This is a genomic window from Paenibacillus sp. NPDC056579 (assembly GCF_042793215.1).
GTDB lineage: Bacteria > Bacillota > Bacilli > Paenibacillales > NBRC-103111 > Paenibacillus_S.
Genome location: NZ_JBHTVD010000009.1, coordinates 172058 through 229728 on the forward strand (window position 1 = coordinate 172058; position 57671 = coordinate 229728).

The window sequence follows — 57671 nt, forward strand, 5'->3', positions numbered from 1 at the left end:
GCTTGATAAGTCCGATAATCTCTTCATATTCCGAAGCGGACAGCTGCTTGTTAGGCGCAGGGTTCATCTCGAACATTTTGCCCCAGGTGTACTCGTTCTCGTATTTCGGCACGATGTGAAAATGAACGTGCGGCATCGTATCCCCGAAGGCGCCGTAGTTGATTTTATTCGGTGAAAAAGCTTGCTCGATCGCACGCGCCACTTGAGCGACATCACGCATATAGGCATCCTGCTTCTCTTGGGATAAATGGAAAAACTCCGTCTCATGCTCGTTCAAAGCTACGATGCAGCGACCGCGGTACGTTTGCTCCTTGAACAGGTATAGCGTCGACACGCGAAGCTTGCCGATTTCGATCATAATATTATCCAGTCTTTCGTCTTGAGCACAATAAATACAGCTTTGCGTCATGGCTCTTCCCCTGCCTTTTGGATGAATTATACAAGCCCGAGTTTAATACTAAACTTCGAGCTTCTATTTGTCCATGCACATTTTGTGCTTGGCAGCACCTATTGGAGCCCTTGAGCCACATGCTCGAGCTTGTCGGGGTTCGACACCACAAAGATGCGCTTGAGCTTCCGGCTCTCATCCAGCTCGTAGCTCAATACCGTATTCTGGTACTCTCCGCCGCTCAGCACGATTCCTGCTTGCCCGTTGATCACAGCCGTATGAATGACGGATTCCGGCGACAGCTTGGAGACAACGCCCTTGAGGAAAGCGATGACATGAGCTCTGCTCACGATCGGACGAACGGCGGCGTGCACTTTACCTCCCCCGTCGGATACGAGGATGATGTCCTCCGTCATCATGGCGATCAGCTCCTCCATATTTCCCGTTGACGCAGCGTGGATGAACCGTTTGACGATATGCTCCGTCTCTTCCAGACTCGGCAGCGAGGAAGGAGGCTGTGCCTGCTGCACCTTTCGCTTCACGCGGCTGAATGTTTTGCGGCAGGCGACTTCCGTTCGGCCCACCATCGCGGCAATTTCCTCATATTCGTAGCCGAACGACTCCCGCAAAACAAAGACCGCCCGCTCCAGCGGGGTAAGCGTCTCCAGCATGATGAGAAAAGCGTAGGTGATCGTATCCTCGAGGATCAAATGCTCCTGAGGGTCCTCGGATGCATCCTGAACCAGCGGCTCCGGCAGCCACGGCCCAATATAGAGCTCACGCTTCTTTCGCGCCGATTTGAGATGGTCGAGACAGCGGTTCGTCACCGTTTTGCACAGGTACGACTTCTCATTGCCGACATGATCCCATTGCACTTGTCGTGCTGTGACAAAGCAATCCTGCACGATATCTTCGGCGTCGGAAACCGAGCCCAGCATTTTATACGCAATGGAAAAAAGCAGCGGCTTGTAATCGCGGTATGCTTGCTCAAGCTCCATAGCTGATCCCTGCCTTTTTGGATAAATTAAAAAATACCGGCCTTAACAAGCTGAAGCTTCTTTCCCATTATACACGCCGCCGCCTGCCTTGCGCTTGCCAGAGACGCATCCAGCAGCATTCCTTCCGCCCCGACCCAATCGCCTGCCACATAGAGGCCCGGCCATGAAGCGACCTCAGGTGCCGGACGTCCTTTTATCCCGCCCATCGAGGCGGTTACAAGCGCGTGGGTCACCGTCAGATGCGGCATGAAGCGGCTGTTGACGACATGCTCGCGCCAGCCCGGCTGTATCATATCCACGAACCTCTCGAGCTCGTGCTTAACCATGGCAGCATCCTGCATTGATTCAGGGGGTAAATATTTCATGACATGTACTACCGAATGCCCGGGATCGTCCGTCAGCGATGCGGCGTACGAATGATTCGAGAAATACCAAGGCTGGTCTACGCCGAGAGAAAATGTCAGCTTCGGATTCGGCATAGCGGACAAGTGCAAGTCGAGACAAGCGGCGTGAACCGGAATCAGATCATCCCATCGGCGGATTTCCTCTGGAAGGACGCCGCCTCCGAGCATCGCCGCGGTTTCTTTAGGACCTGCCGTCGACAGCACCGTCCGCGCGGCAAAGACCGTCCCATCCTTAAGCGTTACCGACATCTCGGGGGAGCGCCCTTCGATTTTGTGTACCGATGCGCCGCAGCTGAAGGAGACGCCGGCCTCCTCCGCTTTTTGCTGCACTTCGTCTACGAGCTTTTGCCAGCCCCCGTGCAAATATAGCACTTGCCCCATCTGCAGCTGCCCGAGCACCGCTCCGGCGCTAACCCGCTCCGGCGCATTGCTATACGAAGAAACCCGCACGAGCGCCCCGATCGCACTCCGAATGACCGGGCTCTTAATATGGCTTTCCAAGTAGCTCTGCAAGCTGGTCCGCTGAAGCGCGTCCTCCTTCGTGTCGATTTTGCGCAATCCCCTGTAAAAGCGCAATAGCTCCATCTTTTCCGGCCAGCTCAACGCGGAGCCAAGAAACAGCTGAAGCATCGGCACCGCCTTCTCGCTCCCCTGCTCCTTACCGAATACTAACGGACCTTGCGCTTTCGGCTTCTCCCCGTGCGGTTGGATGCCGAGCTCATCCCACACTGCCGCGCCTGCGCCGTTTTTGTACAACGCGTGGGGGCCGAGATTGAAGATGCCCCCTTCTTTGCGCGTAGACATGGCCCGCCCTCCGGCTGCCGGTGATTTTTCCAGCACCAGAACCGACTTGCCGCCTCTCGCCAAAAAGACCGAGGCCGTTAAGCCGGCCAAGCCTCCGCCGATAATGACTACGTCCCAGATTGCTCTTTCTCGATTCATTTGCTGTTGACCTGCCATAGATATCCCGCCTTTGCATCGGTTATTGGGTTGCTTACCCCTAAGACGATTAGGTCGAGCGATCTGTGACCTCTTGCCGGCAGGCTGATGAGGAAATTTGGTGTGTACCCGTCTATGTAGTCGGTACTCGACGACGATCTGCGGACACTTACAATAAAAAGCCGGGCAGGAGAATCCCGCCCAGCCTTCTTATTCACTTACCTGATTAATGGTTAACCACGCAAAACATACCGAACAGGCTGCGTCCCCTGTGCTCTCCGCTACACCCGCCGAAGACCGCCTCATGTCACGCTGCCGCTCAGCCACACGCCCGGCATCACAGAGCTCAGCCCGCTCGCTTCTTCGTACACCAGATGCCCCCGGCACCATGTAGCCAGCACTTTGCAAGCGAAGGTCCTCCCGACATACGGGCTGTGCTTGTGCCGGTAATGCAACTGGTCCGCCTGCAGCTCATAAGAGCTGCGAAGCCCGACCATGGCGAGATCGGCGTCGGCGCCGATTCGGATCTCGCCTTTGTACGGATGCAGCCCGAACCTTCGGGCCGGCGCGTACGACAGCATGCGGGCAAGGTCCGGCAGCGGAATGCCCCGCTTCAGGTGGCCTTCGCCGATCATAAGCTCCAGCGAGCTTTGAGCGCCGGAGATGCCGCCCCAAGCTTCGAAGAAATTGCCCGACCGCTTCAGCTCCCCGGGACATGGCGAGTGATCGGACGATATCATATCGATATGGCCGTCGCGCAGAGCTTGCCATAACCGCTCCTGCTCCTCCCCGCTGCGCAGCGGAGGAGCGCATTTGGCGACAGGGCCGAGCCGCTCGAGATCGTCCTCCGTCAGCGCGACATAATGCGGGCACGTCTCCAGCGTCACATCGACGCCGCGCCGCTTCGCTTGAGCTATCAAGCGGACGGCTTCGGCGCTGCTGATGTGGACAAAATGCAGCGGACACCCCGTCTGCTCCGCATAAAAAAGCGCCCTCGCCACAGCCTCCAGCTCTGCCATTATCGGCCGCGAGGCCGAATAATCCTTCGCCGATAAGGCGCCCGCCGCCTGCTTAGCCTGGCTTAGACGGCCTACAAGCGGCTCGCTTTCGGCGTGCAGCGCCAGCACGCGCTTCATGCTTGCGATGCGCTTCATGCCCTCCCACAGCGTCAGGTCGTCCACCTCGCGGAATGCTTCCTCGCCCGGATCCCCCGGAGAGGACATGAACGCCTTGAAGCCAATAACCCCAGCGTCGTTCAGCCGCTCCAAATCGTCCAGATGGCCGGGCACGAGCCCGCCCCACAGCGCATAATCGACATACGACCGGCCCTTGGCCGCCTCCAGCTTCTGCTTCATCGCCGCAACGGTCACGGTTGGGGGGATTCCGTTCAGCGGCATATCGATATAGGTCGTGCAGCCTCCGGCAGCCAGAGCCGCGGAGCCGGTAGCGAAGCCCTCCCAGTCGCTTAAGCCCGGTTCATTCAGATGTACGTGAACATCGACCATACCGGGCATCACCACGCTGCCGGCCGCATCGATCTCGCTCTCCGCTTCGCAGTTCAGGTTCTCCCCGAGCTGAGCAATCACCCCGCTCTTGATGCCGATATCCATCAAACGAACCTCATCCTGCAGCACTACGGAGCCGCCTCGAATTATCCAATCCATTCTTTCCCTCATTGACGTACCCTCGCTTTCCACCCCGATTGGACAAAAAAACAGAGCCGAAGCCAAAGCTGCATCGGCCCTGCACACGGTTGCCTACCGTTACTTCACATCGACTTTGATCAAGCCTGCGTCCACTGCTTTTAACAAGCTCAAATCATGGTAAGAATCCGCCTTTGGAACCGTCTTGATATTGCCGACGCTCTTCAAATATTCGCCGACGGCCGGACCGTTGCTCCCATTAACATACGTATCGTCCACAACCATGGAATATACATTGCGGTCCATAATTTGCGTCAGCTCTTCCACACTTAAATGCAGCTCCGGAGCCAAAATTTTGATCGCTTCCGCACGGTTCGAATTAATATAATCGGTCGCTTTTTTCAGTGCAGCGAGAATGGCTTTGATCGTGTTCGGATTTTTCTTGATATAGTCGTCGGACACCTGCATCGTCGTATGGACGCTCATCCATTTGACGCTGCCTTTTTTATCCGGAAGCTCACTCTTCGTTCCGCTGAACAGGAACTTGCCGCCGCCTTGAATCGCCTTCGTAATGAACGGCTCCCAGGCCGCCATCGCGTCGATGTCGCCTTTTTGCAGTGCTACTACCGCGTCGCTTGGCGCCAGATTGACGTATTTGATCTTGCTTACATCGACGCCAAGCTCTTTCCCCATGTTATCGATCGCAATCTTCACATCGGCTCCATTCGGAATGCCGATCGTCTTGCCTTCCAGGTCCTTCGCGCTTTTGAGCTCCAGCTTTTTCGAGCCGACGACCGCCTGAGTACCGGCGATTTGCGCCAAAGGAGCGACAATTTTGACGGGAACGTTGGACGATTTCAAAATAATATCCATAAAGTTCGTCTGAATGGATACCGGCGCACTGCCTCCCGCCACCATCGGTCCGATATCCGGACCGCTTTCGATCAGCTGGCTCGTCACGTTCAAGCCGGCTTCCTTGAAGTAGCCCAGCTTATCGGCGATAATTTGCTGGGAAGAAATTTGCGCATCGCGCACCCCGACCAGCGTCACATCCTTCGTCTCCGGTGTAGTCGAGGCCGGAGCCGTCCCGGGAGCCGCTGCTGCCGGCGTTGCGGCCGGGGAATTGGTGCCCGATGCCGTTTCCTTGGAGCCACATGCTGCAAGCATCATGGATACGGTCACGATAAAAGCTAACGTACGAATCATTTTTCCTTTAATAATCATTGGGTTCCCCTCCGCATATGGCTTTTTTCTAGTGCAAGGCCTCTCGCTTCTACTTCTCAACCGCTTCCCGCATGCCTCCCTTACGCCAGGACAACACCCTCCTCTCCATCAGCTTCACCAGGTAAGAGAACAAGCTGTATTCCAAGCCAATCAAAATAATGGCTACGAACATATTGGAAATTTTGAAATAGTTCCTTGCATCGACGATGATATAACCGAGCCCCGATTTGGCCCCCATCATTTCGGAGACGATCAGTGCCGAGAAGGATAAGCCTAGGCTGACACGCGCTCCCACGATAAAATTCGGAATGGCCGAAGGGATCATCACTCTGGTAAACACTTGTCTTTGCGATGCTCCCAGGCTAAGGGCCGAACGAATCAGCGTAGAGGGGACGGATTTGAATCCGTCTACCGTATAGACAAGGACGGGGACGAATGTCGTCCAAGCGATAAGCAATATTTTCGGAAACTCGCCGATACCGAACCAAATAATGAAAAGCGGGAGCAGAGCCAAGGCCGGGATGGGGCTGACGAGGTTCAAAATCGGCGACATCCACCGCTCCACCCCGCGGAATTTGCTCATAAGCACACCTGCAATAACCGCGAACAGACAACCGATGACGAAGCCGGCCGCTATTCGGATCGTGCTCGAGAGGATGCTCTCCGTAACAAGTCCCGACTTCGTTAACAGCCAAGCATCCTCCAGCACCAGCGTCGGCGGGGGCAGAAACAACGGATTGAACCAAGCCATCGTTTCGTTAAGCCGGGCGAACAGCTCCCACCCTATGAAGAAAACCAGGAACGGAAGCACATTCCATTGATCCCGGATGCCGGGTCCTTTGCGTTTTCCGGGCACTGCCGTTTGCGGGCCTGAAGCCTTCGCCTCGATCAATTTGTTGTCGGCAGCGGCCGTCACTGGTGCCTCATTCATCGAAACCCGCCCCCTCTTCGTCCTTCATTAAAATTCGTTCGATCCTGCGCATCGCTTCACCGAATCCAGGCGAATCGAACGTCCGCGGATGCTCGATCCCGATCGTGAACATATCCGCTATTTCCCCGTCTTTCATGACGACGACGCGATCGGCCAAATATACCGCTTCGCTGATGCTGTGCGTCACGAACAAAATCGTCGGCTTCAGCTTGTCGCAAATGCGCCTCAGCTCCCGCCTCATCATATCGCGGGTCAAAATATCGAGCGCGCCGAACGGCTCATCCATAAGCAGTATTTCCGGGTTGCTGGCGAGCGCCCGCGCGATGCCGACCCGCTGCTTCATCCCTCCCGACAGCTCTGCCGGATAATGATGCGCATAAGCGTCCAAGCCGACAAGGCTCAGAAATTCCTGCCCTGTCTCGCGGGCCTTCGCTTTGGGCACGCCCTGCACCTCAGGTCCGAACGAAATGTTCTCCAGAACCGTGTACCAAGGAAACAGCGCATGATCCTGAAACACCATGCCCCTCGATTTGGAAGGACCTTGAATCCGCTCCCCGTCCACCGTAATTTCCCCTTCATCCGGAAGCAGATAACCCGCCACCATATTGAGCAGCGTAGATTTACCGCAGCCGCTGTGTCCCAAAATGCAAATAAATTCCCGGGAATACACGGTCAAATCGATCTGCTTCAATATGGCGCGGTCTCCGAAGCTTTTTCCAGCCTTTTGAACCGTCAGCTTCATGTCCCCTTCACTCCTCTGTTTCTCATTGTCGCTAACGTTGTATGCAAGAGCCGCCGCACATCCGATACGAGATTGTATACAATCCACGGCATGACAACCTTGCTTGATTCACGCAGGTACAACCATCGTTGTTTCCAAGCTATTTATTGGCTTATTTCCTCGCTCCCGCATACCCGAAGGACCTGAAAATATCCGCAAGCGAATTCGCCGATCCCTCCGTTTGTTCAAATTCCAGCGACGCCTCGATTTCCTTCAAATGATCGACCATCAGCCGTTCCGCGGCCAATGCATCGCCCTGCTTCATGACAGCTAATATTTGCCCGTGATCGTGGCAGTACACCTGCTTCCTCAAGCCATAAAACGCTATGATGACATAGGTGAGCGAGATGAGCTCCTCCAAATACCTGTAGTAATAATAATTGCCGGCCAGCTCGCCGATCCGCAAATGAAAGTCGCCCGTAATCCTGAGCGCGCCGAGGGGGTCGCCCTGTCTATGGGCTTCATGCTCTTCCTCCAGCATGGAACGGAGCTGTTGAAACTGCGCTTCCGACAAGGTCCCGCACACCTTCTTGATCGCGGCGGCTTCCAGCACCCTTCGCATTTCGAATACTTCCCTTGCCTCATGGATTGTCGGACACGAGACGAACGTCCCTTTATACGGGATGACCGTCACCAGCTTTTCGCCTGCAAGCCGCCTCAGCACATTGCGCACCGGGGTCCGGCTGACGCCGAACGATTCCGCTAGCACATCTTCCACAAGCTGCATATTAGGACGAAGCTTTTGTTCGATGATGGCGTCTTTGACGGCCCTGTAAATGTCGGCCTCACTTGCCTGTAGCATGGGCGCTTCTCCAATCTTTGAGATTGATTAGTGTAACACCATGGTATTATCAATTACCTTTTATGTAAATATAGTTACCATTAAAACAGCTAGTTTTTGTTTTCATTTACAAACAATCGCTGAGTTTTTGTAAAAAATAATAAATAACGAGGTGGGATACTACTTTTATGTAATTTTATATAACATAATTGTGACCTCTCACCAATTTGGCAACGCACGGCCACCGATAGAAACGGGTTTGCTCGGAATAACAACCCCACAACGTGGAGCTTTGGCATCGAAGTCAGTCAGTTACTTTGCGTGGAGCCCCGATTCTAAATTCTATATAGGCAAAAAAAGACCGCCAAGGTTTCCCCTGACGGTCTTTCCAGCAGCTTTTCGCTACTTCATATCAAAATCGCACTCCTCCAGACGGAGCACCTTCGTTTTATGTTTCCACTTATAACCGAGCCAAAGAGCCAAAAATAACGGAATCCCGACGTACGACGCGAACAAATACGGCCAATCGATCGTTCCGTCCTTAAAAGCGCCCATACATTGACCGACAATAACAACAAGGCAGAGAATTCCGGCCAAAATCGGTCCGAACGGGAACCATTTGGCACGGTAAGGCAGATCCTGCAGAGACTTCCCTTGAGCGATGTAAGCTTTGCGGAAGCGGTAATGGCTAATGGCAATGCCGACCCAGGCAATAAAGCCCGACATCCCCGAGGCGTTCAAAAGCCAAGTATACACTACCCCATCGCCGTAAAAAGACGACAGGAAGGCGAACATTCCCAAAACGGCGGTTGCGATCAAAGCGTACACCGGCACGCCCCAGCTGCTCAGCTTGGACAAGAAGCGCGGCGCTTTCCCTTCTTGCGCCAGCACCCACAGCATCCGCGTCGAGGCATACATCCCCGAGTTGCCTGCGGAGAGCACCGAGGTCAAAATTACAGCGTTCATAATCGACGCGGCCATGCTCAAGCCCGCTTTTTCAAATACGGTCGTAAAGGGGCTCATCATGATTTCGTCACTAGACAAGCTTTCCGTCGTGTAAGGAATAATCAAGCCGATTATCAGGATGGCAAGCAAATAAAACAGCAAAATGCGCCAAAATACAGTCCGGATGGCGCGCGGAACGTTTTCCCGCGGGTTTTCGCTTTCCCCTGCAGCCACTCCGACCAGCTCGGTTCCCTGGAAGGAGAAGCCCGCCGCCATGAACACGCTCAAAGCCGCCAAAAAGCCACCATGGAAAGGAGCGTCGCCAAGGGTCCAGTTACTAAAGCCCATAGGCCGCTGATCGCTGGACCAAATGCCGACAATCATCAGCAGACCAATGATGATGAACACGATGACGGTGATGACTTTGATGAGCGCGAACCAAAACTCCGTCTCCCCGTAGCCTTTGACCGACAGCAGGTTCAAGGCCGTCATTAACGCGAGGAACAGCGCGCTCCACAGGAAGGACGAGCTGTCCGGAAACCAGAACTTCATAATTAACGTTGCGGCAGACAGCTCAGCGGCGATCGTAATCGCCCAGTTATACCAGTAGTTCCAGCCGAGGGCGAATCCTAGGGCAGGATCTACAAACTTCGTAGCATAAGTGCTGAATGTGCCGGAAAGCGGCATGTAGGTCGCCATCTCGCCCAAGCTCGTTACAAGAAAGTAGACCATTATACCAATGGTCAAATAAGCGAACAGAGCTCCGCCCGGTCCGGCGGTATGAATGGCTCCTCCGCTGGCAAGAAACAAGCCCGTTCCGATCGATCCTCCGAGGGCGATCATCGCCATATGGCGGGCTTTTAAGCCTCTTTTTAATTGTCCTTGCTCCAAAAAGAACACTCCTTTATAATCATCAAACCGCGTACCGGCGGCACTTTATGGAAACAAAGCGAGCCTGCTCGGCCCCCATAGGAAGCCATGCAAGCCATGCGGTTCACCTTATAGTTTATATGAGCTTTGCAACCAGCACACCGAGACACACAGCATCTAGCATAAGGCTGTTGAACACAGATTTCAACGACAAATTTTTACATTTATTCACAAGCTGAGCTCTTTTTTCTCCCCCTCGGTAAAACGGTTACTGTTTATGCTAACTTGGAGCTGATCTCTACTATATTTTACCTCCTCCCGCTCCATTCGATTCCTTCAAAGGTCCTTGAAATAAAAAATGGAGCCAGCCTCGGGATTCGGTCCCGATGAGCTAGCCCCATCTTCGTGAGATTACATGAATTGTACAGCTTTTAGTAAGCGATACAGCATCGTTGCCGCTTCAGCGCGGGATGCGGATTGGGCCGGGCGGAATTGGCCCTGGCTGTCTCCTTCAATAATACCCGCTTGAACGGCTTGCTTCACCGCTTCCGTTGCCCAAGTGGAAATGTCGGCTCCGTCTGTGAAGGATACGCCTTGCCCTTGCTTGTCGTTCGGCTTGGCTCCCACATACGATACGGCTCGCATTACCATCGCGGCGAGCTCCTCTCGGGTCACGGTCTGATTCGGACGGAATGTCCCGTCATCGTAGCCTTCGATCAGCTTCGCCTTATAGGCTGTGTTCACCGCCGCGGCGAACCACTGCCCGTTCACGTCGCTGAACGGCGCTTTGTCTTTGGCGTCGCTCAACCCCAGCGCTCTGACCAGCAATGCCGCCCACTCAGCTCGGGTAATGCTGCCGTTCGGCTCGAAGCTGTCCTTCGAGCGCCCTTGGATAATCAGCTTCGAAGCGAGCGTTTCGACCGTTGGCTTGGCCCAATGACTCGCCATGTCGCCGAATGCAATATGGCTGCTCAAGACGGTGTAGAAGCTTAAGCCTTGACGTTTCAGCTTCGCAACCGGTTGGCCGTCGCGCATCTCGAACACAGTCGGAACAAAGCGGAATTGTTGAGACGCAGGATCCCACCATACTCCCGTAGCCGTATTCGGATCCGCAGCCGCCGTAAGAGGCAGTACTCTTACGATATAGTTTTTAAAGCCGTCTGTATTGACCAATTTCCCTTGACCATCCACTATATTAATGAAAAAATCAAGCGGTTTGGCCAGCTGCGTGCTTCCCATTTCTTTCATCGCCGCAGCAAATTGCTGCTGCTCATTTTCGTTTGGTTCCCGGATGCCGATTTGTACCTTCAAGCCCTCAGCGGGGATACCGAGGAGTTTCGCTAGAATCTGCGGATCCATGGTGGCAAGAGGAACCTCAATCGTTCCCGCTGCCGTTTGGAACGCAACCAGCAGCTCCGGATTCAACGAAAGCAGGCTGCTAATCGTTGCCGCCGACAGCTCGGCGGTTCCTGAAACGGATGCCGTGTTCAGGACGACGACGCCTTTTTGAATATCTTCAACCGATATGCGTTCGGTCTCGGTCTTTCCATCCCCGATGATAATAGGCACGGACACTCCGTTATCAGGAGTCGGTGTGCTTCCTCCGGAAGACGAGCCTGAGCCGCCTCCACCTCCGCCTCTGCCATAAACGACTACTCTGGTTGTTGTGGAGTAGCCCTCGTACGTTGCCGTAATTACTGTGTCCCCTGATTGTATAGCGGTTATAACTCCATCCTTGCCGATAGTAGCTATCGAAGGATTCTGCACTGTGTATGCTGTCAATCCGGTTACATCGACCGCGCTATTGTCCGACAGCTTCGCAGTGACAACCGCTTGAGTCCGTTCACCGATTCTGGAGGAATACTGCTCTTGGCTAAACCGGATTTCCTTAATATCGCTGCCTACCAGAACCACTGTATGTGCCAGCAGAGTGCCCTGCACGCTGCCGTAAGTTGCGGTCAGTACCGTCTGGCCGGACTGCTTGCCGTAGACCGTACCGTTAGCGTCAACAGTCGCTATCGAGCTGTCTCCGATATGGTACACTACGCCGCTCGTTAACGGATACGTGCGTCCATCATACGTAACCGATACTACAGTAGCTTGCGATTGGCCTACCGAGACATCGTAAGTTGCTTTGCCGAACGACATGGTCATCGGACCTTGCGGCGCAGGATTTACAATGATAGTGGCTGTCGCGGTTTGGCCGCCATAGCTTGCCGATAGTTCAGCCACTCCTGGACGCAACGCTCTGATAACTCCATGAGAGTCGATTTCAGCGATAGCCGGATTGTCGATGGCATAGATCGCATTGGCTGTAACATCCTGATGAGCCCCATCAGTATACACGGCCGTCACTTTCGCTGTCTTCGATTGGCCCAGTTCGATCTGATACGACGGTGCATCCAATGTAAGCTTGGACAGCTGGGTATCTACGATAATCGTCGTAAGCGCAGTTTGACTGCCATAAGTTGCCTTCAACACGGTCGTTCCTTGCTTGATGCCTGTAACGGTTCCTGTACTACTGTCGACACTTGCGATAGCACCATCTATCTGATACGTCACACCGCTCGTGATGTCGCTTGTGCTGTTGTCGGAGTAGTTCCCCGTCAGCACAGTAGGCTGCTGCTGCCCAGCTTGAACGTTATAGGACGACTGCTTGAATTGAATGGATGTCAGTACCGGCAAGTTGACTTGCAGCGTCAGCTGCTGATCCTTCGTAACTCCATTGCCATCCGTTACTCGAACCGTAAAGGTTTTTGCATCTTTTGTGGTAGGTATACCTGCAATCGCGTATACATTGTTCGATACTGTGGCTAAGACTAAGCCATCCGGCAGATCGTCGCTGACCTTGGTCCATGAGTAGTTGCCGTCGCCGCCTGATGCCACCAATGTTTCACTGTACGACATGCCAACGGTTGCATCCTTCAGCGTGGTTGTCTTAATCTCCAGAGCAGCGTTAACCTGCAGTTCTATAAATTGTGTAACCCAAACGCCGTTACCGTCGGTTACTGTTACAGTAAAATCAAATGCTCCCGCTTCTGTTGGTGTCCCGCTAATTTTCCTCTGAACGATGTCAAATGTTAGCCCGGCAGGCAAATCACCTGAGAAAGCCCATGTGTACAACCCGTTACCTCCAGCCGCTGTGAAGGTTTTATCAGGATACGAGATCCCTACCGTTCCTTGCGGGAACGCAGATGCCGTTATGATCAGCTGCGGATTGATCTTTAGAGTGAAGTCTTTCTTAACGAAAATCCCTGCACTATCAGTAACTTGCACTGAGACAAGGCTGGACCCTTCCGTTGCCGGTTTACCTTTAATCTGTTGCGATGCAGCATCAAAAGTTAAACCAGAAGGCAAGCCGGTTATGACCCAAGTATAAGTGGATCCACTTCCCCCGGTAGCCATGTACGTTTGTGCCGGATAATTTGTTGACACCGTTCCGTCTGGCAAAGCATTCGTTCCTATCACTAGCTCTGGATTTACCTTCAGCGTTACATTCTCTGTTGTCGCCACGCCGTTACCGTCGGTAACCCTTAATTGAACTGTGCTGTTGCCTTCAGCAGATGGTCTTCCAGTGATCTTCTGAACTACTGTATCGAACGTAAGTCCAGCAGGCAATCCACTAATGATAGACCAAGTATAAGTTCCGTTACCTCCGCTAGCACTATAAGGCTTATCGACATAGTCTACATTCACCGCTCCATCCGGCAGCGATACAGTACTTACTGTAAGCTCTGGATTGACCTTGATCGTCAGACCTTTCGTCGCTTTAACGCCATTCGCATCCGTTACCTCTACGGTGAAAGTAAATGTATTTGCCACTGTCGGGGTACCGCTTACTACGCCGGACGCACTGAGGGTTAATCCTATAGGCAGGTCCCCTCCTGCCATAGCCCAACTATAAGGCGATTGTCCTCCGGAAACCTCTAGCGGTGCCGACTGGTACGATTTATTTACTGTTGCTTCCGGCAAACTCTCCGTGGTAACCGTCGGCTTTGCGATTACCGTTGTGAGATCGCTTGCCGAGTTGTTCGTTGTATTCTGATCCCCGCCGCCTGAAAGCGTGGCGGTATTCGTCAAGCTTGCTGGAGCGCTATCCGCTACGTCTACGGTCACCGTAATGTCCGGATAGCTAGCACCAGCTCCCAGAGCATCCGAACGGGTACATTGCGAACCCGTCACCGAACATGTCCAACCGGTACCGACCAAAGACTTCAGCGTTAACCCCTGCGGCACCGCATCTGATACCGTTACAGTGCCCGATGACGCCACACTTCCGGCATTGCTGACCGAAATCCGATATTGGCCGCCGGTTTGTCCCTGCGTAAAGTTCCCTGTATGTATCTTGCTGATGGTCAAATCCGGCAAAGGAGGCGCAGTCACCGTTAACGTGAAAGAGTTCGTTACCGTGCGCTTCACTCCTGACGTTTCGCTCTCGACCTGCACCATGATGACGGCCGTTCCAGTTTGATTCAAGGCCGGCGTAATTGACAAGGAGCGCGACGAGCCTGTTCCCGTAACGGCGATACTTCCATTCGGAAGGAGAGCGGAGGCCGGAGAGCTCGCCTGTACATTCGTTACTTTCGCCTCGTCTCCTACAGCTAACACGATTGTCTTCGTCGTGTTGCCCTGCATCGACTGATCCGGCAGCCCCTCATAGGCTCCGATATCAACGCTGCTGCCCGTTTGGCGTGGAAAACCGCGCTGATCGAACAGATCCGACTGTGCATTATTGCCCTTATCCCGCGCCGGGCTGTCGGGTGCCAAAGCGTGAGTTTCGGCAAAGCCTCCATTGGCTTGAAGTCCCAAAAGTCCCGGGTTCGCCACATTCAACAGGTTGCCCCCGGCTGTCGATAGCCCTCCCGATCCGCTACCGAACAAGTTATTGGTACTTTGCGTAGCAAACGCGAGCGAGCCGGAGACCGCTACATCGTTTGCTGCAGCTGCCTTCATGTTACCGGAGACAATCGAATTGTGTATAATAGGAGACCCTTTATCCAAATAAATCCCGCCGCCGTCACCGTTAGCGACATTTTGATAAATCGTGGCATGATTGATGGTCGTCGTCCCTGCATAGTTCGAGACAAGTAAGCCTGCACCTTTCCCTGCCGCCGTATTACCACTCAGCGTCGTATTCGTTAGGGTGGCCACTCGGTTCAAATGAATCCCACCGCCTCCACTGACTGCAGAGTCCGTACCGTCAGCGCGATTCCTAGAGAAGGTGCTGCCTGTGATCAGTACACTCCCTAAATTATCTGTCATCCCCTCAATGGCTAAACCACCGCCAAGACCGCTTCGTGCCGTATTCCCGTCGATCGAGGAATGGGTAATCTCCACATCCATATCGCCTTCCAGGAACATGCCGCCGCCTTTTTTTTCAGCCTGGTTGTTTTGAATCACAGTGTTGCGAATGTACAGCTTGCCGCCTGCTTGTCCTGCTACGTTAAGACCTCCACCGTACAGATCGTCTCCCGTAGTTGAATTGCCGGTAATAACACTATTGGAGATTGTAAACATTCCGGCAGTGTTTATGAATGCGGAAATCCCCCCGCCACCATACCCGTCACCATTGGCATAGGAAGCCGCCCCATCTCTGACCGATATCGACTCAAGTGAAATCGTATAAGCGTTATCCGCCATAGGGTTAATATCAAATATTTTTCTCTTGAAAGCTACCGGTTTGTTGCGTATGATCGCTTTGGCCGGATCGCCGCTTTTCCCAACAATCGATATGCTGTTCTTGACCTCCAGTACGCCTTGCTCCAGCTCTACCGTTCCGTCCGGTATCACAATCGTATGAGGACCGGGAGTCGTGTTCGCCTTGCTAATGGCAGCGCGCAGCGTACATTTGCCGGGCTGTGCCGGATCACAGATCGCCGTCTGCCCCGTTCCATCGGTGAAATTGTCTATTTCAATCGTCGCAGCCGAAGCATAGGAGGCAAAAAATAAAGATGATAGTACAACCATCATCAGAAGTCCGGCACGGACAACAAGCCTCCCGGCCAGCATCCGAAGACGCTTGTCGAGCTCCCCTATACGTGAAACTCCTTCCATACGCATCCCCTCTTTCCATAAAAACAAATTAGTCAAATCCGCAAACCCGGTTTAAGGTCTCGGAGGGAAAATCCCCTGCAAAGCAATAATGAACGTTACCTTCAAATACGGCTGCATATTATTGTGCGGCTGACTCCCACCGGAAATCAATATCGCGTCTGCCCTCATAGCCACCTGTTTCGACATCGCGCCGTAAGCTTGCCCTGTTAATCGTCCCGGCGTATTAGCCCATATCGACCCTTGGACCCCATTGGAATCGGAAGGAATACCGTAGTTGACCTGATGATTATGGGACGGCATCTCGCTATTCAACAGCGTGACGTCCTTATCGCCCCCAGATTCCCCTAAAGCTCTTGGAGTAAGACCCGGTCCTTGTCCCGGATGCATGGGTACTTTGTCCATAAGATTCGGCAGTCCGAACGTTGTTTTTCCATCGCCTCCATAATTGACTCCAAGCAGCGAAAACAAAGCCGTATTTTGGGATATCGGCATCAGCTGGCCATTGCATAGTGCCCATCCTTTTGGTGCAAAGTTGCCAGCAAACATTCGGATTTCGGCAAGAAACGGATCCGACATGTTCATCCCCTCCTTTAACTAGTTTCTTGAAGGAAAAATACCTTGAAGTGCAATACAAATATTCAAAGTCAAGTAAGGCTGCATATTATTGTGCGGCTGGCTTCCTCCAGCATTTCGAACCGCCTGCTGACTCAACAGGACATCGCCTGTGCTGTTATTGTAAGAGCTTACGGCCGTCTTCGCCCAGAGGTTGTTCGCCGGCGTCTTGGAGGCCGCGTTATCGTCGCTTCCATATACGGGATGCGTGTGCGACGGCATTTCCGATAGAATCAGCGTATGAGCAACCTCACCGCCCATTTCACCATGGGTGAATTGTTCGCCTACATGAAGCGGCACCCTTCCCCGCAAATCCGGAAGCGCAAACGTTGTCACGCCGTCCCCTCCATAATTCGTACCTAATAAAGCAAACAAAGCTTGGTTCTGAGCAATGGACAGTATCTGACCATTACATTGCGCCCATCCTTTAGGTGCAAATGGAAACGAAAAAACGGTGATTTGACCTAAAAACGGCTCTCCCATAAAATGTCCCCCTTAGAGTTCGAGATGCAATTTCATGCTAACCTTGACTCGGAAATATCCCTTCCGTAGCTATAATAAAATGGACACATAAATACGGCATCATATTCTCATGAGGCTGACTTCCCCCGGTAATTCCGACAGCAGCAGGATGCATTGTTCCAGGAATCGTCGTATCCGCTCCAAACTGGTCAAGAGTCGAATTCGCCCATACGGCGTTGTTAGGCGAGTTGGTATCTCCCTGCTGGGAAAATGCTCTCACGGTATGACTGTGAGCAGGGATCTGCTGTGTCGTGAGCGTCACGGTTTCCGTTCCTGCCGCTTGTCCAAGGGCGTAAGTACCGCCAGCGCCGGTACCCTGATGAATAGGAAGACGTCCCCGCAAATCAGGCAGTGCAAACGTATTTACTCCGTCTCCGCCATACGTAGTTCCAATTAATGTGTATAACGTACTATACTGGGCGATCGAAAGGAGCTGCCCGTCACACTTCAACCAGCCTAACGGTGCGAAATTGCCCCCAAACATCCGAATTTCACCTATAAACGGATCAGCCATCATGTATCTCCTTCTTCCCTATCCAGTTTTATCATCCTTCAATGAGCCTGTTAAAAACGATCTCATACAAATAGCCGTCCTTTTCCCGGCCAATAGGAACCATGAACAGCACAAGCTCCCCCAGCTCCTCATGCTGCATCCGGTATAGCTGCTGCGGCAGGAACGGGGTTGCCGGTCCGGTAAACAATAGAGAAAATTGCTCTATTTGCGGTGAAGACGTTGTATTCTCCACCTTCACCAGCTGAATGGTGACGGCTCCTGCTTCGGTCTCCACTTGAAATAAACTATGCAGTGCCCGTTGAAAGTCCGCCAAGCTGTCTTTTGCCAAAGTACATCATAACCTCCTTTCTTCACTAGAAATGTGTCGAGGCCGGAACCCATTTCATTTCGCAATACATGGAATCCAAGCTCACCTGCTGAAATCCTAATCGTTCATACAGCTCCTTGGCCCGATTCGCCGTCTGGACATGCAGAATAATCGGCTTGCCGCATTGTTCGGCTTCTCTCTGAAGCAACTGCATGAATGCCGATCCGTAGCCCCTATTCCTGTGTTCAGGCAGCAGAGCAATATCCACCAGCACGATAGCATCATGCTCACGCGCCACCAGCAGCTTGCCGATCCGCCTCCCGTCTTGTACAATCAGCTGCACCACGGCTTCCGGATACCGCGACCGGTACGATTGTTGTTGAAACCGATACTGCATATGTAGAAAAGCTTCCAGCTGCAGGGCATCCCAGCCCCAACCGCTCACCTCCTCCTGTCTCGCACCGGCATACACCGCCAGCAAAAAAGGCTCGTCCTCCGGCATGGCGTCCACGACTTCAAGCATGACAACCCTCTCTTCCGTACCCGTATATGCCCGGCAAATCAAAGAGCGAAGAACGGCTTTCTCCCAGGTACCGTCAGCATCTTTGACGCAGGGTGTCTATTTCTCATCATATCATTTTGTGCTATTTTAAAACTATGATTCTTTCAAAAAAAATTTGTGAAAATTGATACCGTTCGCTAGAAATTACCTTCACGCCGCAATAGTTAGCCTTATAATAGAGTTATCAGTAAAACTTGAATAGAAGGAGCCCCTTCATGAGTGTAAAAAAACCGATTTCCCGCCGTACCTTCCTCGCCTATTTGGGTACCGGCGCAGCCGCCATTGTCGCAACGTCCACAGGTCTCGGAGTCTTGCCGGGGAAAGCTCTTGCAGCAGATCCTCTGTTTTCGTTTCAAACCAACAAAATTTCGGACGCCTTCCAGCCTATCGAGCCTTCCGACAGCGATGAGCTAGTACTCCCCAAAGGGTTCAAAGCCTATGTGCTGGCGGCCTACGGAGATAAAATCAACAGCAAAGGCGACACGTTCGGGTACAACAACGGGTATACCTGCTTTTTCCCGATAGAAGGCTCCAGCGTCAACGGCCTGCTCTTTGTCGGCCATGCCTCCATTCATTCCGTGCTGATGCACGGTAAAAAGCCGCAGGGCCAGCCAAGCGCGGAGCAAGTCAAAGCGGCTCTAGTGAACCAAGGCGCCTCGGTCATCGAAGTATACCGGGATCAAGAGGGAGTCTGGAAGATGAATACGGATTCCGTCTATGCCCGACGGATGACGGGATACGATCCTATCGAGCTGACCGGACCGGCCAAAGGCTCCAAAGCCGTTCATGGCGCGTCCAGGGTACAAGGGCTATTAGCTGGAGGATCGGGTACGCGAACGCTGTGGAATACGGTTTTATCGTTTGAGGGCGACCATACGGAAGCAAGCCGCGATGCCGGCCTTCCTTCAGAGCAATACGGCTGGGCGGTCGAAGTTGACCCGTTCGACGCCAAATCCGGGCTGCGCAAGCATACCGCGCTAGGCCGGTTCAAGCATGGCAGCGCCGCGATGACGCTGAGCAAGGACGGCCGCGTCGTTGTCTATATGGGCGGAACGTCGCAGCATGGGTGCATTTACAAGTTTGTCAGCAAAGGGACGTATGCAGCATCGGCGGGCAAACGAAATGCCGACTTGCTGACGGACGGCGCTCTCTATGCCGCTAATCTGGAAACCGGCGAATGGGTCGAGCTAACGATCGACGCCGTGCAGAACAAGCTGAAGGATAGCGACTTTCAAATCCCAAGCCCTCTGAAAAAAATAAAAGAGGTGCTCACAGGCATGTTCAAGGAGCAGGCCGATGTCCTGACGCATGCGCATGAAGCGGCCATCCTTCTCGGCGCGACGCCGACGGATCGCCCTGCCGGCCTCGCGCTGCATCCGGCCGACCATTCGTTATACATAGCTCATACAAGCCATTCGCGGCACGGCAACATCCACGGGCACTTGACCCGGCTGGAGGAAGCGAAGGGCGATGCCGCTGCAGCCGCGTTCGAATTCGACACGGTCTCCTACGGCGGCCGGCAGAGCGGCTATAGCGCTCCCGGCGCGATCAACTTCGACAGCAACGGCAATCTGTGGCTCTCGTCGGACATCCAAGCCGACAAGCTGAACCAAGGGTCCGTTGCCTCGTTCAAAAACAACGGACTGTATTTGCTGCAGACGTCGGGAAGCAAGAGCGGTCCGGCCATGCAGTTCGCCTCCGCGCCGATGGAAGCACGGCTGACAGGCGCGAGCTTCGTTCCCGATGAGCGGACGCTGTTCTTGTCGGTACAGAACCCCGGAGACGGTACCGCCGACTCCGCGCAACCGACAAGCCATTGGCCGCATCGGTCGAACGGCAAGCCACTCCCGGCTGTCGTCGCGATTAGCGGGTTTAATTATTAATCATTTTAAATACAGACAAGGGCCGTTCTCTTGAAGCTTACACGCTTAAGAGAACAGCCCTTTTTTCGTACCATTGGCAGCAAACCCGACTACACCTGCAGCTGCACACTTCCGTTTCTAGACTCAAACGACTGCACGCTTTCCAGAAACCGGTGCATCGTCCCGCTGCTCAGCGAATCGTGACGGCGGATAAACACCGTCTTAATACGGCTGTATTCGTCGGGAAGCGTAAAGCAGCGAACGCCTCCCCCGGCTTCCAGCAGCGATACCGTCGATTTCGGGACAAGGGAGATGCCGAGTCCGGAGCTTACCATCGCCAGGATCGTCTCCAGTGTCCCGAACTCCATAATTTTCACCGGCACGACTCCCTGCTGCCCGAGCCATTGGATCAATCGGGCCCGGTAGCCGCATCCCGACCGAAATACGAGCAGCGGCTTCGTCGCGCACTGCTCCAGCGTCGCGAACGATTCGTCCGCCTTCGCGATCAGCACAAGCTCATCCTCGACCAGCTGGTCCTGCACCAGCTCGGGATGATGGATCGGGCCGGTCACGAACGCCCCGTCCAGCTGATACTGCAGCACCTCGCTCATCAGCTTCTCCGTAACCCCGGTAACGAGCGACAAATCGACGCGAGGATATTGCTTGCAATAGTCCGCGAGCAGAATCGGCAGGCTCGACACCGTTTCGACCGTACCGATAAGCAAGGGGCCGGAAGGATCCTCTTCATCCTGAAACGCATGCTTCATTTCGTCCATCAGCATAAATATTTTTTGCGTATATTCCAGCAGCTTGCGTCCGTCCGCGCTCAAGGCAACGCCTTTGCGGTGCCTGTGAAACAGCGTCGTCCCGAGCTCCTGCTCCAGCTGCTGAATACGGCCCGTCACGTTGGACTGCACGTAGCTCAGCTCCCTCGCCGCTTTGCTGACGCTGCCTTCCTGCGCGACGGTTTGAAATATTTTCAAGTCGTTAATATCCACTTGCAGCCTGCCCTCCCAGTCCCACACATCCATTTATAGAAACCTTATGCTCAATTCATCTTCATAATATCAATTCTACTGATGTTTATGATCATTTTCAATCATTTTACATGATATAAATTTCGGAATATGATAGAACCCGTGTGAATTGAACGTACGACAACTGGAAGAAGGTAGGATGGCACCGTGCAAAAAGACCGTGTTTTGAAAGGCGTTTTGATGTGCTTGTTAGCCAGCGTAGCGTGGGGAGCCATGTTTCCCGTAGCGGAGAGCGCCTTTACGTATTTGGATCCTTTTTATTTTTCCGTAATTCGCTATTCTTCGGTTTCTGTCATTTTGCTTGTTTTGCTCTGGATGAAAGAGGGCAGACAAGCGCTTAGCTTCGGCGGGCAAGCCAAATCGCTCTGGTTTTTCGGTACGATGGCTTTTACCGTTTACAATCTTCTTGTGTTTTGGGGGCAAAATCAGCTGGGAACGTCGGGCGTTATTCTTGCTTCGGTCAGTGAAGCGTTAATGCCGATCATCTCCGTGCTGGTGCTCTGGATTTATAAACAGCGCAAACCCGAAGCGCCGACCATTCTCTGCATTGCCGTTGCGCTTATTGGCTGCGTGATGGTGATTACCAAAGGCGATCTGAGCGCCTTCATGGTATCCGGCGGAGGCATGTTCCCCGTACTGCTTATTTTTCTCGGCGTATTGGGCTGGGTCATCTATACGATCGGCGGCAGCCAGTTCAAGGACTGGTCGGTTCTGCGCTACTCCACGCTTACATGCGTGCTGGGAACAGCCACCTCGGCCGTTATCGTGCTGATCCTTACGGCGTTTAACGTGTTGCAAGCACCTACGCTCCAAACCGTATTTAACGCGGGCTACGAGCTCAGCTTCATGATTATTGTAGCGGGCCTTCTCGCCCTGATCAGCTGGAATGCGGGAATCAAGCTGTTGACGCCGATCAACGGCATCCTGTTCATTAATTTCGTGCCTGTCACAACCTTTGTCATAACCGCGCTTCAAGGTCATAAGATGACCGTTTACGATATCGGAGGCACGCTGTTGATTATGGCCGCTCTGATCGCCAACAATGTGTATCAGCGCAAACGAAGCGGACTTGCGGCTGCCGGAGCCGCCCATTAATGCAGCAGACTGCCTCAACCAACGGCAACCGCTCTGATTTTACATCTTTATATGCAAAAGGCCGCAATTCGAACGAAGAACGTTCCTTGCGGTTTTTTTTGATTTATTACCAGCCATCCCCGTTGCCGCGGGACACTGTTTATTGTCTATGCAAATAAACTTCAGACCGAAGTTTTTGCTTTTACCTAGTCTGAGCCTGAGCCTTCCTCCCGCCAAGCCATTCCGTGAACAAAGCGTAATCCTCCTCCACCTGATGCGCGTAAGAGATAGCCCAATGGGCGATATAATCGCAAAACGCGTCCGTATCCGAGCCGATTGCGAGAAGAATCTCATCCTCGCTATGGTAGGACATCAGCCCGTGCTCCATATCCGCATCCGCTCTCGCATGAAGCTTCGCCGTGATCCGTCCCATACATTCCAGCACCGGCAGCAGATCTTCCGTCCCCGTCAGCTTGTCCGCTTTCAGCCGCTTCTTGTAAGGAGACCGCTCCCGTACGTAAAAATCGCGGTCATCCATCGTCAAATAGCCTAAATACGGGTCCGCCTCGTGATGCATCGACTGCTGAGTGGTGATAACCCGCTTGCCCTGATGGCCAAAATACGTCCAGAACGATTCGTTGTAAGGCATAAAGTATGCCGGTACCGGGACCCGTACTTCCTTCACCTCGATGATAATATCGTCCAGCGCGTGCTCGCCGCCTTCGCCCTCAATGAGCACGTAAAAACGGTCCAATCCGATGGACGCGGTACCCGAGCCGTGCTTCACCGCCACGTCCTTGATCGAGTAATACCCGTCAGGACGCTTCGTGCTCTCCGCGAGCGAAGCCAAGTATTGCGGCCAGCTCTCCTCCAGCTTGCTGCGTTCCTCCTTCGTAGGCGGTACGATCTCCTCCGATTTCGTAAACCGTCTTGCCGAGCGCGTCAACGTTGTAACCCCTTCTAGAAACTGCGATGCCAGCCGCTTCTCCGTCTTTTTTAACAGCTTGCGGATCGGCCCTGTAGTCCTATCCTTGTCGAAGACGAGTGTCCGCGGATCATCCTTGCGCTTCGCAAACCGTCGAATCTGATTCACGTACGCCTCCAAATACGTAGTGATCGCATTCTTCTGTCCATCCTCTTCGATCTGCTTGGTCCGGCACACCATCGCTACGCTGACCGACATCCTAAGCAAGTCGTATAAATAGGAGCCTAGATAGCCTTCGTCAAAATCGTTCACATCGTATACGATCCGGCCTTCTTCGCTGCGGAACGCCCCGAAATTCTCGAAGTGCAAATCTCCTTGAATCCACGTCGGCCGCTCCGGCGAGCTGTGGTAAGGAAACCATTCCCGGCTCACGTCAAAATAAAACAAATACGCGCTCCCGCGGAAAAACGAAAACGGGCTTCCCGCCATCTTCGCGTACTTTTGCAATCGCTTGTCTTCCGGCAGCCCCATCAGCTGTCCGTCGAACTCGTCGAGGACGCTTGCCAGCAGCTCTTTGCGCAGCCGTTTCTGCGTAATCCGTACGCGTTCCGTAAGCAGCTCCGTCTTCATGGGCAGTACCTCCTCTATTTATCCCAAATTGTATATTTTCCCATGTTAGCCTACACGCCAACGACGTGTCAACGCGGCTTCCAATCCATTCCGGCAGCCGTGCTGTACCCATTTTTTCAAGCTATAATTATCCGAATCCGCGTCTCTAAAATATTGCCATAGTATTGCCAAAAAGGGGCGATTGTACCATACGACAAAAAAACTGCTTCCCCGAAAACCGGAGAAGCAGCTTTGTATCCTATTCTTATTTCGAAGCGTTGTAACGGTCGTACACGCCTTGGTAAATTTTCATCATTTTATCGAGGCCCATTTCGTTCAGCTTCTTCACGTAATCGTCCCATTCCTTATCGATGCCGCCGGACATCATCCATTTCGCGGACATTTTGCTCACATATCCGTCGATATCGGTCAAGTAACGGGAAATCTGGTCATTTTCCTCGGCTGTGAAATACGCTTTAGGGAAGCCGTTGTTCACCAGGAACGGAGCGTACACGTTATCAACGTCCACCTTCGTTCTCTTGCCCGTAGATGTAACGACCTTCATGTCCTGCACCGCTTTGCCCAAGCCCCATACCGAGTAAGCCGTAGGAGGCACTTTCTTGAATTCCTCCTCCGTCGCGTTCGCCGGCAGCGGAATTTCTTCGAATTTGCCGTCCGGACGCTCCTTCAGGCTGTCGCCTCCGATGACGCCGCTGCTGAATTGAAGGGAAATTTTCGGATCGAAGGAGTAGTCGATCCAACGCATCGTAGCTTCAGGGTTCTTGTTCACATTGGTAATGGAGAACGAACCTCTCAGCAAAATGCCCGCCGGATAGTCAGCCCACACCGGCTTTTGGCCGTTTGGCCCTTTCAATGGAGGCAGCGACACATAATCCTGGTTGGTCGGGTTCCAGTCGAACGCCACGCCTACGATGCCTTTGCTCGTCTTCGCATTGAACACCTTCGCGTCCTGCGTGAAGCTCTCCTTGTCTGCCAAGCCTTCGGCGAACAGCTTGTTCACGTATTGAATCGCATCTTTAAATTGCGGCTGAACAGCCGTATAAATGACTTTGTTGTTTTCCACGGACAAATGGTTATGCCCGACCTTGTGAATGTCGCGGTCGATCACGCCGAAGGCTCCGAACAGCGCGTTGATATCGGTATTGCTTCCGTTATTTTGCACGAAGGACAGCGGAATTTGATCCTTTTTGCTGTTGCCGCCCAGATCGTTATCCCGGAACGCTTTCAACGTCGTATACAGCTCGTCGGTTGTCGTCGGCATAGGCAGGTTCAATTGATCGAGCCACTTTTTGTTGATGAACATCGTCGATTTGGTCCGTGCATAGGCCTCGTTAATGGTCGGCAGCGAGTAAATGTGGCCGTCCGGAGCCGTCAGCTGCTTGCGGTACGTCGGATTCTCGTCGAGCAGCTTCTTGATGTTCGGAGCATATTTATCGATAAGCCCTTCAAGCGGGATCAAAATGCCCTGCGAGCCGTATTTGACGATATCCGTATCCTCGCTCAAAATACCGTGACCGTAAAAAGCGTCAGGCAGCTCGCCGCCGGCAAACAGCAGGTTTTTCTTATCCTGCCAGCTGCTTCCCGGAGTCAGGTTCCAGTTAATGTGGATGTTCGTTTTCGCTTCGATATCCTGGAACAGCTTGTAGTCGTTCAAGTCTTTGCCTGAAGGCGGCTTGAAGCCCGCGAAGTTCAGCGTCAGCTTCTCCTTGGCGATAGGAAAATCGGTTGCGTTGATGTTGCTCGGCAGCTGCCCCGTCTTTTGGTCATCGCCGGCTGGCGCGCTTTTGTCCCCTCCGCAGCCCGTTAATCCGAGAGCTACCGATAGCGTTAATGCCGTGGCGGCGACTGGCCATTTTCTGTTTTTCATAAGAACTTGTCCCCTCTCTATTTCTCCCTGTTATATGGTTGGCGGAAAAACCGCATTTTACCCTTTCAACGAGCCTACAAGCGCGCCCTTGACGAAATAACGCTGCAGGAACGGATACAATACGAGCACCGGCAAGCTGGATACGATAATAATACCGTATTTCATCAGCTCCATCCGCTTCTGCTGCTGTTGTGAGCCGTCGACCATATCCTGAAGGTCCGAGCCTTCATTCATGATGAGAATGTTGCGCAGTATAACCTGCAGCGGCTGCATATCGTTGCTTTTCAAATAAATGAGTGCTTGGAAGTACGAGTTCCAATGACCTACCGCATAAAAGAGCACCATAACGGCCACGATCGGCATAGCGAGCGGAATCGCGATTTTGAAGAAAAACTTCATGTTCGTACAGCCGTCCAGCATCGCGGACTCTAGTACTTCGCCCGGAATATTGGACTGGAAAAACGTACGCGTAATGATCACGTTAAAGACGGAAACGGCATTCGGAATGACCATCGCCCAAATCGAATTGAGCAGCCCCAAATCTTTGACCAGCAGGTAGGTCGGGATCAGACCGCCGCCGAAAAACATCGTGAAGACAAGCAGAAACATAAATACGTTTCTTCCGACCAAATCGGTCCGCGACAGCGCATAGCCGGCCGATACTGTCAGCACGACGTTGATAGCCGTTCCAACTACCGTATACAGCAGCGAGTTGCGGAAACCGAGCCAGATCGAGGCTTCGGACAGCAATCTTTTATAACCGTCGAGCGTAATCTGTTCGGGAAAGAACAGCAGCTTGCCGGAATAGACGAGATCCGGGTCGGTTATGGAAGCCGTCACTACGAAATACAGCGGATAAATGACCAGCAGCAGCAAAATGGATAAGAGCGTATAGTTAGTTATATCGAAGGCGACATCGCCCTTGGTTCTTGGCAGTTTCATCGTGTCACTCCTTTACCATAAGCTGGTCTGCTTAAGCGATTTGGCAATTTTGTTGACCGAGATCAGCAGGATGAAGTTAATCACCGTGTTGAACAATCCGATCGCTGCAGCATAGCTGTATTGCGCCTGAACGAGGCCGGCTTTGTAGACGTACGTTTGAATCGTTTCCGATGCGTCGACGTTAAGCTGATTTTGCATCAGGTACACTTTTTCGAACCCGACGCTCATCATATGGCCCACGTTCATGATCAGCATAATAATAACTGTAGGCATAATCGAAGGAATATCGATATTCAGCACGCGCTGGAGCTTCGATGCGCCGTCCACAACAGCCGCTTCGTGCAGATCCGGATTGACCGCCGTCAACGCAGCCAGGTAGATGATCGTCCCCCAACCGACGCTCTGCCATACGCCCGACAAGACGAAGACCGTCTTAAACCAAGACGCTTCTCCCATAAAGAAGATCGGGTTGATGCCGAACAGTCCGAGGAACGTATTGACGGCGCCTGTCTTCGGCGACAGCAGCAGGGAGACGATCCCGACCACGACGACCGTAGAAATAAAATGCGGCGCATACGTAACCGTTTGCACGAACTTTTTAAATCGTTCGCTGGTCAGCTGATTGATCATCAGCGCCAAAATAATCGGAGCCGGGAACGCTACCAGCAGCTCGTAAACGCTGATTCCGATCGTGTTCTTAATGATTGTGCCGAATTGGTACGATTCGAAGAACCGTTCGAAGTTGTCGAAGCCTACCCATGGGCTTCCGCTGTAGCCTTTGATCGGATTGAAGTTTTGGAATGCGATTTGCAGACCGTACATCGGAACATAATGAAAAATAATAAAGTAAGCCAGCGTCGGGAGCAGCAGCAAATACAAATCGTAATTACGAATAATGCTTTGCATTTTTTTCGCCCATGCCGATTTCGAATTCTGTCCCTTTCTTTCCATCATGAGACCGGTACCGGCCGTGTTGGTTGATTGTGCCATGGAATGACGTTCACCTCCGCGTGGATGTTGGATCTTGCTATTTTGGTGGGGTGACATGGTAAAACCCGATTTGGACTTGCCCTTTCGGCGAAACCGGTGAAACCGCTTAACCCTCGTGTGACTTAATTAAACAACGGACAGTTCGCCGATGTATATAAGCGAGATTCGCCATGAACTATGCGAAAATTGATATGCAGCGTTTTTACAGGGGAATCGGTGAAAATTGACCGGAGATATGCCGGTTTTGCCGGCGGCAGGGGCAGATCGATTGATGAGATCGTTGAGTAAGGAATACAGTGCGCTCGCAAAAACAAGAGCAAATGAATTACGGAGATCCGTACAAACGGCGGAATAAATAGGTGTCGCACAGGCCGTACTTCGTGCGGATTCGAGCTATGCCGTACGTAAGCTTGCGCTTAGGCAAAAAAAGCCCTGCGCCGCGGAAGCCGCTTTGGGAAGCGGACTCCGGGACATGCAGGGCGTAGATAACGAACATGGACTGCGGACTGCTTTACTTGAAGAAAGAGATGGCAGAGACTCCCGTATACAAGGCAGGTAGACTGGCTCAAAGGATAAAGGCTGCAAAGCAGCTCCAGGCTATGCGCGCTGCTGCTTACGGTATTCTCCCGGCGTCACGCCGACGGACTGCTTGAACTTGCGGATAAAGCTGGATACATCGTAGTAGCCTACCTGCTGAACGATATCCTTCACCGAATTGTCGTTCGTTCTCAGCAGCAGCTTGGCCTGATCGATCCGGATCTCGTTCAGGTAGTCCATGACAGTACGTCCGGTCTGCTCCTTGAAATACCGGCTTAAATAAGACAGCGAGAGCGAGAAATGATCCGCAATCTTTTGCACGGAGAAGTCGGACTCGCTGTAATGGTGCAGTATATATTGCGTGATCTGCTCGATCAGCGCCGTAGACGAGGCCGGCTTGCGCTCCTTGAGCGAATCGCACAGCGTTGCGCAGGCGGTGGTGAACAGGTCGGCGATTTCGTCGAGCGTCGTGAAATCGGTCAGCGTCATGACGTCCGGAAAGCTGCCGTTCGAGCTGCCCGGCTGTTTTTTCTCGATATAGGCGATAAACTTGCGAATGATGTCGTAGCACAGCTCTCTCGCGATGAACAGCGTCAACCCGCTTTGCTTCATGCGTACGGCGATTTGATTGACGGCATCGGCGATCCGGTCCGGGTTGCCGTGCTGCAGCACCATATCGATCTCCTCGAGCACCCGTCTCGGATTAAACACATCCTCATGATCGTGAGCCATCAGCTCATCGAAGAAAATCGTCCGCTGGTTGCCCCGGATCAGCTTGTAATCGATAGCCGTAGACGCTTCCAAATAAGAGCGCCCTACCTGGGCAAGCTCCGCATACAAATTGCCGGCTCCCATTGTGATCGGCGCCTCGAAGACGGCGCTCAAATGCTCGCGAAGCTTTTCCAGCCACTGCTTCCAATCGTCCGTGGAGCTGTACACCGACATGATGAACATCGCCCGCTGCGGCTCCAGACTTTCCTTGCAATAGCCGATGCAATCACTGTCAAACTGCCGCTCCACTTCGCCGATGATGTTGTCCTTGTAGGGAATGAGCGATGCCGGAAACTCCAACAGCAGCACGGCAGTCTGAGCGAACGGGAACACGATCCCGACCTCTTCCCCCCGCTCGTTGACCTCCTGCAGCGTTTTCATTTCGCCTTTCAGCAGGCCGACCAGCAGATGCTCCTTGATTGCCGAACGGTTCTCCTCGAGCTTCCGGCCGAGCATCCGGTTGGAATCGACCATATCGTGAATGACGCTGCCGATGGCGTCGAACTCGTTCGCCCTGCGGATCGACTGGCCGCGGACCGCTTCCACCAATGCCGCCAGCCGTTGGACCGGCTTGTAGTTGAAGAGCATGATGAAATAAACGAATAAGCAGCCCACGATAAAAATGACCAGCAAGCTGTTGATCCATTCGAAAATAACGCGGTTTACGGGCGCGACAACCGATGTTTGCGGCAGCAGCATGACGTAAGTCAAGCCGCTTTTGGGCGATTTCTGGTAGGTGACGGCATACGTCTTATCCTGAATATCCAGCTTTATATCGCCTGTGTTTCCCGTAAGCTGCCGGTAAAAATTAGGGTCGCTCAAGTAAGGCTCCTGCTTGTATGCTGACAGCACCCGTCCCTGCTGATCGAATACGACCGCATTTCCTTGCGGAAGCGTCTTCTGGGGACTCAGCCCCCTCAGCATCATATCCTCTTTCATAATGAACAGCACCGTCCCATACGGACGCTGGCTGTTAATCGGAATCGGCACCACGTACGTAACGAGCCGCTGAACGGGAAGACCGTCAATCTTGACGTCCTCCGCCGGTCTCAGCACCGGTGCGGTTAAGCTGTTCAAATCTTCGGGGAACTGCTTCTCCGACCAGTCGGCATAATGATAGAAATCGGTTACAAAGTCCTTTACTTTGTATACGCTAAGCGAGGAATACAAATAGTCCGAGCCGCGGATATGCAGCAGCACCTCGCGGATGCTGTCATCCACGACCTTGCCTTCCAGCACTTTTCTTCCCTCGTACATGCTAAGCGGATCGTGCGTCAGCACATAAGGCGACAACTCGGGCGTCTGCGTAATCTGCCCCGCGATTTTGTTCATCTGGATCAGCTTCTGGTCTACCTCGTCCTGCATCTTGTCCAGCATCGCCTGGTTGTTGCGCTCGACCTCGTTGCCAACAATATCGGCGAGCCGCAAATATCCTGTCGTTCCAAGAAAGAGAAGCGGAAGCAGGAGAAGCACAATAAAGGACAAAAGATATCGATAAAAGACCGGCAGCCGATTAATCGCAGATTTCATCCCAGTACTCCTCCCCCTCAAATGTTCATTGTCGATGTGTTCCCGGTTAATCGTTTCGTTTCGTGAGCTTCCACTGCAGCGGCATCGCATCCTTGCACGTCAGCTCGATGACGGTGCGCCCATCCCCGCCGATAACCGCGCGGATGCCCTCGGCAGCGGTCTCCGTAACGGTCCAGCTCCCGTTCAGCGTAATCCGCAGCGTGTGCGGCTCGCTCTCGGCATGAACCCACTTACGGGAATATAGGCTGACTTCGCGCAGTTGGCCCTGCTCGTCATATTGGTCGGCCTCGATTCCCGAGTACAGACGCAGATCGGGATCAACGGCGCTGATTATAAGGTCGTCCCCTTCTTCCCGGACCATGATCATGGAAGGGGTATCGACGGCAGCGACATGGCCGCTGTTGACGCTTTCATTCGCTTCGAACAGCGCGTAGGCGGTTGTTCGGCTGGCGCGGTCGCGGACGATATGCGCGGTACGGTCCTTGCGCAGCACCGTATAATGCGCCGTCTCCGCGGATTGCATCGCTTCGCAGAAGCTTCGAATGGCATCGCGATCGGTCTGCACTACCATCGCATATTCGTAACCGGCATTCTTCGGCGCCGTCCCATGCTCCAGCCACGCGGAAGCGAAGAATCCTTCGGTATCCGCATCGGTCGCCTGATGCTTCGAAGATTGCAGCAGCTTGGTTAATGATATCGATTGTCCGGCCGGAACGTAAAATCCGTTGTCCTTATTATCCAATATCCATGCATCATTGTCTAATTCCATTTTTCGAGAGCCGCCGTCAAAGCCGGTTCCGTTCAGCCATACGCGCTCGCTCGAGCTGGCTACATGGTTTTGGAACAGCGTCGTTTCGGTAGGATACCGGTCATTATCGTTCTCAATGTCCGTACCGAGACAAATGATTCGGTCCTCGAAGAAAAAGAACGATTTTCTCGCTCTATGCGATCCCTCGTACTTCGGATGCTCATGCAGCTTCATCGCGAACATGCCGTTGCGCCCCTCGAGATGGAGCCCGCCTGCATACGTTTCATCGGACAGCAGCATTTCCTCGAAGCCGCTGAACGTATCTACGTTGCGGACGTCGGAGCGCAGCTCCGCTATCGGCTTATGGACCGTCGTAGTGCCGGGCCAGCGGTTCCAGTCCCAGCCGTCGTGCGAATATCCGCTGTCGGCGTTGTTGATCGGGTCGCCCTTGGCCATAATTTGCAGATGGCCGTGCGAGATGTATCTTCCGTACAAATTGGCGCTTACGTAGGTCTCGTTCGCCCACAAGTAGCGGCTGTGTCCACGTACTCCCGCCAGCCACGAAGCTCTGCGGTGCATGGCGAGCGCCGCATAATTCATCGTCCAGTGGCCGTTCGGGTCCTGCTCCGGCCGAATGCCCATCGCAGCGAACCGTTCGGCCGATTCGCCCGTTTCACCCGGTTGCAGAAGGCGCAAGTAGGCTGCTGCCACCTCTTCGTCTACCTCGCTAGCACCATCAGGGCTTCCAGCCAGCGCCATAAACTCGAACGGCTGGACGTCGAGAGCCCATTTGCCCGTAGGATGGCGGGCGGACAAGCTGACCAGCCACTCGTATTTGTTCGAGTACAGCCGCATGGATAACAGCGCCTTGCGGGCCGTACGGTGCGCCTCCTCCGTCACGCGGTAAGGCGTGCCGCTCAGGAAGTACATGACCGGCGTAACGCCTTGAAAGCCCCCGACCGCATAGGCCGGGTAATGGTTGACGTGGTGGTACGCCGATCCGTCGATCTTGTAGGCGGCGCGCAGACCGCGTGCCGGGAGCAGCGACTGGCTCAGCCATAGGCGGAAAGCCTGAAGCTCGCGTACTTTGTACGGCGTTTCGTCCATGATGAGCAGACTGGCGAGCATCCCGTGCAGCGTCGTGTTGAAAATATCGATGTTGCCTTCCACTTCCTCAAGCGGCGTATGGATGCGCCCGGCTCCGCTGAACCAGTACATCGTCCGCTGTGCCAGCTCCAGCCGCCCTTCGCGTCTTAGCACATCCCGCATCAGGAAGACAGCGGGATAAAACGTACGGAAGCTGTAGCCGAAATGGTGCACCGTCCCTTGCGAGCTCCCGTAGGTCCATCCCTGATCGTCCAGATGATCGATCAAGCCGATAAACATCGCCTGCAGCTTCTTTCGCCACTCGTCATGCTCCGTGGAACGGTAGCTTAAGGCGATATTCATCATCAGCTTCGTATAGTCGATCAGCTGCACGCTGTTCGCCAGCGCCTTCAGCCGATCCTTATCCTGTAGAGGAAAATGATCGAAGAAAGGCAGCTCAACCGGCCGTCCTTCGATAGTGCTGCCATTTCGGGCGATGCCGTACGAGGCGAAGGCCGCCTCCATTTTATCCATCGCTTCAGCCGTAACGGTGCGCGCGCGGAAAAAGTACCGCTCAAACCGCTCGTTCATGCGCTCGTGGCTTTGGGTTTGCTCCGGTGCGATAGCCCGCTCTACCGGGAGCCGGCGCTCCAGCTGCTCGAAAGCGTACAAGCTGAGCCAATGCGAGTTTGCGGCAATGTCGGCCCGCAAGTTCACGAAGGGCACTTGGAAATCGCGCGTATGGAACCGCGGATCGATCGGAGTGCACAGCAGCAGCTGGTCGATGAACAGCGTACCGCGGCCCGTTCCCGGGTGCTGAGGCCCTTTGATTATCAAACGGTTCATCTCCGGATGCGGCGCTCCCTGCATATCTCTTTCGTAGGCGACCCATGCCGTCCGCCAGCCTTGAAACTGCAGCCCGAACTCGAACCAGCAGTCGACTACGGTCTTTCCTGCGGCCTCCCGGCCGAACTGAAACAGCAGCTTGCCGTCCTGCGGCTCCGGATTGTAAATCCATACGGCGAACGAGTCCCGCGCCTGACTTTTCGAGCCTTCCTGAAACGGCCGGTATCCGATGGGCCCGTTTACTTGGAGATAAGCTCCCTCGGCCGAATAGTCCCACTGCAAGCTGTTATTGCCGTCCTTGTATCGTACATTGCTTATGGCCAGCCTAGACTGGCCGTCGCACGTAATATTATCGGGGATTCCCGTTTCGAAGCTGTATATCGTCATCTTCCTGCTCCTCTCTGATGTGGCGCTACGCTTGTCGCAAAGCGTATACCGTCAAGTTAGCGTATTCTCCAATGAGCGGCGCCATCTGCCGGAAGCCGAGCTTGCCCCCGCCCAGCAGCGGCCCGTACGTCTGCCCGTCGTCCGTCCAGCGGAACACCGTCAAGCCGTTCACGGAAAAAGTAATGTCCGCACCGAATTTCGTCAGCTCCAGGCGGTAAGGGCCTTTTGCATCGTACACGTCGGGAATCGGATCGGCCCCTTGGCATACGAGGTGGGCTCCATAGCTTTTGCGTAGGTTGCAGGTGTGAAAAGCGCGCTCCTCCGGGTACCTTCGGCGGAAATACGATACGTGCAGCGCGTTGATCTCCCCGCTGTGATAATGCTCATACGGCCCCGACCGCGGCGCCAGGTGAGGCGCGAACAAGTCTTCTCCGTTGCGGCCTGCGGCGGAGAAAAACAGCATGCACAGTCCCGGCTCCCGCACCGGCCAAAAATCCCACGTAACGGCAATATCCGCCGGGAACGTCTCCGGGCACCAGAATACGAAATTGGACGACTGGCCTTCCGCCGGGTCCAGTTTATTTTCCATCCGCATGCGTCCGTTCGGAAACGACACCGCCGCTTCGCCCTCCATGCGAAAACCGCTTACATCTTTGTCCGCAGCGAGCGGATTATAGTAGATCTTCTCTCTTTGAACCGGAACCGGTACCCCCATGATGCATCTCCCTTTTTTCGACTCGCTTTTTCTAACGAGCTGCAGTCGATCTGTTCGTGCCTAACCATGCATTTCAACCATGCATTTCAACGTTCAAATAATGGTTTAGTTTAATCAATCCATGCCGCATTTGTACATAAGCCGTTTCGATTGCGGCATATGCGAAATTTGCCCTTACCGCGCAGCGGCGGGCTTTTTCGGCCTTTTCGATGTCAATCGGCAGGCAAGCGGTCGATAGCAAACTGCGATGCAACTGTAAGCTGGAGTTGTTGCTGAAACAGGAAGCGTTGAATTCAGACACGGTTTCAATCCTGTGTCTACTACTGCAAGCAACAAGTATCCTGCCAGCCCCATTTCACCGAACTCGACACCTGTATTGCCTCCTTTCACTCAGAGCGGACACACGTTCCGCTATTTTGTCAAAAATGCCCCCTTTCTGTGCTCTTACGGACAGAGAATCCCTTATTAGCCGAAAGAGACCTCCTTTTCGCTGCAAATAGAGTGAATAACGGATCCTCTGTCCGCAAACGCACCGTTTTGGCTCCAACATGGTGAAATAGCGGATCTACGGTCCGCTTCGTCTTTGTCACACTTCTTACCCTAGCCGCCTATAGTCGCATTGCATACCAACGCCCGACGAACGTCTCCTGCCTCTGCAAAAACATACACTGTCACCCATCGTCGCAATCTGCATCACCTCGATCACGAAACATCGTCCTATGGCTCCGCCTATCAAAAAGCCCACGCAAAAAAGCCGCCGCAAACCGAATCGCTTCCACACCAGGAAGGCTTCGTTTGCAACGGCCTTTTCACTTTAAACTGCACAGGCAGTTCATCGACTACAAGGACGGCTCCCCGTCTACTTCTTTTTATCCGTCTCGATCATTTGGTTAATTTTCTCGTCGGCTTCTCTCAGCGCCGTATTCACGTCTTTCTTGCCGTCCGCCACCTCGGCGAAGCTGTTGCGCAGCAGTGCGATTCCCTTGGTGTAGAACATCGAGAAGGGCGGGCTCTGCGCCGGCTTGCTTTTGAAGATGCTCTGCAAGCTTTTCCCCTTCAGATGCGGCATATCTGCGCCGAAGGCCTGATTGAATTTCGGATCCTTGAGCGGCGATACCCGCCCCGTCTCCTTCGTACTGATCATCTGTACCTCATCGGAGAATAGCACCTCCAACACTCTCATAGCGTCGTCCTTATGCTTGCTTGTTTTCGTAATGAAGATCGTGTGCAGGTCGAACATGCCGAAGGTATTCGGCCTCTCCGAGTAGCTTGGATATTGCGCTACATCCCACTGAAACCCCGGGTCGGTGCGGAGCTTGTCGAACATATTAACGGTAGCCAGCATCGCTACGTTTTTTTCTTTGATAAACACATCGGCCGCATTTTGCGTGAGCGTTTTCGGCTTGTTGCCCGGCAAGGAATAAATACGGTTCGTCACATCGAATACCCGCTTGTAAGGTTCGGTATTCACACTCGATTTCTGCGTCTTGTTATCAACAACGTTAAGCGACATCGGGAACAGCATTCGGGTCAGCGACTCCGGATCGAGACCCCTGTAAGCAATCCCGTTTTCCTCGCGGGTCAGCTTCTTGGACAGCTCCATAGCGTCGTCCCAAGTCATACCGTCCTTCGGATACGGAACGCCGAATTTGTCGAAGATGTCCTTGTTGTAATACAATGCATTGATTTGCACACCATATGGAAGCGCATACAACTCCTTGTTAGGAGCTACCTCGCGGATTGTATCCAATGCACCTTGATCAAACCGGCTCAGATCCAAGTTAAACTTCTTCGCAAGCGGCGTAATGTCCTCGTACAAGCCCAAATCCTCATAGCTCGGCAGCGTACCGTTCCATATCGTCACCAGGTCCATGATTTCTCCCGACGCGACGTAATCCGGCAGCCATTTGGCCGAGTCTTTGGCAACCATCTCTACCGTGATATGCGGGTACTTTTTCTTGACCGGGTCCGCAATCAGCTTCTTGAAATCGGCATCAGTTACCTGTTGGTTCGGGAACAGCCGGATCGTCACCGGCTTCAATTCCTCCTGTTTGGCCGGCTGGTTTGCCGCTTCCTGGGACGCCTTCCCGCTCCCGGCAGCTCCTTCCGAACCGCTGCCGCAAGCGGCAAGCACGGTCGAGAGACAAGTATATGCCAGCACAAGCTTCCATGATTTATGCTTCATCGCCTGTTCCCCCCTCAGTATTTTCTTCTTTGAGCTTCTGTCCAGCTCTCTGCACCGCGTCCCGGATATGTGCTATGGCAAACCGGCAGTCCTCGCCGCCAGACGTCTCCTCGTCCGCTGACTCCCGATGCGATGCAGCATAAGGATCGGATACTCTTGGCAAAAACTCCATCGTCAGTGGTCCCTTATACCCGATCTGCAGCAAGGTACTCACGATACCGTCAAAATCGGTCTGTCCACGGCCCGCCGCCTCACGGGTATTATCGGCCAAGTGGACGTGGATCAGTTCGGTCGCGATCGAACGCAATGCATCCTCGCAGCTCCGCTCTTCTATGTTCATATGGAACAGATCAGCCATCAGCTTTACGGAAGGAACGTCGACTTCCTCAACGAGCCGCTTCGCATCGGCCAGCCGGTTCACCATGTACGTCTCGTACCGGTTCAGCGCTTCCACTGCCAGCCGTACTCCGCGGCCTGCCGCATAGCGGCCCGCCTCCCGCAAGCTGTCAACTGCGCAGCTCCATTCCTCTTCCCTCGCCGCCGCAGGAGCCAGCTTGCCTACAGGGGACGGCACTACGATGACATGCGCTGCGCCGACCTCCTCTGCCAAGTCTATGCAATCTTTGACATATTGTACGGCCCGCTGCCTCAAGCCGGGGTCCGCCGAGCTCAAATCCCGCTCCGGCGTATAAATGCCACAGATGGAGGTACAGCTCAACCCATATGCCGACAGCAGCTCCTGAGTCGCACGGATATCCATCCCGTACGGTTCGCCGGACAGCTCGATACCGTCATACCCAGCCGAATGCAAGCGGGCGCATGTCCGCTCCAAAGGCTCTTTTCCAAAAATCCACTGCGTAGCGCTGTACCGATACACGAACGCCCTCACTCCTATTCCATTATGAATTTCAATAATCATTCAAAATCGGTCGCTCCCAAACCGCTCTGCTTTCACAACGGTTCCGCTCGATTCCGCTTTGCATGCTGCCTTAAACCTACACATCCAACGGCTGATCCGGGTCCAGCAGGTCCCAGCCTTCCGGCGCGTCGCCGAAATCAGGAATGTCCATCATGACGCCTTCGCGTAACGCCGATTCGTGCGCCACCAGACCGGGGGCGCAATATTTGGCCGCCTCCCATACGTTGACAGGGGGCAGCTTACCCGTAAACACGGACTTGACGAAGTCGTCCACCAAAAATTGGTGCGAGCCCAGATGCCCGTTGCGGAGCCCTTGGAACGATTCCGGGAGCCGGTGTACGGGATGGATCGGCGAGAACAGGCTGTTGAAATCTTTTTGCAGCACCTCGTGAAGATGTTCGTCTTCCTTCGGTATGTGGTTTCTGGCACAGTGAAGCAGCTCCGACAAATCGACGATTTGGTTATGCGCAAGCTCCGTCCAATATTGCCCTCCGCTGTTCTCCTCAAAGCTTCCTTTCGTTCCAAAAATGCTGACCGGGTTGCTGCTCGACCGCCCCCACCAGCCGACGCGGCGAAATTCGTTGATGCGGACCATCCCGCCGTCCGAAGAACGGAGCAGCGCCGTTTGATTGCTGTACGGATTGCTCCACAAATTGCCGCCCTCCGTAAAAATACCGTCCTCATGCCGGTCGCGATAGCCAAGACAGCTGACCTGCGTCATCCGCTGTCCGGTGACGGATATTATCATGCTCGTGGAATGCGTCGGGTAAAACATCGGCGGAAAGCCCGCCACCTTCTTCCAATCGGCGCCTCCGGAATGCTGGAACGCCTGGTAAAAGCCATGTGACATATCGTGCAGATAGGCCGCCTCGCCGTAGACGAAATGGCCGAAATCTCCCTGCTTGAACCGGTCTCGGCAATAAATCGTATGCGGGTAATAGTAGCAAGTTTCACCGTTCATATAGATGAGCTGCGTTTCTTCAACCACCTTGACGACATCCGCGATCTCCTCCAGTGTCGAAGCGATCGGCACGGCGCAGTATACATGCTTGCCTGCCTTCAGCGCTTGAATGGTCAACGGTCCGTGCAAATGCCTCTGCGCGAAGATCGCTATGGCGTCCACATCGCTTTGGCACAAAGAATCGTGAGAGGGAAGCGTCCGTTTGATCCCGTATTTGGCCGCTACATGTGCCAGCCGATCCGGCAGCAGATCCGCAAGCACGACTTCGCTCACCAGCGGATGAGCCTTAAACAGCGGAATGAACGCCTCCGAAAAGGAGCCGACGCCGCATATCCCGATTTTCAACATGGTGTTCACTTCACCCCTTCCAATCCTCAACTTTATTTTTTCTTCAGCTGTTCGATCTGAACGGCCTTGTTGATTTCTTCCTCCGCCTGCCGCAGCAGCGTATTCACATCCGCCTTGCCCGCAGCGAAATCGTCGAATTTCTGTCGCACGATTTTTTCGCTAAGATCCCGGTACACATAGACCGGATATTTTACCGGATGGCTTTTGACGATACCCGCCGTATTTTTCCCTTTCAGCAGCGGATTGTCCTGCCCGAACGCCTTCTGGATATCGGGGCTTTTGAGCGGAGATACGCGGCCCAGACGAGATACGTTCATCTGCACCTCGTCGGAGGTCATCACCTCCATCACCTGCAGCGCCTGCTCTTTATGCTTCGATGATTTCGTTGCTCCTACGACATAAACGCTCGCATTGCCGAACACATTCGGCTGCTCCTTATAGTACGGATGCTGCACGACGTCCCAGTTCAGCCCGCTTTTCTCCGCTTCGGTAAGCTGTGAGAACAAATTGATGTCGGAGAGCATCGCCACCGTTTGTGACTTCAAAAATCCTTTCTGCCCGTTCAGCTCGGCGTTGGCCGAAGGGGCGTTGCCCGGAATCGTGTATACTTGCTTGCCCAGCTCGAATACCCTCTTCCACGTATCGGTGTTGACGATCGCTTTTTCCGTCTTGCGGTCCACATATTCAAGCCCTAGAGGCTGTGCCAGCCGGGGAACATTCGTTATATCCAGTCCTCTATATTGGACGTCGTTCTCTTGTCTCGTCACCTTTTGCGCAATATCGATCGTTTCTTCCCAGGTCATGCCGTCTTTGGGGTATGCGACCCCGAATTTATCGAAAATATTTTTGTTATAGTACAGCGCATGGAAGGTTGTCTCTATAGGGAGCCCGTATAGCTCGCCTTTTTCCGTAACGGCGTATCGGATATCGTTCAGGTAATTGTCCTGAAAACGGCCCGTATCCAGCTTTCTGCTCTGGAACTGCGGCGTCATATCTTCTATGACCCCCCGTTCGGCGAGAGGCGGCAGGTTGCCGTTAAACGTAATGAACATATCCGGAATTTGTCCCGAGGCGATGTATTGGTCCCACTGCTCCAGCTGATTTCCCGAAATGACCTCCAAAGTAATGTTCGGATACTTGGCGCGCACCGGCTCGATATACAGCTTGTTGAACTCGTCGTTGATCGGCAGATGACTCGCCAGCACCAGCTTCACAGGCTCCGCCGCTCCTTTATCCCGTGGAGCCGTTTCTTCCTTCCCGCAGCCTGCCGCCGTTCCCGCAAGCAACAGCACCGTCAAGCATGAGGCATGCACTCTTATTCCCGCTCTCATACAAACTCCCCCCGCCTTTGTGAAAACCCTTTCTCGCCTTTATTGTAAGAAAAGCGCCATCTGAATGACATACCTTCAATTGAAGCAGGCATATCTTCATTTTCCATCTACGAAATGAGCGAAACTAACGCAAAGGCCGGTAATCCGATGGTATACTATATTCATAACAAGTCACCGCGAAGGAGACCGGGCCGGATGAAGCCTCACTTGCTTTCCGATTATATTCCCACCATTACTTACTACGATTATTGGGAACGAAAAGAGAAATTTCTGCTTTATGAGGACCGGTATACCGATTGGACGCTGTTTGCTATAGAAGAAGGCGCCATCTACTATGAATTCGGCGAGCATAAAGGTACGGCCTCTTTCGGGGATTTGCTCTTGTGCCCGCCAAATACGAGCTTCCACCGGGTGGTGGTGGAACCGGCCAGCTTCCATTTCGTCCGCTTGATCTGGACCCATGAGAAGGATCCGCACGCCAACCCCGAAGAGACGGTGATCTCCGGCAAAATAACCGTGCAAAATACGGAACGGCTCGTAGCGAACTACACTTGCCTGCGCAGCATCCCGATTGTTACCACTCTCGCACAGGGCAATCGGCGCAATCATTATGTGCGCGATTTGTGGTATACGTTTTGCTCCGAGGAGGAGCCTGCGGAGCCGTATCCGACGACGCTGCGCAGCCGCAAATCGGACAATCTCATGAAGCAGGCGGAGAGACGGATCCGCCACAATGCGTTCGAATCGTTCGAGCTTAGGCACATCGCCGCGGAGCTTGGGATGAGTCCGGCTCAGCTGACCAAGCGGTTCAAAGCCAGCTTCGGATGGACGCCGAGCGATTATTTAACGCATCTCAGGCTGGAAAAGGCACGCTCCCTGCTGCTCGAAACGTATTTGACGCTCGACCAGATAGCACAATGCTGCGGCTATGAGAACGGCTTTTATTTGAGCCGCATCTTTACGAAGCAGTATCATATGCCTCCGACGGACTACCGCAAATCGTACCGTGTGTAGCCGGCAGGACTTACGACACCGCAGCAATGGAGCTGCTGCTGTCATGGATTTGCGGAGATTGCACATGTAAATGCACCGTCCCAACAAGGCCAAATGAACAGCTCACCGCCCTCCGGCAATCGTGTAATGCACTCCCGGAACCAACGGGAACCGGTAGGAGCCGGTTCGCTCCATGTACCGATGCGGGACGATACCGATTTGATCGCTGAGTATGCACAGGGTGGCGGGATTCCAGCCTTCGTTGCCATGCATAACGGTGGATATCGTTATGCCGTCCACATGGGTGTGCGTATATTTGCGGCCTTGACCGGCGGCCGTGGTCGTTGGATACACCTCAACCATATAGCCTTCCTGCGGCTCGTGATACACTACGACTCCTTTGCCTCCGATGAAAACGGGGATCTTCCACTCCGGAACCGGATAGTCGTGAAGCGTAACCGGACCTTCGAACCGTTCACCCGTTTCGTAATCGATCCAAGAGCCTGCCGGCAAATAGATGTCCCGGGCGGACGCCGTACCGAAATCGTTCCCGTACAAAGGCGCAGCCAGCATCGAAGGGCCAAGCATCCACTCGTACTGCCTCGTCTGCCGGTTGATCAGTTCATAGGTTGACGGATCGTCGGCATAAGCAATATGCAGAGGGGTCATCGCATGAGGGTAGCCCGTGCGGAACCCCTCCATGACGGCGCTGTAAATATACGGCGAGTACCGGTTGTGCCAATCGGCCGCTTTTTTCACATAGCTCTCGTATTCGGGATGGTTCATATCCCAAGGCTTACGGCCCATGGACATCCCTGGCGTTACGGCATTGAGCATTGCATTGCGCACGAAGTACCGCTGATAGTTAGGCAGGGTCGGATCGGTCTTGGGCGTCCCTCCCGTAATATCCGGGTACAGATTGGATGCTCCCGATGCAGCGATATTGAGCAAATTGATCGGAACGCGGTCTTGGTCGAAATGATAGCCTTCTCCGCTTCCGTAGTACGTATCGTTAATCCTTATCAGATCGCCCGGCACCGAGTACGCCGAATTGCGCACGATAACGTGCAGATCGCGGTCCATCAGCGCTTCGTTCAGCTTGTTCCAATTGCCGTCCGCATAATGCTTCGTATAAATCATGGCATCTTCCTTGAAGCCCTGCGCCTCCCACGTCTCCGCCTTGGAGACGAACCAGCTCACCGCCTCCGGATTGCGGCTGTCCAGAACGTATACCGTGCCGGACGGGAATTGCGCATTCGTAATACGGACCAGTCCGCCTTCCGGGTGCCGTAGGAAATAATCCCTCTCCAGCGCTTCCTGCAAATACGGTCCGTTGTATACAGGATGATGGCAACCCCCGTCCTCTTCCGGCGCTTTGAGGTGGTTGCGCAGCCCGAGAATGAGCTTGATGCCCCTCTCCGCAAAAAAAGCCTTCAGCCCCGCCACATCCGGAAATCTCGGATTGGCCAGCCCGTCCGTACGCCCTTCCTCATAGGTGTCGTCCCACAGATTAAAGCTGGTGGTCGTTCCTTCGTATTTGCCTTTCCGGTCGCCCTTCCAGAAGCCCGAGCCGATAACCCCCCAGGCCAGATCGTAGCCCCGGTCCAAATATTGCTGTATCGCGTCCTGCACCTCGCTTTGGTAAGAATTCCAGCCGAGCGAGCCGTACGCTTCCCAGCCTACGCGGAACATCGTGTAGCCGGGCCGCTTGTCGATATAGCCTTCGGCTTCGCGAACCCGCTTGTAATCGGCGTACAGTTCCGCCATCTCGCCCATGAAATAATACAGCCGGACGGTGCCTTTAGCCCGGCTTGCTCCGAGCATCGTCTCGGTATCCGTAAAGGCGACGCGCTTCGAGCCTTCCTCGAACAATACCGCGGCGAACCGGTGAGCCGGAAACACCGCGAAGTTGGACACAAACCGCATATTGGTCCCCTGATTGACCATATCGCTGCGCCTGTAGCCGGCGAGGTTCGCCCGGTCCCGGGCCGGGATGTCGAGCTTGCCGTGGGCCGGCGGCTCCTCCGTCGCCACGGTGTCGATCTGCGACCCGTAGTCGCCGAGCCCGTATACCGGCGACATCGGCCCGGTCCTCCCTTCCACGAGGAAGGGAGCTTCTCCTCGAACGGTGATGTCGAATCGGACATACCGTTCGAAGCATTCGATTCGGACGTCCGCTTCGTGTCCGGCTTCATTGTCCACGACGAAGCGGACCGCCGCCCCTTCCCAAGCCGCAAGCCGCGCGGACTTCGCAGGTGACGGAGCTGGCCCGTCAGCCCGCGAGAAGCATAGGCCCGATCGGGCGTGCGGCTCCACCTTCGCCGCCTTGGTGCAACCGGGCTGCTCCAACCCGTACCGAAACCCGTCCTCATCTATCGTCAGCTTATACTGGGACGTGGTTATCTCGAATTGTCGTCTGTTATGCCGACAATTCATCTGTACTTCTGCTGCCTTGAACTCCATAGCCATGCTGTTGTGTCTCTCCTCCTATCCTAACGCCCATGGATGAGAAAGTGTTTGTCCCTGATACCTGTCATTAAACCACGGCATATCGAAATTTCCTCCATGCCGGTATCTCTCATCGGGTATCATGCACGCCATCTCAAAAGATCCTCTTGGAACGATTCCATATCCAGAGCGCCGTCAAAGCGTAATGTAGCTTCATTGTAAGAGAACGTCTTCGCCGTTAACATAGCCGGAATTATTACAAAGCATATCTCCAATTTCCAATACAACGTGCCACTACTACGACTTGCCTCCATTTCCATATCCGTATCCGTATCGAGCAGGTGCAAGCATTCCGCAGCCCTCAGCTCCCCCAATACCCTCCGAGCTCCGAACACACACCAAAAAAAGCATATTCCCGCCATAAAGGCGAAAATATGCTTATATGCTGCGGCAGCACATGCGTCACAACCGCTTGTTATTGATTGATGTACTTCTCGAACACGAAACCGAAGTCTTTCACCTTATACTTCTTGCGGGTGTCCACCATCCACGAAAAAGCGGCCTCGTTCAGCTCCTTGAATTGCTCGGAAAGGCTGTTCTCGTTGTTAACGGTACGGCTGAGCGTAGTCGAAGCGAGCTCCAGGCTCTCTCTGGCATAATCGAGCACAATCTCGTTTTCGTGGGTAATCTCGGATATTTTCACCAACGCCTTGTACAGGTCCTTCACTTCTTCCAGATGCTTCTTATGCACATCGATGGAATAGGCGGAGGAACCGAGGTGGAATTTGATTTCCAAATCCAAATCGATCGTACCGGCGGTTTCCAACGCAACGTCGCTGATTTTGTGGCTGCCGTAGCTGTAGCGGCGCAATACGCGCTTCTTGCTCACGGCACTCGTGCCGTCCAGATGGATGAAAGCATGGTTCGTAAAACAATATTCGTCCGTCTTGGACTTGATCAAGAAGAAAATTTTCTCGCTGTCCTCGTGCATGACGTAATCGTCGCAATCTACCTTGTCGTAGTTTTCAGGCTTGATAACCGAACCGATATCGCTTATGCCAAGCAAGTCTGACGCCATTTTTCCGAACAAACCCATCATTCCTCTCCGCTTGTAATAGAAGACCGGGAGATCCCGCTATCCAAGAAGATTATATCACTCTATACCGCCGTCGTAGTACCGCTTTTGCACAAAAAATTACGCCTTGCGGACAGGCACCGGTCCCGACGATTTGCGAATGCTCATAACGCCCGGCAGTACAATCTCCTGATATTGCAGCCCTGGATCGGCCAGCTGCTGGCACAAAATTTCAATAGCCATGCTGCCGATCAGCTTGGCGGATTGGTTGATGGAAGTAAAAAAGTCCTGGTACTCGTCCGGCAGGAAAGCATACTGCTCGTCAAACACTACGATGCTTATATCTTCAGGAATTTTTAGCCCCTGCTCCTGCACAGCTTTTACCACATTCATCAGCATGGTAGGCTGTGTAACGAATATCGCCGTCGGCTGCGGCTTGGCTTGCAGCAGCTTTTGGGTCGCAGCGTAGACGGTCACGCCGTTGCCGACCTCCTGGTAGTGCGAGTCGATCACGGGAACTCCGGCATTCAGCAGCCCGATGCGGTAGCCTTTGATTCTATCCGCATAAGTAGCGCGACGGGCAGGATCCAGGCTGATACAGCCGATGTGCTGATGTCCCAGCTCAATAAGGTGATCGATCAGCTTAAGAGCTCCCGTAAAATTGTCCCCGCGAACGACATGCGCAGGAAATTCATCCAGCCTCTGATCGACCAGAACAACCGGGACGCGCTGATTGATGAGTTCCTCAAGATGCCTGCCCTTTTGCTCATTGCTAACGCTGAACAATACAAGACCGTCGACGTCCCGTTGAAGCATCTTGGCGGCAACCTTCATCTCCCGCTCGCTGCTGCCCGTGTTCCCTATGACGATGAAATAATCTTTCTCCAGCGCTTTTGCTTCGGCTCCGCCCAGAATCCCCATGCCGAACCGGTTTCCTGTCTTGTCCCCGAGAGGCATTAACATTCCGATCATCATCGAGTTATCCTTGGACCGCTTCAAATCGCTGGCATGGACATTCATTTCCTGCAGTACTCTCAGCACCTTCTCACGGGTTGCCGGAGAAACCGATTCGTAATTGTTGATCACTTTGGATACAGTAACTTTGGACACGCCTGCTCTTGTTGCAACGTCTTGCAAATTAGCCATAGCTGCGACAAATCCCCTTAAGAAACGTGCAAGGAACGTTTCTATCTTTTATTTCCCTCATCGTATCGAATGGTTGCCATGTTGTCAATCTTCCAGAAAATTTCCGGAAACGTTTTACAAATATACCAGCGATGAGTATAATGGGTCTTGGAAACTTTCCAGAAACATAAATATAATTTACAGGGGGAGAAACACATGTTGAAAAAATCGGCAATACTGTTGGCAGCGATTTCGCTTTCTGCAAGCGCTCTCGCAGCATGCGGGAACAACAGCCAGAGCGGCAAAGGGGATGCAGCGGGTCCAGGCACCAGCAAAGAACCTGTAGAGCTGTCCGTGTATAATAATGCGGGTATTACGGAGGAGCAGTTTAAAGAAAAATTCGGCAATTATATCGCCGAGAAGCTTCCTCACGTGACCATTAAGTTTATTCCGAAGGATAAGAGCGTGTCTTTGACCGAGATGGTTTCCAGCGGCTCCACCAAAATCGATATTTATATGGACAGCATCGGCCAAATAGGCCTGAAGAGCTCTCTGCTCGATTTGGGCCTGCAGTATGATATGAGCGACCTGGTCAAAAAGCACAACGTCGACCTAAGCCGTTTCGAGCCTACAACGATCGATGCTATCAAATTGATGGGCGGGCTGTACGGGCTTCCGATCAGCAACAGCACCATGGTCATGTACTATAACAAAGATTTGTTCGACAAATTCGGGGTTCCTTATCCGAAGGACGGCATGACGTGGGAGGAAGTAACCGAGCTGTCCAAAAAAATGACGCGCTCCGAAAGCGGAGTCCAGTATGTCGGCTACTCCACCTCCATTGTTCATTACCTGCGTATGAATCCGCTGTCATTGGTCAATGTGGACCCTAAATCGCTAAAGGCGAACTTTGAGTCCGATCAGTGGAGGCAGTTGGTTCAAACTACACTGGTCGATCCGATGAGCGGCTCCGGCTACAAGGACAAAGTGAAGGAGCTGGAGAAGAAGTGGTATAAGGTCCCTTATGTCGACGAGTTCTCCAAGAATAAAGACACGGCTATGTTCAGCTATATTTATGCAGACTCGGCGTGGCTGAAGGATGTGAACTGGGACGTGGTCTCGATGCCTGCCTTAAAGGAGAAGCCGAAGGTAGGCGCGCAGAGCTACCCGAGCTACATGTTCATCACGTCGACCAGCGAAAAGAAGGATGCTGCGATGGAGGTCATCAAGCTGTTTATTTCTGATGAATATCAGACCAGTTTTTCCAAGAGCGGCGGTATTACTTCTCTGAAAAATGAAGAAATCAAAAAAGTATTCGGGCAGGATACGCCGGACAAGACAAAAAACATCAAAAATGCGGTATTCTACAATCAATTCGCTCCCGCCACGCCGAAAACGCCGTTCGATACTCATGTCGAGGCAGACGTCCGGGCGCAAATTCCTAAGCTGATCATGGGCGATACCGATATTAATACGGCGCTTAGAACAGCGCAGGAAGCCGTCAACAAGAAGATCGAGACCGAGAGCGTGAAATAATACAGGCGGGTGCTTACGCCCTCCAGGAGCCTATCCCTTTAAGCATGATCCCGCGGAACGGCCGTCAAACAACGCAAGCGGAGGGCATCTGCCCTCCGCTGTTGTTCTCGGGAACTTTATATTCACTTTCTAGCATTTTTGCGAATAAAGGGGCCTCAACAGGCTCCGTTCTTTTTGTTTATGCCGCCACAACTCCCCCTAGAACGCCTGATCGATCCGTTTCGCCAACCCGTCCCAGAAGCCGCTAATATTAGGGAGAGGACCGCCTATAATGCTCATGCCTTGCTTCCCCGGCTGATAAATGACATCCTTATTTCGGTTGATTTCCTCCAAATACGCTTTGACGATAGCGGCCGTCTTGGTATCCGGATGCTCCTTCACAAGCTGCTCGTAGCTTTGCTTGACGGCCGGAAGCAGCTTCATCGTCTTTTCATCAATCGCTTCGTAACGGTAGCCACGAATATACTCTTCCATATAATCGGTATAGAGGGCCTTCATTTCGGTCTTTCTGGCTCCTCCAGGATATCGGGTCAAATAGTTCTCCGCCTGAAGCAGCCTGTTTCCAAGCTCCGTACGTGTAATTTTCAAGCCGCCGTCCTGGAAAAACGGTTTGTTGTACTCAGCAGCCCGGGAGGCAAGGTACAGCTTCAGTTCTTCCGATAGCCGGGCCCCGTACGCTTTTTGCAGCGCGTCGTAATCGATGGCCCAATAAAAGCTGTTGTCAAAGGTAACTCCAAGCGCCAGCTTGCCTGCGGTTTGATTCAACAGCCATTGCTTGAACGCATCGTCTCCCTTGAGCTTGCTGAAATCAAATGGATACGAGAGCTCGCTCAGCTTGTCGGCGGCTCCCGGCTGCTGAAGCAGCTTGCTTAAATTGGCGTTCAGCGCCGGCAGCTGACGCACATCGAATGCTTCCAGCGCTAAAAACAACGAGTCTGCGGTCTTCGCATCCGCCGTGCTCCAATGCTTATCCATAAACGAGGTCAGCTCACGCGGCTCCTGTGCCTGGGATGCAAGAAGCTGCATTTGCTTCACGACCTCCTCCGTCTTCCCTTCGGCCACCGGTACGGCGGTAGGTTGAGGCGCGGCGGTCTGCTCCGGAGCCGGCTTTATCGTCAACTCTTTGCCGCCGCTGCTACAGCCCGCTAGAATCACGGCAAAAAGCATCGTTGGTATGATCAAATGTTTCATCATCGTGCAATCACTCCATCGAGTATTATAATATCTGCTTCGATTTTTTCGTCCCTCGTACTCGCCCCATGGTCACTTGAGCCTATAAATCGTCGTCGACGGCTGCCCTTTCGGCCCCTCGGACCGCGCTTCGCTAACCATCAATTGCTTGCCCGCAGGGTCCCATAATATAGGCACCTCCAGGTTCGGCGTCGAACCGACCTGCGACATGGCGCCGGTACCTGCATCCATAACATACAGTCCGGACAAGCCTCGACTCAGGCTGAGAACGGCAAACGCAAGCTTGCCGCCGTCCGGAGACCACGCCGGCTGCCGGAGCAGCCGCCCTGTAGTAACAAGCTGGCCGTCCGCGTCCGGCTGCTCCGCAGAGATCATGCTCAGAGCCTCCTCATTCTTGTCCGCTTGCTCTGCTACTGCAAGACGCTTCCCGTCCGGAGACAGAGAGAAATCGGCGACGCCGCGGCGCAAGATTATCGAGTCTTGGCCGTCGGCTCCCACCCGCAGCAGCCGCCGCGACGCATCCAAAACAAACATGGTGCCATTTCGCGCTTCCACCTTCCGGATCGGCTCATTCGTTCCGGGGATGTCCATGTACCGGATCGCTCCGTTCACCGCAATCGCTGCCACACCGTAGGTCTGCACTCCATTACGGTTTTGTACGACAGGGGTATAATATTCGGCCTCATCGGCCCAGGAGCCCTGCGTCCCGCTAATCAGGTAAGACAGGCCCCCCTCTCCGACCGTTAGCCGCAATGGAGAAGGAGTATTGCCGGTCAGACCCGCTATCTCGAGCACCCCTGTATCGTAGCGCAAAACGACAGCGTGTCTTGTATCGGGAGACACTTTTATTTCCGCGGCTGCGGCAATGCCCGCAGGCGTCCATTGTCCGGTCTGCACATTGCGCCGGTTCACCACTGTATGGGGACTGAAATCGGCAGCACCAAGCATTTCCTGCTCCGATAGCCAGCCGTATCCGTACCATCCGTCCAGACGGTCTATGCGGTCCAGCTTGATCTGGTCCTGCTTCGACGGGGACGGAGGCTCGATGACCTTCATCGATTTCCCTTGACCTACGTTGCATGAAGCCAACATCATGACTATGGCCAAGAGCCCGCCGATCCGAACCGCCGTCTGCGCGGCCTTGCTCCTCCTATGCCTCCGCAGAGCATGTTCCTCCTTTCTGTATCGCTCACGCCCCAGTATAGCCGCCGATGTTATCGTAAAGATTGCGAATTGTTTCGAACTTGTAAACAATCCTCCCGTTTATGTTACGGGGTTATGCAACGGGAACGAAATCGTGACCACGGTGCCTTGCCCCTCCGCCTCCGCGCTGCCGATCCGGATACGCCCCTCCTGCCGCTCTACCCACTGCCTAACGAGCGTAAGTCCCAGCCCGCTGCCGCCGGATTGCCGCGCGCGGTCTTTATTTACCGTGTAAAACGGCTCGAATACCCGCTCCAGGCTCTCTTGCGGAATGCCTACACCGGTATCCGCAATTTCGATTTCCGCCTGATCTCCTGCGATCCGGCTGGTTACCGTGACGGTGCCCCCGGCCACGTTATATTTAATAGCGTTGTCGATCAAATTCATGACGATGTGTACCATTTGCTCCTTATCCGCCCAAATGCTTACGGGATGCAGCTCCAGGTCCAGCCGGACATGGAATTTTTCCGCTTTTCCCCTTATGCGGGAGACGATGTCTTCGAGCAGCCCCTTCAGGTCCACCTGCTGCGGATGATAATCGAATTCATAGGTGTTGAGGGCTGCAAGCTGCAGCACTTTGTCGACCAGCTCGTATAGCCGGCTGGACTCTTTAGTTATCGCTTCACTGGCGTCGCGAATCAGCCTCGGATCGTCATCGTACATCTGCAGCAGGTCTGCATAAGCTTTAATGGAAGTCAGCGGCGTCTTGAATTCATGGCTAATATTGTTGATAAAATGCTTCTGCTGCTGCTCCAGCGCTTGCACCTTGGCGAGCGAGCCGCTCAGCTTGCCCTGCTCTTCCTTCAGCGCCTCCAAGTGAGAGCGAATGGATTCGCTCATTGAATAAATGCCGCGTCCAAGCTCGCCCAGCTCGTCCTTCCGTCTTAATACAGGCTCCGCCGGATGCTCGCCCTGCCCGATCCGGTCTGCCGCTGCCTTCAGAAGACCGATGGCATTCGCCTGGCGGTTCATATACAGCCACCCCCAGACGAAGCCGATACCCATAACGACGGCACCGCAAATGAGAAACAGACCCAACAGGTTTCGATAGAAAGCATGCTGAGCCTGGAGAGAAGCTTGAAAATGAACGACACCGACCTGGCCTTCCGGACCTTGAAGGGGGCCTAAGTAGTCCATGGCATCCCCTTCCGTTATATAAGCCACTTTGTTGTTCAATGCGTGCCCGAGCGCCTCCGTTACGTCCCGTTTGGCGGCAAGCGGCAGGGAATCGCCTACGGGATTGCCCAACGCATCGTAGACGACCGTTCGCATGCCGCTTGTCGTCCCCAGCTCTACAGCGAGCTTCTGCCCCTGCAGCCTCATGACCTCCCCGGGATCCACGCGCGTCCCCGTCACAAGCAGCTGCGTAACGTACGTATCCGCAGCTCGCAGCTGCTGCTCCAGCGCGCTCTCCGTTTGGGCTTGCTGGTAATCCGCTACTCCCCGGAGCACCAGGACGGTCAACCATCCGACCGTGAACAGAAGCAGGGCGGCTATGAAGCCGGTAAATTTCCATCGCAGGCTGATTCGCGTCACAGGGAATCACCCGCCGCTTTGTAGCCTACCCCATAGACCGTCTGCAGCAAGTGCTGCTGGTCTTTGCCCAGCTTCGACCGCAGCCGTTGAATGTGAATGTCCACCGTCCGCGTCCCTCCGGCATAATCCATGCCCCATACTTGATCGAGCAGCTCTTCCCGTGTAAAAACCCGCTTCCTGTGCGTCAGCAGCAGGGCCAGCAGCTCGAATTCCTTCGGCGTTAGCGGCAGCTCGGTCCCGTCAAGCAGCGCCGCCCGCTGCTCCACCCGGAGCGTCAGCCCGCCGGCGGTTACGACAGAGCCTACACCCGAAGCCTCTTCCTGCTTCTCCATCCGCCTGCACAAAGCTTTGACTCGGGCAACCAGCTCCCTCATATCAAACGGCTTGGTCATATAGTCGTCCGCTCCTAGCTCGAGCCCGACAATTTTATCTACAATGTCGTCTTTGGCCGTGAGCAGCAATATTCCGATATCCTTCCGATGCTCCAGCTTTCGGCACAAATCCAGGCCGCTTAGCTTCGGCATCATTATATCCAGAACCATTACATTAGGGCGGAACGAATCCGACCTGCGAAGCGCCTCCTCGCCGTCACAGGCGACCTCCACCTCGAAGCCTTCCCGTCTCAGCGCATAGGCGACGGCGCTTGAAATCGCCGGTTCATCGTCCGCTACCACCACTTTGAAGCCCATCCTGTACCCTCCCGCGTGAATGCTTTGTTTCCTATTATAGTGCATTACCGGAAGATACCAAAAATAGAGGAGCCTACCGGGAGTTCAAGTCAATCGGAACCTCCCAATGCAGCGGAATCCGCTGCTCCAGCGTATCGCATGACAGCTCGAGCCGCTCCGGGATACTCTGAAGCCCACGAACAAATATCCATGTGCGGGAATGGTAGTTTCCTTGCTCATCCTTTTGCAAATGAACGTAGTCGTCCGATTGCAGCTCGTGCCCGCCGCCGTCCACCACCCTCCACGGTCCGAAGTTGATGACGTCCGGCCCGAGCCGGCTCTCGAGCTCGATGAACACGCCCGGCCCCTCGATAGTCGCCGTAGTGTTAGCGAGCGGAATGATTTCGGCGGACGGATCCGACTTGATCCGTACACGGTTGACGGCGATCGTCTTGCCTTCATATGCTGTGCTGACGGGACCCTGTAACAGCCGCTCCGGCTCAACGCTTATCGAAACGTTCGCGGGCTCCTTCGTGTACAGCCCTTTCAGCTCCAGCGTCAGCCTCTTGCTGTCGGTGAACGGGAGAAACACATGCCGGTACATCGAATTGGCTCCTATCTGAATGCCTTTCTCATAATTGTTTACACCGTCCAATCGGAGCATTTTCAGACTCGGCCCATCCCATGCGGCGACCACCTGCCCCCGGTCGTTCTTGATCCGGTAGTACAGCTGGTGATATTTGGCCCTCATATCCCTCTTCGCCGGGAACCGCTCCGCCGTTCGCCGACTCCATGCCTCCGTCTCGGTAATGTCCATATACAGCTCCGCCGCGCTAGGTCCGAGACGAAGCTGCTTCACATCAATGGCAACGCCCTCCGGTGTCGTATATGACCGGTTAATAGCGACGGATCGGGATACGCTCTTCGCCTTCCTCAAGTCGATGGGCACACTCAGGCTCCAGCTTCCCTTCGTTTCGTCAATTTTCAGCAGAGTCATATGGAATACGACCTGATCCGGAATTTCGCTCAGGCTGCGGAACTGTCCGTCCTGCAGAGGGTCCAGCAAAAACAGCTCGAAAAACGAATCCGCTCCGGTACGCGAGGTTTTAAAATCGAACGGTATCTTGTTGCCGGACATATCCGTCACCTCTACCTCATTACGCTCGCCCTTCGGCGCAAGGAACCCGTCCTCGATAGACTCCGCGGGGATCGTCCGGCCGTCTCTTTGCACTCCGTACATGACCGAGATCCGGAACGGATCGGCCAGCACTTCTTTTACCGTCACGGCAATCCCCTGATCTTCGGCCGTGAAATATACCGGCGCCGCGAAACCGGTCTTGGCCGCCTGCTTGGCCCCGGCATCCCTCTGCACCCACTGGAACAGCGATTTGAGCCCGTCCGCGAACGTCGGGGACACATAGGCTCCAAGCGCAATTGCAATAGCCAGACAAGCTGCAGCAATCGCCGCCTTCTGCCACCGGCTCGCTCTCCAAGCCGCATTGCGGACCGGCTTCTCCGCCTCACGGACTCTGGCGGAAATGCCCGCCATCACATTCAAGGTGAACGATTCGTTCAAAGGAGGCGCAATAACGCCTGCTTCCCCTATTTGATCGAGCAGCATGAAATCGCCCCGGTACCGATCCAGCTCGGTACGGCAAGCGGGACAGCCTAAAAGATGCTCCTCTATTTGCGCAGCTTCCTCCGTTGTCAGTTCTTCATCGAGATAACGCATCATTTGATCAAAGGTCAAGCAGTTCATACTCATTCCCCCTTTCCTCGTTGACAGCCATACTCTCTCGCAGCTTGATCCGCGCGCGATGAAGCCGGACGCGGACCGTATTTTCGGGGATTTCCAATATTTCGCCGATTTGCTGACAGCTGAGCTCCTGCGTATGCTTCAGCAGGACAACTGTCCGGTACATTTCGGGCAATGCAAGAATCGTCTCATGCATCCTCTTCAGCTTTTCTTTTTCCATCAATATCGACTCCGGCGTATTCTCGTCACGGATGGTGATGTCTTCTACGTCGACACTGTGCCCTCTCCGTTTGCGGCGCCGAAACTCGTCCATACATTGGTTGTAAGCAATCCGGTACAGCCATGTCCAGAACTTGCTCGCGCCCGTGTAATTGCGCAGATGGAAGTACGCTTTGATAAATACCTCCTGCGCCACATCCTGCGCGTCCTCCGGCTGTCCCATCATTCCCAATATAAAGGTGTACAGCTTATTTTTATATTTATCGACCAACCGGGCGTATGCCTGATCGTCGCCTTGCAGAGCATGCTCAATCAGGATCAAGTCTTCCTCCATGGATAATCTCCTTCTCTTTCGCCTCTTCTCTTCCGCTTTGTGTGCACACCAGCTTAAACGTTCGGTATACCTATAACGTTACAAGCTTGGGAATTTTTTCACCGCAATATCGGCTGAAAAATAGACAAGTAAATCGTAAATAAAGACAAATCGATCGTAAATTAATCAATCCCATTTGTGCTTGTACCTGTTTATGATTAAGTCAAGAAACGGGAATTTCAGCTTTCACATAGATTGGATGGAGGGTATTATGAAATTCGACAACGGAAAAGTAAATGACGTCCAGATCGCCTATATCGGCGGCGGCTCGATGTATTGGGCCAAAAATCTGATCGCGGATCTGGCGCTGGACGACCAGCTGTCCGGGACGGTTCGGCTCTATGACCTGAACTACGCCAAAGCCAAAAGCAACGAGAAGCTGGGCAACTCGGTATCCGACTATGCCGAAGCCAAGTCCAAATGGACTTACAAGGCTTATGAAACAATAAAGGAAGCGCTCACCGGTGCCGACTTTGTCTTTATTTCCATTCTTCCGGGCACCTTCAACGAAATGTACTCGGACGTCCACGAGCCGGAGAAATACGGCGTTTATCAATCGGTTGGAGATACGGTAGGTCCCGGCGGCTTGGTACGGGCGCTGCGCACGATTCCGATGTACGTGGAATTCGCCCAAGCCATCGAGCGCTATGCTCCCGATGCATGGGTGTTCAACTATACGAACCCGATGACCTTATGTACGAGAACATTGTACGAGGTATTTCCTAAGATCAAGGCGTTCGGCTGCTGCCATGAAGTATTCGGCACGCAGGGCTTGCTTGCCCGGATGCTAGGTGACTTGGAGGGCATCGAAGGCGTGCACCGCAGCGAGATTAAGGTGAACGTCCTCGGGATCAACCATTTTACATGGCTAGATCATGCCACCTACCAAGGAACGAACCTGTTCCCGCTGTACCGCCAATTTGTAGAGAAATATTATGAAGAAGGCTATGAGAACAAGAAGGATGCGTGGGTAACGAACACGTACACCGCCGCCAACCGGATCAAATTCGATTTGTTCAAACGGTACGGATTAATCGCGGCTGCGGGAGACCGCCATTTGGCCGAGTTCATGCCGCCATGGTATTTGAAAGACCAGGACACGATACGCAAATGGAAATTCAGCATTACGACGGTGCAGAGCCGGATGGACAAGCATGTGGAGACCGAGCAATGGTACAACAAGCTGATTTCCGGCGAAGAGAAGCTCCCGCTGAAGCATTCCGGCGAAGAGGAAGTGCGTCAGCTCAAAGGGCTCATCGGCATTGAGGAATTCGTAACGAACGTCAACCTGCCGAACACCGGACAGATGAAAGGCGTTCCTATGGGCGCAGTAGTCGAGACGAACGCCGTATTCTCCTCCGACAGCCTGCGTCCGGTTATCGCCGGTGAGCTGCCGGTCGAAGTGAACAATCTGGTGCTGCACCACATTTTGAACCAGGAAACGACGCTGAAGGCGGCGCTGAGCAAAGACAAGCATTTGGCGTTCCTCGCCTTCGTGAACGATCCGCTCGTCCGAATCGACCGTGACAGAGCCGAGGAGCTGTTCCACAACATGCTCACCAACACGAAGAACTATCTTCCGGGCTGGAGGCTGTAATCTCACAACTATTGAATGCGGGCATTCTTGTAGCCGAAACGATGGCGATAAGGATGCCTGCTTTCTATTTCCCAAGGATTTAGCGAACGATTTGTGAAGATCGGAACAAATACGCCTGTTTTGCGTTAATAGAGTAGGGGATGGAAACATTTTATCAAAGGGATTCGCCCTTCGCTGCCGAATGGTTGATAGACGGCACAAGATGCATGCGAAGGAAAGAAACAGAAGCCGAAGGAGGATACGCAATGTACGCAGTTCAAAGAATGACCAAATATACCGCACTGATCATGATGGCCGTGCTCTTGTGGTGTACGAGCCTTGTGCTGCCGGCGCCCCACGCCTTGGCGTTCAAGTACGGTTTCCAAGGAGCTCCGACGGATACGGTTGGCGTGACCAGACCGACCATCGTATTCTATTTCCAGACGGATATGACTCAAGCGCCGTCAACCTATACGATGTCTTTAAACAATAAGAACGTCAGCGCCGTGTATGATGCAGCCAACGGAACGTTCAAGTATACGCCGGATACCGATTTGCAGCCCGGGGAACACACGGTACGCATGCTGATTACGTACAAGGGCTACGAGCCGATAGAAAAATCATGGTCCTTCACCGTGGCGAAGGATGCCCAAAAGCAATTCGCCTCTGCGGACTCGGCACAGCTGGAGGCGTTCGCCGCATTGAACGATTTCCGGGTGCTGTACGGGCTTCCTTCTGTCAAAATGAACGATCAGCTGAATGCCAGCGCTACGGCACACGCGAAATATTTGGATGCCAACGAAGTCAAGCAAAGCAAAGGAAGCCAGGAGAGCCTCCACCTTCAAACTCCAGGGAAACCGCAATTCATTGGCAAAACCCCTCTGGAGCGCGCCGCCTACTTTGGTTATACAGCTAAAGTGGGAGAAGATGCCGCGTACGTTACCGGCCCGATAAAGGAGGCCATCGATCTGCTGTTCGACGCCCCTTATCACCGGACTCCGTTCCTCGATCCTAATGTGACCGAGGTCGGCTTAGGCAGAGTCGGAGACTATACCATCATCGAATTCGGCTATGCGACCACACCGGTCAACCAGCTCGTCGTTTCTCCGGCAGCCGGTGACCGCTATGTGCCTACTACGTTCGAAGGCAACGAAGACCCGGACCCGCTCCGCATTCATTCCGGTTCGGTGTATCCGGTAGGCTATCCGATTATGGCCCAATATTACGGCTCCGATACGGATAAGGTGAAGCTGGCCAGCGCCGAGGTGACGGACGGCAGCAAGCAGAAGGTTGATACGTTCGTTAATACGCCGGATAACGACGACAGGCTGACGAATGCTTTTATTATTATGCCGAGCAAGCCATTGAAGCCGAATACGACCTACAACGTGAAGCTGAGCTTGCAGGTCACCCATGCTAATGGAACGACATCGACCGAGTCGAAAGAGTGGAACTTCACAACGGAGCCTACGCCGGGACTGGGCAGAATGAAGCTGCACGACAATGCGGCAGCATACAAGAGCTCCGCGCTGACGCCCGTACCATTCCAGCATACGGCTACCTTCGGCTTGGACGACAGCATCTATCGCGTCGATGGCGCGAGCTTCCCTATGAAGCGGAAGCCTGCGATAGACGAGGGCTTCTCGTACTTGTATATCCGCGATCTTGCCGCCGCTCTGGGAGCCGAGGTCGATTGGGACAAAACGAAGCGCGCCGCGATTTATACGAAGGACAACCTGACGGTGACTCTGTACACGGACAAGAGCGAGTACGAAATCAACGGCCAGCTGAAGCAGACCGGCACGC

The 57671-nt window shown here is 53.8% G+C and carries 43 protein-coding genes (2 of these 43 running past the window's edge); 6 read left to right on the forward strand and 37 right to left on the reverse strand.

Translation table 11 applies throughout. The features are described from left to right. From ACFQ88_RS29115 to ACFQ88_RS29185, 15 genes are all read right to left on the reverse strand, one after another. Window positions 1–409, reverse strand: partial view of an HIT family protein gene (locus ACFQ88_RS29115; RefSeq protein ID WP_239630264.1) — the 5' portion only. Its footprint begins 11 nt before the window's first position; the window shows 409 of its 420 coding nt (coding positions 1–409); its start codon is at window positions 407–409; the stop codon falls past the left edge of the window. A gap of 98 nt (window positions 410–507) precedes the next feature. Next, entirely contained in the window at window positions 508–1386 is an 879-nt protein-coding gene (locus tag ACFQ88_RS29120) for an RNA polymerase sigma-70 factor (RefSeq protein ID WP_379459754.1), read from the reverse strand. Window positions 1387–1412: 26 nt separating this feature from the next. Further along, the gene (locus ACFQ88_RS29125; RefSeq protein ID WP_379459756.1) at window positions 1413–2750 is read right to left on the reverse strand and encodes a phytoene desaturase family protein; all 1338 of its coding nucleotides are present in this window, start codon (window positions 2748–2750) and stop codon (window positions 1413–1415) included. A 281-nt stretch (window positions 2751–3031) separates the two neighbouring features. Further along, on the reverse strand, window positions 3032–4393 hold the full coding sequence (locus ACFQ88_RS29130) for an allantoinase (protein WP_379459758.1): 1362 nt from the start codon (window positions 4391–4393) through the stop codon (window positions 3032–3034). Window positions 4394–4492: 99 nt separating this feature from the next. Beyond that, window positions 4493–5596 (reverse strand): ABC transporter substrate-binding protein, encoded by a 1104-nt coding sequence (locus tag ACFQ88_RS29135; protein ID WP_239630268.1) that lies wholly within the window; start codon window positions 5594–5596, stop codon window positions 4493–4495. 49 nt (window positions 5597–5645) lie between these two features. After that, window positions 5646–6527: an ABC transporter permease gene (locus ACFQ88_RS29140; RefSeq protein WP_379459761.1), complete on the reverse strand. Its 882-nt coding sequence runs from the start codon at window positions 6525–6527 to the stop codon at window positions 5646–5648. Then, entirely contained in the window at window positions 6520–7269 is a 750-nt protein-coding gene (locus ACFQ88_RS29145; RefSeq protein WP_379459763.1) for an ABC transporter ATP-binding protein, read from the reverse strand. The genes ACFQ88_RS29140 and ACFQ88_RS29145 overlap by 8 nt, the downstream gene beginning before the upstream one ends. A gap of 151 nt (window positions 7270–7420) precedes the next feature. Beyond that, entirely contained in the window at window positions 7421–8110 is a 690-nt protein-coding gene (locus tag ACFQ88_RS29150; protein ID WP_239630271.1) for a GntR family transcriptional regulator, read from the reverse strand. Window positions 8111–8491: 381 nt separating this feature from the next. Then, window positions 8492–9883, reverse strand: coding sequence for an amino acid permease (locus ACFQ88_RS29155; protein ID WP_239635598.1), 1392 nt, complete (start codon window positions 9881–9883; stop codon window positions 8492–8494). Between the two features lie 432 nt (window positions 9884–10315). Next, complete coding sequence (locus ACFQ88_RS29160; protein ID WP_379459765.1) at window positions 10316–15958, reverse strand: putative Ig domain-containing protein; 5643 nt, start codon at window positions 15956–15958, stop codon at window positions 10316–10318. 51 nt (window positions 15959–16009) lie between these two features. After that, a complete protein-coding gene (locus ACFQ88_RS29165) occupies window positions 16010–16534 on the reverse strand; it encodes a phage tail protein (RefSeq protein ID WP_379459767.1) in 525 nt (174 codons plus the stop codon). Between the two features lie 18 nt (window positions 16535–16552). Next, complete coding sequence (locus tag ACFQ88_RS29170) at window positions 16553–17053, reverse strand: phage tail protein (protein WP_239630274.1); 501 nt, start codon at window positions 17051–17053, stop codon at window positions 16553–16555. 37 nt (window positions 17054–17090) lie between these two features. Further along, entirely contained in the window at window positions 17091–17606 is a 516-nt protein-coding gene (locus ACFQ88_RS29175; RefSeq protein WP_239635599.1) for a phage tail protein, read from the reverse strand. Window positions 17607–17637: 31 nt separating this feature from the next. Beyond that, complete coding sequence (locus ACFQ88_RS29180; RefSeq protein ID WP_379459770.1) at window positions 17638–17934, reverse strand: DUF6916 family protein; 297 nt, start codon at window positions 17932–17934, stop codon at window positions 17638–17640. 25 nt (window positions 17935–17959) lie between these two features. Continuing rightward, window positions 17960–18436, reverse strand: a complete 477-nt coding sequence (locus tag ACFQ88_RS29185) for a GNAT family N-acetyltransferase (protein WP_379459772.1) — start codon at window positions 18434–18436, stop codon at window positions 17960–17962. 254 nt (window positions 18437–18690) lie between these two features. Between ACFQ88_RS29185 and ACFQ88_RS29190 the strand changes: the two genes are divergently transcribed. Continuing rightward, window positions 18691–20358 carry a PhoX family protein gene (locus ACFQ88_RS29190; RefSeq protein WP_379459774.1) on the forward strand — a complete coding sequence of 556 codons (1668 nt, stop codon included), beginning with the start codon at window positions 18691–18693 and terminating at the stop codon, window positions 20356–20358. Between the two features lie 89 nt (window positions 20359–20447). Here ACFQ88_RS29190 and ACFQ88_RS29195 read toward each other — a convergent pair whose 3' ends face one another. Beyond that, window positions 20448–21335: a LysR family transcriptional regulator gene (locus tag ACFQ88_RS29195; protein WP_239630278.1), complete on the reverse strand. Its 888-nt coding sequence runs from the start codon at window positions 21333–21335 to the stop codon at window positions 20448–20450. 186 nt (window positions 21336–21521) lie between these two features. On the opposite strand from ACFQ88_RS29195, the gene ACFQ88_RS29200 reads away from it, so the two are divergent. Next, window positions 21522–22469 carry a DMT family transporter gene (locus ACFQ88_RS29200; protein ID WP_239630279.1) on the forward strand — a complete coding sequence of 316 codons (948 nt, stop codon included), beginning with the start codon at window positions 21522–21524 and terminating at the stop codon, window positions 22467–22469. A gap of 181 nt (window positions 22470–22650) precedes the next feature. On the opposite strand, the gene ACFQ88_RS29205 is transcribed toward ACFQ88_RS29200, so the two are convergent. The 12 genes from ACFQ88_RS29205 to ACFQ88_RS29260 form a co-directional block, all read right to left on the reverse strand. Further along, on the reverse strand, window positions 22651–24003 hold the full coding sequence (locus tag ACFQ88_RS29205) for a DUF2252 domain-containing protein (RefSeq protein WP_379459777.1): 1353 nt from the start codon (window positions 24001–24003) through the stop codon (window positions 22651–22653). 244 nt (window positions 24004–24247) lie between these two features. Further along, complete coding sequence (locus tag ACFQ88_RS29210; RefSeq protein ID WP_239630281.1) at window positions 24248–25870, reverse strand: type 2 periplasmic-binding domain-containing protein; 1623 nt, start codon at window positions 25868–25870, stop codon at window positions 24248–24250. A gap of 57 nt (window positions 25871–25927) precedes the next feature. Further along, a complete protein-coding gene (locus ACFQ88_RS29215; RefSeq protein ID WP_239630282.1) occupies window positions 25928–26812 on the reverse strand; it encodes a carbohydrate ABC transporter permease in 885 nt (294 codons plus the stop codon). Between the two features lie 12 nt (window positions 26813–26824). Then, on the reverse strand, window positions 26825–27763 hold the full coding sequence (locus tag ACFQ88_RS29220) for an ABC transporter permease (RefSeq protein WP_239635600.1): 939 nt from the start codon (window positions 27761–27763) through the stop codon (window positions 26825–26827). A 364-nt stretch (window positions 27764–28127) separates the two neighbouring features. Continuing rightward, on the reverse strand, window positions 28128–28298 hold the full coding sequence (locus ACFQ88_RS29225; RefSeq protein WP_379459780.1) for a hypothetical protein: 171 nt from the start codon (window positions 28296–28298) through the stop codon (window positions 28128–28130). Window positions 28299–28399: 101 nt separating this feature from the next. Beyond that, a complete protein-coding gene (locus ACFQ88_RS29230) occupies window positions 28400–30640 on the reverse strand; it encodes a helix-turn-helix domain-containing protein (RefSeq protein WP_239630283.1) in 2241 nt (746 codons plus the stop codon). 46 nt (window positions 30641–30686) lie between these two features. Next, the gene (locus ACFQ88_RS29235) at window positions 30687–33707 is read right to left on the reverse strand and encodes a chondroitinase family polysaccharide lyase (RefSeq protein ID WP_379459782.1); all 3021 of its coding nucleotides are present in this window, start codon (window positions 33705–33707) and stop codon (window positions 30687–30689) included. Between the two features lie 25 nt (window positions 33708–33732). Beyond that, window positions 33733–34422 carry a DUF1961 family protein gene (locus ACFQ88_RS29240; RefSeq protein ID WP_379459784.1) on the reverse strand — a complete coding sequence of 230 codons (690 nt, stop codon included), beginning with the start codon at window positions 34420–34422 and terminating at the stop codon, window positions 33733–33735. Window positions 34423–35281: 859 nt separating this feature from the next. After that, window positions 35282–36607, reverse strand: coding sequence for an ABC transporter substrate-binding protein (locus ACFQ88_RS29245; protein ID WP_379459786.1), 1326 nt, complete (start codon window positions 36605–36607; stop codon window positions 35282–35284). Then, window positions 36597–37484, reverse strand: a complete 888-nt coding sequence (locus tag ACFQ88_RS29250) for a sugar phosphate isomerase/epimerase family protein (protein ID WP_379459788.1) — start codon at window positions 37482–37484, stop codon at window positions 36597–36599. Before ACFQ88_RS29250 ends, ACFQ88_RS29245 begins: the two co-directional genes overlap by 11 nt. Before the next feature lie 118 nt (window positions 37485–37602). Beyond that, complete coding sequence (locus tag ACFQ88_RS29255; protein ID WP_379460067.1) at window positions 37603–38835, reverse strand: Gfo/Idh/MocA family protein; 1233 nt, start codon at window positions 38833–38835, stop codon at window positions 37603–37605. 32 nt (window positions 38836–38867) lie between these two features. Beyond that, the gene (locus ACFQ88_RS29260; protein WP_379459790.1) at window positions 38868–40166 is read right to left on the reverse strand and encodes an ABC transporter substrate-binding protein; all 1299 of its coding nucleotides are present in this window, start codon (window positions 40164–40166) and stop codon (window positions 38868–38870) included. Between the two features lie 195 nt (window positions 40167–40361). Between ACFQ88_RS29260 and ACFQ88_RS29265 the strand changes: the two genes are divergently transcribed. Continuing rightward, a complete protein-coding gene (locus ACFQ88_RS29265; protein ID WP_379459792.1) occupies window positions 40362–41180 on the forward strand; it encodes a helix-turn-helix domain-containing protein in 819 nt (272 codons plus the stop codon). A gap of 102 nt (window positions 41181–41282) precedes the next feature. Here the strand turns inward: ACFQ88_RS29265 and ACFQ88_RS29270 are convergent, their stop codons facing one another. The 3 genes from ACFQ88_RS29270 to ACFQ88_RS29280 form a co-directional block, all read right to left on the reverse strand. Then, window positions 41283–43628 carry a TIM-barrel domain-containing protein gene (locus ACFQ88_RS29270; protein ID WP_239630290.1) on the reverse strand — a complete coding sequence of 782 codons (2346 nt, stop codon included), beginning with the start codon at window positions 43626–43628 and terminating at the stop codon, window positions 41283–41285. Window positions 43629–44082: 454 nt separating this feature from the next. After that, complete coding sequence (locus ACFQ88_RS29275; protein ID WP_239630291.1) at window positions 44083–44697, reverse strand: PH domain-containing protein; 615 nt, start codon at window positions 44695–44697, stop codon at window positions 44083–44085. A 105-nt stretch (window positions 44698–44802) separates the two neighbouring features. Further along, entirely contained in the window at window positions 44803–45828 is a 1026-nt protein-coding gene (locus ACFQ88_RS29280) for a LacI family DNA-binding transcriptional regulator (protein WP_239630292.1), read from the reverse strand. Window positions 45829–46023: 195 nt separating this feature from the next. On the opposite strand from ACFQ88_RS29280, the gene ACFQ88_RS29285 reads away from it, so the two are divergent. Then, window positions 46024–47343: an ABC transporter substrate-binding protein gene (locus ACFQ88_RS29285; RefSeq protein ID WP_239630293.1), complete on the forward strand. Its 1320-nt coding sequence runs from the start codon at window positions 46024–46026 to the stop codon at window positions 47341–47343. Window positions 47344–47541: 198 nt separating this feature from the next. Here ACFQ88_RS29285 and ACFQ88_RS29290 read toward each other — a convergent pair whose 3' ends face one another. From ACFQ88_RS29290 to ACFQ88_RS29315, 6 genes are all read right to left on the reverse strand, one after another. Further along, window positions 47542–48537, reverse strand: coding sequence for a hypothetical protein (locus ACFQ88_RS29290; RefSeq protein ID WP_379459795.1), 996 nt, complete (start codon window positions 48535–48537; stop codon window positions 47542–47544). Window positions 48538–48606: 69 nt separating this feature from the next. Continuing rightward, a complete protein-coding gene (locus ACFQ88_RS29295) occupies window positions 48607–49788 on the reverse strand; it encodes a TolB family protein (protein ID WP_379459797.1) in 1182 nt (393 codons plus the stop codon). A gap of 9 nt (window positions 49789–49797) precedes the next feature. Next, window positions 49798–51273, reverse strand: coding sequence for a sensor histidine kinase (locus tag ACFQ88_RS29300; RefSeq protein WP_379459799.1), 1476 nt, complete (start codon window positions 51271–51273; stop codon window positions 49798–49800). Continuing rightward, the gene (locus ACFQ88_RS29305; RefSeq protein WP_379459801.1) at window positions 51270–51962 is read right to left on the reverse strand and encodes a response regulator transcription factor; all 693 of its coding nucleotides are present in this window, start codon (window positions 51960–51962) and stop codon (window positions 51270–51272) included. Before ACFQ88_RS29305 ends, ACFQ88_RS29300 begins: the two co-directional genes overlap by 4 nt. A gap of 73 nt (window positions 51963–52035) precedes the next feature. Beyond that, window positions 52036–53700, reverse strand: coding sequence for a DUF4179 domain-containing protein (locus ACFQ88_RS29310; protein ID WP_379459803.1), 1665 nt, complete (start codon window positions 53698–53700; stop codon window positions 52036–52038). Further along, window positions 53681–54250 carry an RNA polymerase sigma factor gene (locus ACFQ88_RS29315; RefSeq protein WP_239630299.1) on the reverse strand — a complete coding sequence of 190 codons (570 nt, stop codon included), beginning with the start codon at window positions 54248–54250 and terminating at the stop codon, window positions 53681–53683. Before ACFQ88_RS29315 ends, ACFQ88_RS29310 begins: the two co-directional genes overlap by 20 nt. Before the next feature lie 250 nt (window positions 54251–54500). Between ACFQ88_RS29315 and ACFQ88_RS29320 the strand changes: the two genes are divergently transcribed. Together ACFQ88_RS29320 and ACFQ88_RS29325 are read left to right on the forward strand one after the other, a co-directional pair. Further along, window positions 54501–55886: a family 4 glycosyl hydrolase gene (locus tag ACFQ88_RS29320; RefSeq protein WP_379459806.1), complete on the forward strand. Its 1386-nt coding sequence runs from the start codon at window positions 54501–54503 to the stop codon at window positions 55884–55886. Between the two features lie 245 nt (window positions 55887–56131). Continuing rightward, window positions 56132–57671 carry the 5' portion of a stalk domain-containing protein gene (locus ACFQ88_RS29325; RefSeq protein ID WP_239630301.1) on the forward strand. 113 nt of this gene lie beyond the right edge of the window, so only the first 1540 of its 1653 coding nucleotides appear in the window; it begins with the start codon at window positions 56132–56134; its stop codon lies beyond the right edge, outside the window.

What these genes read in the sequence shown, in the direction of transcription:
- ACFQ88_RS29170 (WP_239630274.1), bottom strand. Translation starts at nt 17,053, where the DNA reads ATGGGAGAGCCGTTTTTAGGTCAAATCACCGTTTTTTCGTTTCCATTT.
- ACFQ88_RS29245 (WP_379459786.1), bottom strand. Translation starts at nt 36,607, where the DNA reads ATGAAGCATAAATCATGGAAGCTTGTGCTGGCATATACTTGTCTCTCG.
- ACFQ88_RS29320 (WP_379459806.1), top strand. Translation starts at nt 54,501, where the DNA reads ATGAAATTCGACAACGGAAAAGTAAATGACGTCCAGATCGCCTATATC.
- ACFQ88_RS29150 (WP_239630271.1), bottom strand. Translation starts at nt 8,110, where the DNA reads ATGCTACAGGCAAGTGAGGCCGACATTTACAGGGCCGTCAAAGACGCC.
- ACFQ88_RS29130 (WP_379459758.1), bottom strand. Translation starts at nt 4,393, where the DNA reads ATGGATTGGATAATTCGAGGCGGCTCCGTAGTGCTGCAGGATGAGGTT.
- ACFQ88_RS29135 (WP_239630268.1), bottom strand. Translation starts at nt 5,596, where the DNA reads ATGATTATTAAAGGAAAAATGATTCGTACGTTAGCTTTTATCGTGACC.
- ACFQ88_RS29310 (WP_379459803.1), bottom strand. Translation starts at nt 53,700, where the DNA reads ATGAACTGCTTGACCTTTGATCAAATGATGCGTTATCTCGATGAAGAA.
- ACFQ88_RS29260 (WP_379459790.1), bottom strand. Translation starts at nt 40,166, where the DNA reads ATGAGAGCGGGAATAAGAGTGCATGCCTCATGCTTGACGGTGCTGTTG.
- ACFQ88_RS29270 (WP_239630290.1), bottom strand. Translation starts at nt 43,628, where the DNA reads ATGGCTATGGAGTTCAAGGCAGCAGAAGTACAGATGAATTGTCGGCAT.
- ACFQ88_RS29205 (WP_379459777.1), bottom strand. Translation starts at nt 24,003, where the DNA reads ATGAAGACGGAGCTGCTTACGGAACGCGTACGGATTACGCAGAAACGG.
- ACFQ88_RS29220 (WP_239635600.1), bottom strand. Translation starts at nt 27,763, where the DNA reads ATGGAAAGAAAGGGACAGAATTCGAAATCGGCATGGGCGAAAAAAATG.
- ACFQ88_RS29305 (WP_379459801.1), bottom strand. Translation starts at nt 51,962, where the DNA reads ATGGGCTTCAAAGTGGTGGTAGCGGACGATGAACCGGCGATTTCAAGC.
- ACFQ88_RS29255 (WP_379460067.1), bottom strand. Translation starts at nt 38,835, where the DNA reads ATGTTGAAAATCGGGATATGCGGCGTCGGCTCCTTTTCGGAGGCGTTC.
- ACFQ88_RS29165 (WP_379459767.1), bottom strand. Translation starts at nt 16,534, where the DNA reads ATGTCGGATCCGTTTCTTGCCGAAATCCGAATGTTTGCTGGCAACTTT.
- ACFQ88_RS29160 (WP_379459765.1), bottom strand. Translation starts at nt 15,958, where the DNA reads ATGGAAGGAGTTTCACGTATAGGGGAGCTCGACAAGCGTCTTCGGATG.
- ACFQ88_RS29235 (WP_379459782.1), bottom strand. Translation starts at nt 33,707, where the DNA reads ATGACGATATACAGCTTCGAAACGGGAATCCCCGATAATATTACGTGC.
- ACFQ88_RS29315 (WP_239630299.1), bottom strand. Translation starts at nt 54,250, where the DNA reads ATGGAGGAAGACTTGATCCTGATTGAGCATGCTCTGCAAGGCGACGAT.
- ACFQ88_RS29225 (WP_379459780.1), bottom strand. Translation starts at nt 28,298, where the DNA reads ATGTTCGTTATCTACGCCCTGCATGTCCCGGAGTCCGCTTCCCAAAGC.
- ACFQ88_RS29285 (WP_239630293.1), top strand. Translation starts at nt 46,024, where the DNA reads ATGTTGAAAAAATCGGCAATACTGTTGGCAGCGATTTCGCTTTCTGCA.
- ACFQ88_RS29125 (WP_379459756.1), bottom strand. Translation starts at nt 2,750, where the DNA reads ATGGCAGGTCAACAGCAAATGAATCGAGAAAGAGCAATCTGGGACGTA.
- ACFQ88_RS29210 (WP_239630281.1), bottom strand. Translation starts at nt 25,870, where the DNA reads ATGAAAAACAGAAAATGGCCAGTCGCCGCCACGGCATTAACGCTATCG.
- ACFQ88_RS29230 (WP_239630283.1), bottom strand. Translation starts at nt 30,640, where the DNA reads ATGAAATCTGCGATTAATCGGCTGCCGGTCTTTTATCGATATCTTTTG.
- ACFQ88_RS29185 (WP_379459772.1), bottom strand. Translation starts at nt 18,436, where the DNA reads ATGCTTGAAGTCGTGGACGCCATGCCGGAGGACGAGCCTTTTTTGCTG.
- ACFQ88_RS29240 (WP_379459784.1), bottom strand. Translation starts at nt 34,422, where the DNA reads ATGGGGGTACCGGTTCCGGTTCAAAGAGAGAAGATCTACTATAATCCG.
- ACFQ88_RS29280 (WP_239630292.1), bottom strand. Translation starts at nt 45,828, where the DNA reads ATGGCTAATTTGCAAGACGTTGCAACAAGAGCAGGCGTGTCCAAAGTT.
- ACFQ88_RS29290 (WP_379459795.1), bottom strand. Translation starts at nt 48,537, where the DNA reads ATGATGAAACATTTGATCATACCAACGATGCTTTTTGCCGTGATTCTA.
- ACFQ88_RS29155 (WP_239635598.1), bottom strand. Translation starts at nt 9,883, where the DNA reads ATGGCGATGATCGCCCTCGGAGGATCGATCGGAACGGGCTTGTTTCTT.
- ACFQ88_RS29190 (WP_379459774.1), top strand. Translation starts at nt 18,691, where the DNA reads ATGAGTGTAAAAAAACCGATTTCCCGCCGTACCTTCCTCGCCTATTTG.
- ACFQ88_RS29120 (WP_379459754.1), bottom strand. Translation starts at nt 1,386, where the DNA reads ATGGAGCTTGAGCAAGCATACCGCGATTACAAGCCGCTGCTTTTTTCC.
- ACFQ88_RS29215 (WP_239630282.1), bottom strand. Translation starts at nt 26,812, where the DNA reads ATGAAACTGCCAAGAACCAAGGGCGATGTCGCCTTCGATATAACTAAC.
- ACFQ88_RS29145 (WP_379459763.1), bottom strand. Translation starts at nt 7,269, where the DNA reads ATGAAGCTGACGGTTCAAAAGGCTGGAAAAAGCTTCGGAGACCGCGCC.
- ACFQ88_RS29140 (WP_379459761.1), bottom strand. Translation starts at nt 6,527, where the DNA reads ATGAATGAGGCACCAGTGACGGCCGCTGCCGACAACAAATTGATCGAG.
- ACFQ88_RS29175 (WP_239635599.1), bottom strand. Translation starts at nt 17,606, where the DNA reads ATGGCTGATCCGTTTATAGGTGAAATTCGGATGTTTGGGGGCAATTTC.
- ACFQ88_RS29265 (WP_379459792.1), top strand. Translation starts at nt 40,362, where the DNA reads ATGAAGCCTCACTTGCTTTCCGATTATATTCCCACCATTACTTACTAC.